Genomic DNA, 57,671 nt, shown 5'->3' with positions numbered 1-57,671 from the left:
GACACTGATTTCTTTGTCTTCGTGAATGTAAAATGGACTACACCCCCGTAACGCCTTTCAGGCGACCCATAAATGCTGCCATTCTGCACTATCAGGCAGCGGCGCAACAGGACCTCCCGCCTTCCGGCGTCAACAAATGGGAAGCACTTCGCGAACTCGCCGCTGCCCGTATCGCCTTCGGCTTGTCCGACCGTGATTTGAGCGTGCTTCAGGCATTGGTCAGTTTCCATCAGGCCACGATTGTTGGCGGGAACCATAGTGAAACTGTCGTGCATCCGTCCAACAAGGCTATTTGTGAGCGCCTGAACGGCATGCCCTGCTCGACCATGCGGCGGCATCTGGCGAACCTGGTGCAAACCGGTTTCGTTGTGCGTCGCGACAGTCCCAATGGCAAGCGTTACGCGCGCCGGTATGGCGATGAAAAGATCGCTTTCGGCTTCGATCTGGCCCCCCTCGCCCAACGCTTCGTCGAAGTGTGCGAAGCCGCAGAGGCTGTCCGTGCTGCGGAGGAGCGCTACAAGCGGCTTAGATCCACTGTAAGCCTCATGCGCCGTGATCTAGCGGGTCTCGTCGACTACGGCCGTTCTCTGCGCCCTGACCTCGCGATCTGGGACCAGGCGTCCGACCTCTGCGTCCTGACGGCGCGCGACCTTCGCCGCAAACTCGACCTTGCCGAGTTGCAGCAGATCGAAACTGCGTTGTCCGAAGCTCTGAACGCTACAAGGGACCTGCTGGAGCCAGTGCAAGCAGAAGATATGAGCACCAATGAAGCCACAAATGGGCAGCACTATCAGAATTCAAATAAAGACTCTTATGATTTTGAACCACGCTTAAGAAAAGCGCAGGGCGACGGCAGCGTCTCCGATCCCACAACATCACTGGTTGCAGTGGATGGGACTGATGAGCCTGTCCCGATCGACAACAATCTCCCTAGGATCCCCCTCAGTCTCGTCTTGGCCGCATGCTCTGAGTACCAGACATATGCTGAACGACCCGTGCGCCATTGGCATGATCTGGTAAGGGTTGCGGATGTAATAAGACCAATGATGGGCGTCTCTCCTTCAGCGTGGGATGAGGCCAAACAGCATATGGGCCCGGAAGAGGCATCGGTTGTCATCTTGGCAATGCTGGAACGCTTTGGCGACATCCGTTCACCTGGTGGGTATTTGCGGTCGCTGTCTGCGAAGGCTGCGCTCGGTGAATTCTCTTGTGGCCCCATGATCATGGCCCTTATGAGAAAGGACGCTGCATGAAAAGTTCACAGTTGTGAACTACGTCTTGTTTCGTCGCGCAGAAGACAAGTTCACAGCTGTGAACTCATTGTTTATGGGATCCGTCCAATTTCTCCCTGGCCATGCTTATCTGTGGAGAGCGAGAACTAACGAAAATCAAACAGTCAGGTCACCATCTCCAAAGAGGTTCGGAAAGAGCCGCTCTCGATAATCCAATGGAAACGCCAAACGAACAGGCGTCTTCGGCGAGACGGAAGTCAGGTATCCGGCGGCGGTCAGTTTACTCAGCGTGTTGCGAGCCGTACGCTCGGACGTCTTGAGCACAATCTTTGCGTCGCCTCGTTCCAGTGCGCCATGCCGAAGAACCGCCGAAATCAGTTCCGGCGCTCGCTTGTCATCGATGGTATCTGCAACGAGACGACGATACCGTTGGTCCAATCCGCCAAGATCGAACAATCTTGCTGAGAAGCTGATCTGGTCGAGCGTCACCTTTAGGAACCATTCACTAAACGTCTTCAGTGCCGCTTCTGACAGGTTCCCCCGTCCGTCGCGGTCTCCGCGACGTGGACTGTCGGCCAGATCCATCATCCGTTTGTACTCGCCCCGATCGGTTAGCCCGCGGGCAAGCCCACGTGATACGGACCAGAGCCCTTGGCCACCAATCCCCGCTGTGAGGGCCATGGCGTGAGACATCAGTCTGCTGACACGGCCGTTACCATCCGGGAAAGGGTGGATGTAGTTGAGCCGGTGATGTGCAGAGGCGATCGCGATGATCCGTCCGCTCGAAGAACGCGCCGCAATCTGAAATCGTTTGTCGAAATGGTCCATGAATGCCGCAACGCGCGACGATGAAGGAGGTAGGTGGCGCCCGACCGCAACTTCCCGATCGTCATCCTGGCGCATGCGTCCCGGAACGATGGGCTCTTGTGTGCCGTCGGGATGTTCGATGACCCGAAACTCATCCGGCATCTCGTCGTAGAAGCTCTTATGGACCCAAGTCAGGAATTTGACGGATGTGGGGCGGGGCAGGGTGCCTATACGATGCATCTCATCGATGGCCCGTTGAACGATGACGTGCGCCCGGGCCTCAAGGGCGAGAGGGCGGGTTTCTTCCTCAAGCTCGGCACCAGCCAGCGCCCTTTCGATGTCGCGGGGGCGCGTGTTGTGTCCTTCGATCAGGTTGGAGTAGTAGCAGTTCATCACACGGACGAGATCGGCAAGTTCGGCTGCGCTATCGGGATGCAACCCTTGTCCCAGCCCGGTGGCTTCCCTCTGGATGTCGACCGAAAGGTCTGCCAGTTCTGTAGGAATATGCTCCTCGAAGAAGCAGGGTTCGATCCTGGCGGGTGTTTCCAGCATTTTGCCGATCTTTCATGTTTGCAAAGCAGTTGAAAAATAAACACATTTCGTACTTTCAAGCAAGGTTTTGCCGATATGCGTTGCCGATCTTGGTTGCCGATCTAGAATTGCTGCATGAAATCAATGGCTTCAGCAGATGTGCCGGGCTTTTCGGTTTTGTTGTGTGCCCAAAGGGGCCGGAAAAAGAGAAAGTGGACTTCGGGTTTTGTGACTGACGGATGAGGGCCTTTGGGGTCCCTCAGATGGGTCCGGGCCGGGTTCCGGTCTGCCGTTCCGGATGAAGGGCATTCCCATGCAAACAGGTGTCTTGCGCGTGTTGCGCGCGGTCGCTGCCTCGTGGTGGCGGCACAAGGAACTACGCCGAACCGGCCAGACGGGGCAAGCACAACGGCTCGAGCGCGAGACTGTCCTGCGTGATCTCGGCTATCTGAAGCAGGCGGCCTTATTGCCAAACGCGCATGTGATCTGCGGAGAGGGCGGGACATTCATCCATCTTGGTTGGACCACCGTTTCAACCTTCGCGCCGATCGAGCGCTTTCCCTTGGCCGCCCTCGCGGTCGCACGAGGAACCCCGTTCATCGATATCCGACCCATCAGTGACGTCATCGCCTTCGCGAACCTGCCGCGGGTGACGCGGGACGGATCGGTCGACCCTGACCATTCGGGTCCCGGCGGGTCTGTCTCGCTGACCAGCTACATCGACATGGTCGAAGAGCTCGGTGCCAGGATCGCCAACGATCCGCGCCCCCGCCAGTCAACCTGATCACCATTCCCTCTCACCAACACTCGAAAGGAGGCCAGCCATGGCCCGATCCCGCACGCCCAAATTCGATGCCTCCGAGGTCATCACCAACGAAATCATCCGTATTATTGAGCGCGGCGTCCTGCCGTGGCGCAAGCCCTGGGCCGCAGGCGGGAGCGCGCGCCCCCTGCGCGTGTGCGGTGAACCCTACCAAGGCGTGAACAACTTCCTGCTGACCATGCGCACCGTGATGGCGGGCCACAGCTCGCCCTTCTGGATGACGCTTCCACAGGCCAATGCCTTGGACGCGAAGGTGCGCAAGGGTGAGAAGTCCTCTGTCGTCGTCTATTACGGCCAAAGCCGGAAAGACGCCGGCGATGAGGATCAGCACAGGGAGAACGATGATCGTTCCGAGGAGGCCCGGATCTTCCGCTTCCAGAAATCCTACCGCGTCTTCAATGCCTGCCAAATCGAGGGCTTGCCCCAGAGCTTCTTCCCCGATCCGGAGCCAGCACCCGAGCATCCGCCGTCCGAGCCCATCCCGCATATGCAGGTGTTTTTCGACGCCATCGACATCACGACCGTCTTCACGGGGACGGAAGCCTATTACCTGCCGCCCGTGGATAAGGTCTTCATGCCGTCGATTGCGCGGTTCGAGAACCCGCGGAATTTCTACGGGGTCTGGGCCCATGAACTGGCCCATGCCACAAAGGCACGGCACCGGCTGAACCGCGACTACGGCCTCTCGCGCTTCGGCAACACGGCATATGCCCGCGAAGAGATTGTCGCCGAGCTGACCTCGGTGTTCCTTGGCCAGACGCTCGGCTTCACAGCGCATACGCTCGAGATGAACGCGGCGTATCTCTACAATTGGCTGCGCGTTCTGCGCTCGGACAAGGGCGCGATCTTCAAGCACGCCGCCGATGCGCAGCGCGCTTGTGACTACCTGATCGCACGGTCGGAGGCGGGTGGGGCAGGGGAGGTCGACCAGGCCGCTTGAGGGGATGTGTGTCGGAAAAGGAAAAGTGGGCTTTGAGAAGGGTGTTTCAACTTCTCAAAGGAAATCCCCATGTCCATGACCGTTCAACCCCAGCCAGACCGTCCGGATCAGAGTGTGGTCGCGGCGCAGAACGACGCGTTTCGCAAGCTCGCATGCCTTGGGGTGCCGCCCGCGCAGCCCATCCAGGGCCGCATGCATGTCACCCGCTCGCTTATGGAGGCTGGTGACGGCTTCATGGCCGAGGCGGTGAAGGCCACCGGTGCGTTCGATACATTCGAGCCTGAGAATGATCCCGAGGGATGGCACGATTTCGGGGCAGTCGAGATCCGTGGCCAAACCGTGTTCTGGAAAATCGATCTCTATGAAGCAGAATCGGATTTCCGCTACGGGGCTGAGACCCCGGACAATCCCGCCACCACCATGCGCGTGCTGACCATCATGCTGGCGCGCGACTGGTAGAAGGGCAGGGGACTCCTCCCCCTAACACCCCAACAAATGAAGGCCCGCTGGCCCTTTAAAGGGAGAGTGGGCCTTTTGTCGTGGTGATCCCCGAAGCCGGGGATTGGTTACGCGCGCGCGCGGGCCACACCTCACCCACCTGGAAGGATATCCCATGACCACAAGTTTCAAACCCGCTTCTGTCGCCATCGGCGACCTTGCCGCCCATCCCGCAAATGTGCGCAGCAACTCCCCGGAAACCTATGACCCCGAGAACATCGCACATCTGAAAGCCAGCATCGCGGTGCTGGGTCTCCTCCAGCCGCTCCTGGTTCAGAAGATCGACGGCAAATATGCCGTACTCGCAGGCGGTCGCCGCCATGCCGCCCTGAAGGAGCTGGCGGCAGATAAGGCCGCCAAGGCGTTCACCGCTAAGACCAAGGTAGATTGCCGCCTCCTGCCCGAGGATTGCGATGTCACCACGGCATTGTCGCTGGCCGAGAACGTCACCCAGGCGCCGATGAATGCCATCGACGAGTTCGAGGCGTTCGCCCGGATGATGGAGGTCGACGGCCAGACGCCCGAGACCATCGCCAGGACCTTCGGCACCACGATCGCCGCCGTGAAAGGCCGGTTGCGCTATGGCCTGATCCACCCCGACATTCGCGCGGCGGCCCGGGCCAAGACGATCACGCTCGACACGATGAAGGCCTTTGCCGAGCATCCGAGCCAGGAGGTTCAGCGCGAGGTTTATGAGGCTCTGACCAAGGAAGACAGCTATCTGCAGGCCTATACCGTCCGTCAGGCTCTCAAATCCCGCGGGGTGCAGGTCAGCGATGATATCGGGGCCTTCGTGCGCGAGGACTATGAGGCCCGCGGCGGGGCCATCGCGGCTGATCTTCTGGAAGAGCATTCCGTGCTCGAGGATGCGGCGCTGGTCGAGACCATCCTGCGCGAGAAACTCGGGGCTGCCGCTGAGGAGGCCCGCGCAAAACTGGGCTTTGCCTGGGCAGATGCGATGGTGCGGTATGATTACGCGACCATGGCCGACTATGGCCGCGTCTATCCCGGCCCAATCGAGCCGGATGAGGCTGCCCGGAAGCGCATCGACGAGATCACCGCCGCGCTCGAGCAACTCCAGCTTGAGATGGAGGATGAGGGGCTCGAGGACGACGCCTACACGGCGCTCTACGAACGTGTGGACGCTTTGGAAGACGAAGCGCGCGATTTGCAGGAGGCCTACGGTGCCGAGGACCTTGCCCGCGCCGGTGTGATTGCGTCGTGGTCGGGCGGTCAGGTCACGCTCCATGTGGGCCTCGTGCGCCCGGAGGACAAGCAAGAGGCGTCTCAGAGCCCTTCCGGTAACCAGACCAGTAAGGATGAGCCCGACCCAGGCGAGATCGCCTATCCGGCCTCGCTGGCCGAGGATCTCAAGACCGAACGTGCGATGGCCCTTGGCGCCGCGATGGCTTTGCACCCCGAGGCCACGCTCGATCTGACCCTCTTCAAGCTGGTCAGCGACGTCCTTGGCAGCGGCATGAGCGTCACGCAGGCGATCAAGATCGATGCCCGCAAGGAATACCGCAGCCATGCGAAGATGGACGAGATTGACGACACCTCGCTCGAGCAGGTGGCGGCGGCGCATAATGCGCTCGACCTCTCGTGGCTTGATGAAAGCCGGTCTCCCGCCGATCAGTTCGCGGCGTTTCGCGCACTCGAGGAAGGCGAGAAGGCCAAACTCGTCGCCTATGCGACGGCCAGCACCACGCAGTCCTGCTTTGCCCGGGATCGGCAGCGCGACAGCCTGATGCATGACTTCGAGATCGAGATCATGCCCGACATTCGCGTCCACTGGACGCCGAACGCGGCGCTATTCAACCGTTTCAAGAAGGCTTGGCTTCTCAAGATCCTCGGCGAGGATCTGGGTCTCGCCCAGGAGGCGGTGACGCTGGCCTCGTCGAGCAAGAAGGAGATCGTCGCCTTCTGCGACAAGCTCTTTGCCGAGCCCTTCGCCACGCTCACCGATGCGCAGCGCGCTGCCGTGGCGGCCTGGTGCCCGCCGATGATGCAGACCGCCGGTGTCGCCTGTGATGAGGCGGAGCCCGCTGCGGACTCCTGGGAGCCTGACAGCGAGGTCGGGCAAGCGGCCTGAGGCCTTACGCGACCCGCGCGAAGCATTTCGCCCGCGCGGGTCGTCCTTCCCACACTCAACCGAAAGACATCTCCATGGCTATTCTCAAGTTCTCCGCGTCTGCTGTCGCGGCGCAGATCGCCCATGCGCGCGCCTGCAAGACCTTCCTGCCCAACTGGAACGGACCTGTGGACAGGCCCGCCCTGATCCTCATCGTCGGCAATGGCGTGCATTTGCGCTCGAACGGCATCGATGGCACGACCACCCGCATCGTCACGACCGAGCAAGCCGATCCGTCCTTTGCTTTCGCCGACGGCATGAACCCGTTTCGGGACATCGACTGGATGGCGCAGCGCCGCGTGGCGTTTCGTGATCTGACCGGCCAGTTCTACACCGACATCCTCGACGATGTGCAGGTGCTCATCGACCGGGGGCGAGGGGCCATCCGGCTCGCCACCGATGGCAACAGCATCCGCGTCTTCGTGCGCCGGGCCTCGGATTATCTCATCGGCGGGACATACGACGTTCCCTCCGGTCTTGGCGGCACGTTCCGGGTCATCCTCAAGGATGCCTGCGATACCTTCGCGATCGTGCAGAACTGCGGCAATTGCGAGGATTTCGACGCCATGCAGCCCTACCGCGTGCCGCTTGATGCCCTGATGGAACTCGATGACCGGAGGGCTGCCTGATGGGATGGCTCTTCTACACCGATCGCCGCGTCCAGACCTACGCGGATGAGAAAGCGGAGATTGCCCGGCTCTGCACCTCTCATGGCGACACGCGTAAAACCGAACTGATCAAGGCCTGCAAGGTGGGCTCCACCTGGTATGCGGCGGCAAGGGTCACAAGTATCGATGGCTCGCCGGTCGAGGACACGACCTATGTGACCGATGCGGATGGCTCCATCACTTTCGGGGCTGTCTTCCTCACCCGATACGATGACGGCTGCTGGGGCTACAAGGACATGGAGGAAAGCGCTGGCCCGAACGAGTCTCGTGCTCCCCTTGGGCTGATCGCGCTCCTCTCCGACCTGAAAGACCCGGACAGCTACGCCCAGGACTGGCGCCAGCGTTGCCGGGACTGGGCTGCGATCCCGGACTATGCCGAAGGCGACAAGATCAAGCTTGCAGCACCTGTGACGCTCACCGATGGCAGCACCTGCCAGATCGTCACCGCGACGCACTACAGACGCGGGCGGCAAAAACGCCGCTGCTACCGCATCGAGGAAACCGGTGGGCTCGTACGCCTGTCGAAGGCCTCGCTTGCGGGCTCGGAGCTGCTCAGCTCCGCAAAAGGCGAGGCCAGTCCTGTGCTGGCGGAGTATCTCGCGGGGCAGCGAGGCTGAGTTTCCCGCTGAGACAACACCACGGGACCACGCGCTCACATACTGCCGACTTGAAACCGTATCTCAAATGAGATACACCACTCCCATCAACTGGAGGACCATCCATGCCTGCCCAAACATCCATGCTTCATGTCCGTGTTGACGATCAGCTGAAAGCACAGGCTTCGGACGCACTTGCGGGCGTCGGTCTGACGCTCTCCGACGCGGTGCGTATTCTTCTGACCCGCGTGGCCGCAGAAGGCGGATTGCCTGCCGGATTGACTGCTGATCCGGATGCCTATGACGCCTGGTTCCGGGCGAAGGTACAGGAAGCGCTGGACGATCCAAGGCCCACAACGTCCCATGCCAAGGCGATGCAAGACGCCCAGGCATTGATTGACGGGAAGCGCCTTGCCAAATCTTGAATGGAAAGCGACGGCCATCGCCGACTTGCTGGCAATCATTGACTACATCTCTGACGACAACCCGGATGCCGCCCAAGTTCTCAAAGACGAGATTGAACACAAGACGTCCCTCCTTCCTGAACGCCCTCTGATGTACCGCGCGGGCCGTGTGGACGGGACTAGGGAGATGGTTGTTCGGCCGAACTACATCGTGGTTTATGCTGAAAGCCCCGAGATGGTGACCATTTTACGCGTTCTTCATGCTGCGCAGCAGTGGCCATGATCGGGGTGCAGGCCCCCCGCTAAGAAATTGCCCGCTCTACGCCTTCAAAGTGTAGAGCGGGCTTTTTGTCCTTTGGAACTCAGACCCTGATCCAAAGGAAACCCCCATGTCCAAGCCCCGCTCAACGCTCCCTAATCCTGTTGAATCCGACGCTAACCTCGCCTCTGCCCTCGCGCAGATCGGCACGGAGGTCGACTACCAGCCCCTTCGTAGCTCAGCGCTTGCGCGCATCATGCGCGAGACGTTTCATGGCAGCGATGCCGGCGGTGCCTGGGACTGGCGCATGGCATATGACCTGATGCAGGCCGCGGCTGTTCAGGTGCTGCTGCGTGGGGACGGCGCGGCAGGTGACATCGCCGCTGCAAGGCTGCTTGCCTCGCGGCTCCTGACGGAAACCCGCCGCTCCGAGCAGCAGATCCGGCTGCAGCAGTTTTCCACGCCGCTGCCATTCGCGGCGCTGGTCGTGCGGGCGGCGGCGATCCGCAAGGGCGAGACCGTGCTGGAGCCGTCGGCTGGCACCGGCGCTCTCGTTACTTTCGCCGCCCGGGACGGTGCCACGCTTTTGCTCAACGAGATCGACCCCTTTCGCCAGCGCCTTTTGCGCGCGGTCTTTGGCGGCGATGTGACGGGCCATGACGGTGAGCATATCGACGATCTGCTGCAGACGCCGGTTCTGCCCGACGTCGTGGTGATGAATCCGCCCTTCGCTTCCTCGGTTGATCGCTCGCGAGACAAGCACATCGCCGCCAAGCATCTCATTGCGGCTGCGAAGCGCCTGGCACCCGGTGGGCGGATGGTGGCGATCATGCCGCAGGGGTTCACGCCAGAACGCGATGCTGCGCATTGGTCACGCGCCTGCGGTCTCCTGACGCCGCGATTGGCGTTGACGATGCCGGGGCAGGTCTACCGCAAGCTCGGCACCTCGGTCGAAACCCAGCTCATGGTCTTCGACAAGGTGCAGGAGGATGGTACGTTCATCCGGGCCAGTGTGTAGGATCTGGATGAGGCCTTGGCATATGTCGACGCCGTGGCCGCAACCCGGCCCGAGATGCGCCCCGCCCAACGTACTGAAGCGATCCCTCATGCTCGGCCGACCGTTCCATCATCTGCCCCGCGCAAGACCGCCGCTGCGCCTGTCGCCGCCTTCAAACCCCGGGCCAATGCCGTCCGTCCGCTCAGCTTCACAAGCTTTGAGACCCCGCGCGACAACACGCCCATCTCGGAAATCTATGCGCGCTACCGTCCGCAGCGGATCGAGATCGCGGGTGCGCTGGAACATCCCACGCCGCTGGTCGAAAGCATCGCCATGGCATCGGTCGCGCCGCCGGTGCCCTCAAACACGGGCAGTGATGACTTGCGCCTGCCCGCACGGTTGATCGAGGAGGGAGATCTCTCCGAGGCGCAGCTCGAGACCATCGTCATGGCACACGATGCCCATGGGCGCGACCTGCCGGGGCGGATGCGCCTAGATGACGACCAGACCAAGCTGACGCGCGCTGATGATGACCCTAAAGCCCGGGCCTATCGCCTCGGTTACTTCCTCGGCGACGGCACTGGCTGCGGCAAGGGGCGCGAATGCGCGGGTCTCATCCTTGTGAACTGGCTTGCCGGGCGCAGAAAGGCGATCTGGGTCTCCAAATCCGCCACGCTCATCGAGGACGCCACCCGCGACTGGACCGATCTTGGCGGCTCGCCCGCCGACATCCAGCCGCTCTCCAAATGGAAACCGGACCAGCCCATCCCGATGGGCGACGGCATCCTCTTTGTGACCTACGCCACGCTGCGGTCCGCGGGCAAATGCGGCACCACGCGACTGAGCCAGATCCTCGATTGGATGGGCGGAGACTTTGAAGGCGTGCTGGCTTTTGATGAAGCCCATGCCATGCAGAACGCGGCAGGGTCCGAGCAGGGCAGGGGGGTCAAACCCTCCCAGCAGGGCCTTGCAGGCCTCCGGCTGCAACTGGCAGCACCCCGCGCTCGCGTCTTCTATATCTCGGCCACGGGCGCCACGAGCGTGCACAACCTGGCCTATGCCGCGCGTCTCGGTCTCTGGGGACAAGGCCCCGAATACCCCTTCCCGAGCCGCGAGAGTTTCGTTTCAGCGATGGAAGCCGGCGGCGTGGCTGCCATGGAGGTGGTCGCGCGTGATCTCAAGACGCTCGGCCTCTACACGGCCCGCGCCCTCAGCTTCGATGGCGTGGAATATGACGTGCTCGAACACGCGCTCACCCCGGCCCAGATCGAGATCTACGACGCCTATGCGGGAGCCTTTCGCACGATCCACCACAATCTCGAGGCCGCGCTGACAGCGACCGGCGTCAACGACGCCTCGGGAGAGACTAATGCCTCGGCCGCACGCGCCTCGGCCAAGTCCCGCTTCGAAAGCACGAAGCAGCGCTTCTTCAACCATCTCCTGATGGGCATGAAGGCCCCGACCATCATCCGCGCCATCGAGGAGGATCTGGCGGCGGGCAAGGCTTGCGTCATCCAGGTGGTCTCGACGGGTGAGAGCCTGCTGAAACGCCGACTTGAGACAATGGACCCGGAGGATGAACTCGTCGAGGGCGCGCTAACGCCGCGCGACTACGTGCTGGGATACCTCGAACAGGCCTTCCCGATTCATGCGCAAAAGCTGGTCGAGATCGACGGAAACATGGTTACCGAGCCGCTCCGCGATGAGACTGGCGCGCTGGTTGTCTCGCGCGAGGCGCTCTCCCTGCGCGATGCCGCCATGATGGAGTTGATGACGCTGGCGCCGATTCCCTCGGCGCTCGATCAGATCCTCTGGGCCTTTGGCGACGAGGCCGTCGCAGAAGTCACGGGGCGGTCCATCCGGCCCCTCAAGGCCGAAGACGGCCATCTCTTCATCGAGAAACGCGCCGCCAGCAGCAATTCTTCCGAGACCCAAGCCTTCATGGACGGTGACAAGAATATCCTGATCTTTTCTGACGCGGGCGGGACGGGCCGATCTTACCATGCGGCCCAAACGGCGAAGAACCAGAAACGACGCCGACACTACCTTCTGGAGCCCGGCTGGCGTGCCGATGCGGCCATTCAGGGGCTCGGCCGTACACACCGTTCGGCCCAGGTCAGCGCGCCCTTCTTCCGGGTCTGCACCTCCGATGTGCATGGCGAGAAGCGCTTCACCTCGACGATCGCCAAGCGCCTCGACCAGCTGGGGGCCCTGACGAAGGGTCAGCGCGAGACCGGCTCGCAGGGCATGTTCCGGGAGGAGGACAATCTCGAAAGCCCGATCGCGCGGGCGGCGCTGCGTGGGTATTTCGCCGATCTTGCCGCCGGGCGCGCTGAGGCGATGAGCTACGAGAGCTTCACCGACTGGACAGCCCTGCGACTGATCGACAAGGACGGGGTGCTTCTCGAGGAGCTTCCCCCGATCCAGCGGTTTCTGAACCGGGTGCTGGCCCTGCCCATCCACATGCAGAACGCGCTCTTTGCCGAGTTCATGCGCCGGATTGCCGATCAGACTGAACGGGCGCGCGCGGCGGGCACGCTCGATCTCGGCGTGGAAACCCTACGCGGCGAAAGGATCGAGCAGGTCTCGACCGAGGATCTCTGGACCTGCCCGAAATCCGGCGCCGTGACGCGCATCATCGGACTGGAGGTCACCGACCCGGTCCATGTGCTGTCAGCGGATGACGCCCTGTCGCGCAATCCCGACAAGCTCCCCATGGTCAATCGCGCCTCCGGCCGCGCGGCGCTCATCTCGGCGCGCCCCATGCAGATGTATGACGAGGACATCGTCACGCTCATGCGCAAGACAGTGCGGCCCAACGGGTCGAGCTATCTGGAGGAAACGCGGTTCGCGTCCTCGGCCTGGGAAGAGATCGGCAGGCCCGAGTTTGCAGGGCTTTGGGATGCCGAGGCTGCGTCCCTGCCAAAAACCACCACGACCAAGCTCTACCTGCTGACCGGGCTGCTGTTGCCGATCTGGAAGGACATTCCGACCACCAATGAGCGCATCTACCGGGGCACGCCCGACGGGGCGACCGCGATGATCGGGCGCACGTTGAGCGAAGAAGGGGCGGCCGCGCTCCGCGCCCGCTTCCTCGTCTCCGACCCGCAAACGCCGCAGGAGATGCTGACTGCCGCCCTCGGCACCACCGCGCCGGTCGATCTGGGCCGAGGTCTGACGCTGACCCGTCGCCGGGTCGCAGGCGAGATGCGCCTCGAGCTCTCTGGTGCGGATCGGGGCATGATTGAGGGTCTCAAGGCCCTCGGCTGCTTCACCGAGATCATCGCTTTCCAGCTACGGGTGTTCCTGCCGCATGGGGACGGGATCGAGACGGGAAGCATTCTGGCCCGGATCGTGGGGCAGAGGCCTGCCATCACGGCAGACCAAGCCGCCTGAAAAGCCAAAGCAGGCTTTGGGTGGGGCGTCGCGGATCGGGATTTGACCGGTCTGCGCGTTCCGGGCGCGTGAGCGAATGCCACGCCCGGCCCCCCAATTGCAGACAAGAGGACAGACCCATGACCAATCCCCAGATCGACTATGCCGCAATGGCGGCTCAGTGGCGCGCCGAGCGCGAAACCACCCTGAAAGCAACCCGAGCGGAACTGATCGCGCAATTGCGCGCGCTTGGCATCAACGAGGTCACCGCCGAATACGAAGGCTATGGCGACTCTGGCAATGTCGAGGACGTGAATGTGCAGCCTGCGGAGGTCAAACTGCCGGAAGCGCTTGTCACCGCCGTGGGCGATTTCGCCTGGTCACTCGCCTATCACCATCATCCGGGGTTCGAGAACAACGAGGGTGGCTACGGCACGCTGACCTGGGACATTGCAGCAGACAGCATCACCCTCGATCACGCCGACCGCTATGTCGAATGCTCGCACAGCTATGACGAGGGGCTTTGAGATGGCCCATCCGCTTCATCATGCCGAAAGCTCTGCCCGGAAGTTCGGCGGGGTGCCGTCTGACTATCAGGCCGTCCACGATTGGTTTGACGCCTCGAAAGAGCACCTCGCGCTTTTCACGCACCGGGCCTTGCGCCACCATACCCAAGGCCTGTTCGATGCTGAACGTGTCTTCGGTCTGACCCTGACCAATAGCGCAGGTCGGGACATCCCCGTGCGCTGGATCGGCGAGCAGCATATCCGTGAAGACTGCCAAGGCTGTATCCCGAGTATGGCGGACTGGCTGCGACGCATACAGCCTGAGCCATGGATGGCCAATGGCCATATCGAGCAGCACGTCAGCGGGGAGCCCTGCGGCGATCCAAGGATTGCCTGGGCCTCCGAGGTCGCCGCCGGACGAACGGTTCTTGGCCTGAAGGATTGGATGGCGGCGCGCGCGACGCAAGCCATGCAAGGTGCCTGACAGCTCTCGGTCGTTTGCCAAACGAATGCTGCATAGAAGCCCGGTCGGAAGATCGAGCTTCTTGCGGCGTTTACCCACCATTCTTCTTGAGGAGGTTCGCATGACACTCGAAGACATCAAGGCGGCCGTCGATGCCGGCCAGACCGTGCATTGGGCCAATACCGGCTACGTTGTACACAAAGACCGGCTCGGTCAGTACCTCATCACCTATCTGCCGAACGGCAGCTGCATCGGCCTGACCGACCGGGGCGGGCACCGGTTGAACGGAAAAGAGGCGGAGTTCTTCATCGCGCAACCGAAGGTCGCCGCAGAAAATCTGGGCCGCCAATCAAGACCAGATGGGCAGGGGAGGGGCGCAGCACCCGAAGGCGCGGGGGTATTCCCAGTCGGACGGCAGCTCTGACCCGTGGGCGGGGCTGAAAGGAAAGCAAGCTTTCTGGTTTGTGATCCCAGGAGGGGTCGAGAAAGCAATCCCGGATGCGCTGGCAAGAACGTCAGGCACCGGCCAATCCAAGAAGGAACTATCCCATGTTCGCAGGAACCCTCACCCGCAATGTCGAGACCGCCGCCGCCGAATACACCGGCATGATTCACTCGACGCGATTTGACATCGCCATCCAGCTTGAGGCACGGGCCAAGATGTCCGCGCGCAGCCCGGATTATGACGTGACGGCGATCAACAAGTCCGGTCGCAAGGTGCGCATCGGCACGGCCTGGAACGAAACCGGCAATACCAGCGGCAACCCCTACATCTCGATGCAGATCGATGTCGGCCTCGGCCCCTTCCGGGTCAACGCGGTGCAGACGAAAGAGGCGCGCACGGCCCAGAGTGGCGCGTTCGAGATCATCCCTCTGGTCTCGAACGGCCTGATAAAATCCGGCTCGATCTCAGGCGAGCTTACCGCCATGGACGCCGACAACGCCTTCACCGGCTACATCGCCAACATGATGTTCGATCTGGAGTTCATGCTGATCGAGAACAGCTACAAGACCGAGGAGACCCACCCCGACTACCGGATCGAGGTCAGCTCGCCCCGGGGCACGCCAATCCGCGTCGGCTCAGCCTGGATGGCGAGAAGCAGCCGCACTGGCAATGACTACCTGTCGCTGCTGATCAACACGCCCGACGGTGACCTGCGCGTGAACGCCGTGCAGAACGAAGAACAGCGCGGCGGGCAGACTTTCTCGATCATCCCGTTCATCGACAGCGGTGAGCAACCGCAGGACGCGGGCGCGGGGCTCTCCTTGGTCGCCTAATCGGCGCGCGGGGGGAGACGATCTGAACCGAACGGGGAGCCGTGGGATCACGGTTCCCCTTTTTCTGTGCTGACAGGGTGTAGATACGCACTTGAGTTTGTTGAGTGCCGAACCGCCCTACTGTGGTTCTCAGGATTATGCGCCGCCGTTGCCTCACGTCTAAAACGACCATCCGCCACAGTCACTCGGTTCCAACTCGGTTCACATCATACAATGAGATTAACAGCGGATTTTAGCGTTGTCGTTGAAGGCTGCGCCTCAACGCACGGTTGCCCTCGTTTGGGTCATCCTCTCCAGGGTGCTTCCCTCCGCCCTTCCATTCGTCCGATGCAAGCCATTCCTCGAAATAGATCAGCCAGAGGTGGGTCCAGGGGATAATGGTGAGGTCCAGACGCTTGCCGGCGTCCCATTGTCCGGTTCCGGGCAGATAGAGACAGAGCCGATCAGGGTCATGGTAGATATGTGGCAGGTCGCGTTCACCGGCGAGCAACCTCAAGTCAGGATCTACAACCCGAACGTCCGGCGTTCCGTCCCTCTCCAGGACAAGGGTGATCTGATACGTCCGAGAAAGCGGCGTAGGTTGTGCGTGAAAATGCCACTCCAACCGGCGCGGACCGAGCACCCCCTCGCCGGCTACTGTCTTGGACTTCTGCAGGAACAGGTACTGCTGGGGCAGTGTCAGCCGGTTTCTTGTGGTCGATCCCGCCATCGCGCCTAGTCCCCGAAAAACTCGTTCTTGAGAACGGGCGTCGAAGCGGCCGATTTTTGGGTGGTCAAGCCAACACCCGCACCAAGCAGGAGTGCCCCCGTCTTCCGCCCCTCGTTCAGTGTATCCATCCGCCGGTTCATGGTCCGGGCAACAAGTTTTTCGCCCAGGCTGTCCTTCATGGAGCCTACAATCGCATCGAGGCCAACGAGATCACGCAGGGACTCGAAATCCGCAAGCGCCTTGCTGTGCCACTTGTAGAAGGCCTCCACCCGCGCCGGTTCTTCATTCCATCGCTCGGCAAAATTTTCGCCTACGGTGGTCTCGTTCCAGACCGCGTAAATCTGGCGACCATTGACCAGGGGCCGCTCGATGAAAACCGGCATCAGGCGGATCGTGTCGATCAGAACCTGAAGTTCGTCCGCGAAAACGTGACGCCTGACGCACATCTCATAGGATCGCATTGCCAGGGTCGTGATGATGATCGAGATCGGCGCAATTTCTTCCTGCACATGCAGGAATTCCAGATCCCGGTGACGCTTCAGGAGCTGCACGGTCCGCCGCAGAATGCCTTTGACCGACTGGCGCACCGGGAAGGGCTCGGTCGTGGCCGCATCGCGCTGCGCCGCCATGACCGACTGCGTCATCCTCGGAACCAGGGCCGCCCGCTCGTCGAAGAGGGCCCGATAGGCCCGAGGATTCGTCGCGTGCCAATCCCGCAGCTTGCGATCTGGCACCAGCTCACCGCCGTTCACGCAGTTCGGATTGGCAATGGTCGGCGAGATGTCGAGGTGAAAATCGCCGGCGTAGTTCAGGCGCCAGCAGCGCTTCTTTTCTTCCAGGATAGAAGCATAGTAGGCGTGTTCGCGCAGGCGCTTGCCGATCGCAGCCTTCAGGCGTGCCGGTGCGATTTCCGGGCCAAGGCCGAGGATGAAGCTAATCAGGTCGACATCGAACTCGTCGCGTCCGATTGGTTTGATCGAGGTGCCGAGTGCGCCAGAGCCGTGCAGGTAGACATGGAGGGAAGCAAGCATCGGGTCGCTCGATCCGGCCAACCAGTCTGCGACGGCTTCGTAACTGGTACGGGCCTTCTCGAACTGGGTCTGGGTCCATTCCAGCTCCTGGCAGATTTCTTCGAGGATCGTGAAGACCTGCGCCCGCCGCTGAATGGCGGTATCGGTGAGTGGGTGCGAGAAGATTTGGTTCATGCCGCGTTCCGTTCGAGTTGATGCACGGGCACGAACGGCTCGGCAGGTTGCTGGAAGAAGATGGGGGTCAGTGTGGGGCTCGCGTGCCGGGCACTCGAGGCGCCAAGCCCCTTGAGCCTCTGGATCTTGGTGGTGTCGTCGAGGGAAAAGAAACCCTCCGGCACGCTCGGCGAATACCGGTGAACAGCCGTCCGGTCGTGCGGATCGCCTGTCAGATGACGGGCAATGCCGAGCGCTCCACGGGATTGCCCGTCCATGAAAAGACTGAGGGCCTTCAACCCGAGACCGGCCTTGCCGGGGGATTCAGGCAGCATGTAGACCTCGTCGACACAGCCGAGGCTCAGGATGTGCAGGTCCTGCGGAGACCAGCCAAGCATCGAGATCGCCTCGACGGTCGCGACGCCCACCGGATTGTTGCACCAGGTGCCGCCATCGAGAAGCCCGACATCATCCACCGTCTTGTGGCGCGCGAAATAGGTCGGAGCGGCCGACGTCGCCATCGCGGCGTCGAGGGCCGGCTTCCGGTAATCCTTAGTGAGCCGCGGATGATGCGACGTCTTGTAGATGTAGACGCTGCGCTGGTCGGCATCCCAGGCCGGGATCAGCAACCGGGTCTCAGCTTCGCCGATGAGCTTGTCGCCAAGGACGGCATGGAGTTCGTCCCGAAGCGTCGATGCATCGTGCTTCGGCTTGACCAGGTGACGCAAGGCGGCACGCGCGTCCCGAGCCTTTCGCCCGAACCAGCTGTTGTCCCCCGCTTGCCCGAAAATCGTCGGCCCGCGATTTTCGTAGAGTTCGAGGAGGGTTTTGGCCGGGATGCCGAGGGCAAGGCCGATCGCGAGAATACCCCCGGTTGACGTTCCCGCAATCAGGTCGAAGTAGCGGCCAATCGGCTCATCAAGATCTTCTTCCAAACCCGCCAGGAAAGCCGCGGGTTGGGTGCCTTTGATGCCGCCACCATCGATGCTTAGGATGCGTCTCATGATGCACCTAGCTTTTCTAAGACTGGATCAACCAGCCCATTATCAGGCAGTCCTACGATGCTCTGAAACCTTGGTGTCAGCTCGCCCGTAAACGGTATGTTCATGGCTGCTTCCTCGCTTCGTTGCCTGTCTAGCGCCTCTTGGGGCGATTGGGCGGTTTACAAATTTGCCTTCCTTTTGGCCTCGTGTTACAAAGTAGGGACAAAAAGCCGCGCTTTCAAGCGTTGTAGTTTACAAAATATCAATCATATGGGTGAAGTGTAAACCACCCACTGGGAGGACGTTATGATTGGCAAGAGACTTAAAGGAGCCCGGGCGGCATCTGGCCTTTCGCTCCGTGCGCTTTCCGATGCCATGGAGAACAAGGTGTCCGCTCAAGCCATAGGCAAGTACGAGCGCAATGAAGACATGCCCGGATCGGGCGTGCTGCTGAGTCTTGCCCGAGCACTCGAGGTCTCTGTTGATTTCCTGCTGAGCGATGACGAGCTTGAGTTGGAGGGCGTTGAGTTTCGCAAGTCAGCCAGTTCGTCAGCCAAGGAGATCGCGACGATCGAAGCCAAGACGCTCAATATGGTTGAAAAGTACCTGGCTGTCGAAAGCTTGCTGAATCTTTCGAGTCAGGAATGGGATGCCCCGCATGAAGCGCCCTACTGGGTGACCGATGTTCGTGATGCCGAGGACGCGGCTCGCAACATGCGTGCATCTTGGCAGCTTGGTCATGACCCGATTCCAATGCTTGCCGAACTCCTCGAGGAGCACGGGATAAAGGTGTTGTCTCTGGACGTTGATCGGATTGATGGCCTTGCGGCCAAAGTCCGTCGAAAAGAGCATCACTCCGCACGTGTTATCATGATCAAGAAGAAGACCTGGTCTGAGCGGAAGCGCTTCAGTTTGGCTCACGAACTGGGCCATATGGTTCTTAGGGTCGCCGAAGGGTGCGATTCAGAACGCGCCGCAAATCGATTTGCTGGCGCATTCCTCGTTCCGGCAGAAGTGCTTCGGCAGGAGATTGGTGCCCGCAGAACTGACATAAGCATTGGTGAGCTCATTAGTCTGAAGGATCGTTTTGGCGTTAGCATTCAGGCGCTGACGTATCGATGCAAGGATTTGGAGATCATCAACCAGGCAACATTTGCGCGCCTCTTTAAGGTCTATAAGCAACGAGGTTGGCGGGATGAGCCGTTCGAGGAGCCGAATTCCATTCCTTGGGAACGAGAAGAACCGGACCGTTTTCAAAGGTTGTGTTTTCGTGCCCTCTCCGAGGGGTTGATTGGGTTGTCTCGAGCAGCTGAGCTTCTCGAAATACGAGTAAAAGAACTGGAAGAACGTTTGGACCACATGGCATAGTCGCTGTGTGCAAGTTCTTGTTTCTGATACTTCTGTCCTGATCGACATCGAGAGAGCCTCGCTGACCGCGAGGCTCTTTGACCTCCCCTATGATTTCGTTGTTCCAGATATTCTTTATGAAGCGGAACTCCTTGAGTGGATGGGCCCTGATCTGATCGATCTGGGACTGAGAGTGGAGGAACTTACGCCAGAAGAAACTATACGCGCGACTGAGCTGAAGCGGGCGAAAGCTATGCTATCGACGCCAGATGTCTTTGCATTTTGCCTCGCGGCTGAGAGGGGCTGGGTTCTCCTTACCGGAGACGGTGCGCTCAGGGTTGAGGCAGAGCGCCAAGAAATCGCGATGCACGGCGTCCTGTGGGTCTTCGACGAGATGGAACGTCACGAGGTTTGTTCGACCGACCTCCTGAAATCTGGTCTCGAAGCGGTTCGTGATCATCCGAGATGCAGACTTCCCATAAGAGAAGTCAATCGGCGCCTCGCGCGGTACTGATATGTTCGCGCTCTCCGGTGAAAGACAAATGTTGCCAAGTTTTTCTTTGATCTAGCCGACTGGCCTCCCCTGCTCGGCTGCGCGTGTCGCACGGGAGAACGGCCCTACGGTCCGTCGCGCATTCGGCCATGCGGCCTCACCGCGGCGTTGCGCCTGGCATCCCGGTTTGCCCGCCTCGCGAGCACGTCCCTCCCTGGCCGCTCCGCCGGATTACGCTCTGGTCTGTTTTGCCGGGCAAAACTATCCCGCCGCTTCATCCGCCTCTCGCGTCCGGTCGGGCCGTTTGCCTGCTCGGGTCGGGCAAACCTACCGTCAAAACACACACACATGAGTGCGGAAGCATATCCTCCGGATGGCCCCCAAATCAGCCCGCGTCAAGGATCGCAAAACTTTTCGGCGAGGGCGGGGCCTGTGGCGAGGGGCAGCGCCGCGCGCGAGGTCGCGTATGTGTCGGGTGTTGTGCGCAGAAAACTTTTGCGCCCGGCAAGCCGGCGGCTGCGCCGTCCCTGACCCGGGCAGATTCGGAAACCAGGCATTCGGCCATGCCCCCACACTCACGTGGTGGCCTAGGAACCGAATACTGGAGACCAGACATGGCTTACGACACCGCAAACACCTACGAGACGATCGAACTTTTCGGACTGACCGAGAAGGACGCACAGCGGCCGATCCCCGAGGATCACATCCTGACCGACCACATTATCCGCGAAAGCTTCGAGGCATTGCTCGGGCAGCTGCGCGGGACCGGGCTTGAAGCCGAAATCGAACCGCTGGCCCATGGGCTCGCCACGATCCTGCAGCGCCGCAAGGTGGCGCTTGGCAAGGAGGTCGACCGCACCGCCGACAAGATCGGTGCACTGGCAAAATCCCACGACGGATCGGAGATCGCCGAGACCGCGATTGAGGAGGCGCAGGCGCGCTTTCTGCAGCTGCGCGAGATCGTCAGCGCCATCGAGGTGATGAGCGAGGCGGCGGCGGAATGCTACGAGATCGAAACGGGCCACGCCTTCATCCCGGCAGCCGGGTCGCGCGCAAGCGTCCGGGCGCAAGAGACCGGGGCGGTTTTCGAGGCGCGGCAACTGCTGGAGCAGCACGACCGGGAAACCGCCGAGAAGTCTAAAGTCGAGGGCGTGCCCCTGATCGTCTCGGGCGCCACCGACTGGACCGATGTCGATGTGATCTTCAACACGCTCGACAAGGTCCGCGAACGGATCAAGCAGAACCGCAATCAGGATATCTTCCTCTGCCACAAGGGTGGCAAGCACGGGGCGGAGATGATTGCGGCTCGGTGGGCCCGGGCACGCGGGGTCGCACAAGCGCGCTTCGATCCGCGCTGGTCCGCGCATGGGCGGGCGGCACCGTTCAAGTGTAACGACGAGATGCTGGACGACAAGTTCGCGGCGACGGGGGTTGTGCTCTTCGGCGGCAACGGGGTCGCGCTGAACCTCGGGCAGAAGGCGGAAGCGAAAGGCCTGACGGTCATGCGGGTTGCGGACCCGGCGAAGAAGACTGCGCAGGATTGAAGAGAGGGGGTCGCCTTCGGGCGGCCCTTTCGTCGTTTCTTATGGGTGTGGACGTTCTCCAAATCACTTTGCCTAGCAATTTCCTGTTTTGATAGGTATATGTGTGCCAAGCAAAACTTGGAAATGATAGGCATGACCCCACTCAGCAGCATCGCGATGAGCGCCTATACCGACCTGGTGCGTCTTCTGAAGGACGACGCCTTGTCCGGTGTCGAAGGCAAGCCCACGCTCAAGGAGCGTGGGGATAAGGCCTATTGGTATGCCGCGCGCCGTGTCGGGACGGAGATGCGGTTCATCTATATCGGCGAAGACAGCGACGAGACGCGCGCGCGCATCGACCGGATCGAAGAGCTGCGCGCAACGGCCAAGGATCGGCAGGCGGAACGGTCGCGGCTTGTTCGGCTCTTGCGTGCGGAAGGCATGACGCCCATCGACCGGGCGACCGGTTCCATCCTGTCGGCCATGGCCGCAGCCGGAACCTTCCGTTTGGGTGGCACCATCGTCGGAACCAATGCATTTCGCCTCTATGAAGGCGAGCTTGGTATCCGTCTGCCAATTGGCGGTATGGCCAATACTGGCGACATCGACATCGCGCAGTTCGAGAAGCTCAGCGTTGCGTTGCAGGATCAGGTCGACCCGGGTCTTGCCGAGACGTTCTCAGCGCTCAAATTCGATCCTCTGCCAGCTCTTGACCAAGGTCGGACATGGCGATGGGCCCAGGGTGGCAGCGGCCAGTTGGTCGAGTTTCTCACACCGGCGTTCGGAGATGAGACCATCCGTGATCTGCCAGCATTGGGCGTGAACGCCCAAGGATTGAACTATCTCAACTTCCTGATCGCTGAGCCGATCCACGCGGCGGCGATCTATAGATCCGGCGTTCTGGTGCAGGTGCCCCGCCCGGAGCGTTATGCAGTCCACAAACTGATCATTGCCGACCGGCGCCGCGATGGGGCAGGGAGCCTGAAATCCGCGAAGGACCGCGAGCAGGCGGCTTTCCTTATCGAAGCGATGGCCGAGGACCGGCCCGATGATCTGGCTCGGGCCTATGCCACCGCAATGGAGGTTGGGCCGCGCTGGCGGGAGCACATCGGCAACTCGCTGAAGCGAATGCCTGATACCAGCGGGTTGCTCGACAGCTTGGGCGCGTGATGGCCGTAACGGGGTCGTGCTTGGCGCGGCCCTTTCGTCATGTCTCACGGCGCGTGCGATCGGTCACACTTGATCGGCAGCTCACGGCGTCCAGCACCGTCACCGCTCTACCCAGCCCGTCAGAGTTCGGCCCATCCGCATCGGTAGGGGCTGGGGATGGTGCGCGCCTCGCACATCGTCCGCAGCGCAAGACCGAGGGGTCGAGACGTCACACATGAGGCTGAAGACCTGCATGTCCCTCGGAGGGTGTTTCGGAACATAGCATCCACGCGGGCGGTCTCCGTCAGCACCCCGGCCAGGATCGGCGGGACGCGAACGCGGATGGTGACGGCTGCGTGATGGCAAGGGTCATCCGGGTCTCTCCTTTTTGCTCATAGATGTGGATCGCACGGGGTCGGCCCAATCGTGCCCTCCGCTGACGCTCCGGCAAGCACAAATACGGCTTCCACGGCGGGCCGCGGACCCTCCGCATTTGCGGTTGCGACCGGGCCTCTTGCCCCCGTGCCGGGTGATCCCCATCGCAACAAGGAGTAACCAAATGACCAACCACTACGTCGCCACCGTCCCCGTCAAGTTCACCGATACCGATGGCCAGGAGCGCACCCGTTTTCAGCGCGTGGGTGCGATGTTCCGCAACACCCGCAACGGGGATGGCTCGGAGTTCTTCAGCCTCAAGCTCGACTTTCCCGTCGCGGTCTCGGAGCTGGTGATGTTCCCACCGAGCGCGAAAGATCCTCAGGACTGAATCCTCTGACGAGGATGGGCCGCCCCAGGACGATCCGGGGGCGGCCCGATCCCTGTTCCAGGGATGCCGTCACCGGCGCGGGTGATAGCCCGAGGCGACCTCACGAAGCTGCCGGTCGCTGCGCATTCAACGGACGCACTTCCCCCGGAATGATCTGGCCGCGACAGACCGGCCAGTCAGCCTCAAGGGGGCCATCCACAAAAACCTATCGGCCGAGGCCTCCCGGTTTTTGCGGCAGAGATTTGGTGCCCAAATCTGGCCCTCCTTGACCCTGCCTGTCCGCCCTGTCGGTGGGGTTTGCGCCCGCCCGCGGTTCCGTCCGAACACATGCGTGTTCGTCCAGACCCTCGGGCGGTGCTGGAGAAGGGGCCTTTGAAGCTGGAGGCTGTGCTGGTGGTGAGGGCGGCAGAGCCGCGTCCCTGCGGGCTGCGGGGGAAGCGGACACCAAGGCTGCCTGAGCCTGAGCGCAACGTAAGTATATAATTGACAGCTTGGTATATTATCGTAAGGTGGGGTCAGCCTTGGTGGAAGGTGGCAGGAAATAGGGGGTCTTTCTTCCGCATGTCCCGAACAAAACGCCTGACAGAGATCGAGAAGATGCAGATCGTCCGCGAGGCGGTGGAGGGTGTGTCGACGTCTGAGCTGGCTGAGCGTTTCGAGGTCACATCGCGGGCCGTGCGCTACGTCCTCAAAGCTGATGCCGAGCGCAAGACGGATGCCGCAATTCCGGTCTCAGCGGTCAGTGTGAAGGTCACGGCTGCGGAGCTTGAGGCGCTCGACGAGGTGTTGGCCAAGGCGGGGATCGAGAGCCGGGCCGAGGGGCTGCGGCGGCTGATCCAGGCGGCGGGTGGGGTGTTTGTTCCGGACGCGCAGATGGCGGCAGAGATGGCGCGCTACCGCGCCTCGTTGCACGAGGTCGGCAATGGGGTCGCGCAGATCGCCAAGCAGATGACGCAGGCCAACCGGCGGGGGCAGGGGGCCGTGGGGGGCACGAGTGCCGAGTTCACCGAATTGCGCCTCGCGCAGATGCGCGGGCTGGCGCGGTTCATCTTGGATTCCGCTGACGAGATCGACCTGCTCTTGCGGCGCCGTCGGGACGCGATGCAGCTGGAAGCCACGGCCGCGCTGAGGGAGTTTGCCCATGCGGCTGAATGATGCTGTTGACGCTGTCACCGGCGAGGTCTTTCGGGACGGCTGGAGCCGGATCCGGGGCTCGATGCAGGGGCTGCACGTGGCCAAGCAGAGCCAGCTTGTGCGCGCGGCAGCAGGGCACCGCCCGGCGGTCTTCAAGGCGATCCGGGGCGGCGGTACGCATACCAAATCACAGCTCACAAACCAGCTCGAGTACCTCACCACCAAGTCCACCCATATCGTGGATTCGAGCGGCTTCCTGGATGGCAAGGCGAAGCTCGAAGCGAAGGACATCAAGGATCTCACCGAGCGCTTTGCCAAGCGCTGGAGTGCCGGTTTCAAACCCAAGCTTGGGCAGACCACCCATATGCTCATGTCCTTCCCTGTCGGCGCGCGGGGCGAGGATGTGCGCGATATCGCGACGGATGTGGCCGAGCGGTTCTTCCAGACCGACGCGGGGCATTTCGACTACATCATCGCGGTGCATGAGGACCGTGATCATCCCCATGCGCATCTGGTGCTGAACCGCCGCTCGCAAGAAGGCGAGTTCTTTTTTCTGGGGCGCAATCATCGCTTCAACTATGACGATTTCCGCCTCGCCATGGTCGAAGAGGCGGAGAAGTACGGCGTGCGCCTCGAGGCCACACGGCGGGTGGATCGCGGGGTTGTACATTACCCCGCCCCAACCCGCGAAGTTTATGCCGCGAAGGAAGAGGGTCGCGCGCCCCGCGAGCGCGAACGCGTGGGCACCGACCTGACGCGGACGCTCGCGGAGATCGCCAACACCAGAACCGTCTACCACTCGCTGGCCGCAGAGGCTTCACGTGAAGCCCGCGAGGATATCGCGGCGGCGCTCTTCCGCGCGGGTGAGGTGCTGGCGCGCGGCGGGCAGGTGGACCGAACAGGAGATGTCTATATGGCCGAGGATCAGAGTTTCGAGGATCTCAGAAGCCTCTATGCGGAGAAGCTCGCGCGGGTGCAGGGCATGATCGCTGAGAAGTCCGATGCGGAACGTCCCGTGCTGGAAAAACGCCTCATCGAGATCCAGGCGCAAGTCCAGCACATGCAGCCGCTCGGATTGCGTTCGAGTACGTTGTCAGACGCTCCCTCGGAGGGCGGCATCTATTCCGAGGCCAATATCGACGCTAGCCACCGCGAGCGACTGGCCGAGCCCGACCTGAGATCGCGCATTGACGCTGCTCTGCGCGGCACCGCGATCAGCACATCGGAAGTGGTGGCCCGCATCGAGACGGGCGCCTCCAATGCAGCGCTCGAGCATCAATGGATCGCCCATGATTTCGCCAAGGTGGCCGAGGCGCGCGATTTGAACCTCGAACGCCGCGCCGATCTGGAACAGGCGCGCGACATTCTCAACGATGTGCATGTCGAACTTGGCACGCTTTTGGAACGGGAGAACGTGCTGCGCCGGGATGGCGTTGTGGAAGCGGACCCGGTCAGCGAGCGGTTCCACTATCACGAGGACGCGGTCCGGGCGATGGAAGGAACAATCCGTCAGGAGATGCGCGCCGAGGGTCTGACAGCGCAGCAGATCGAGGATCGGGAGTGGGAGGTTGTCTCACGGGCAGAACGCCGGATCGCGGCGGAGCAACGCGCGTATCTTGAGGCACATCCGGAGCTGCTCGCACGCCCTGGCGATGTGATCGACCGGTCTGAGCCCTACAGGGAGACCATCACCGATGCTTTCCGCGCCAGCGAGATCACCCATGAAGTTGACGGGATCATGGAGGGGCGAGATGTTCGTACGCCGGTTGCAGACGCAGTCGCGGATGACTTGCGCGCGCGCTATCCGGACATGCCGTCCCACCTCGCCCGCGGGCTCGGCGCGACCTATGCGGCTGTCGTCGAGATACGCGACACGGAGGCCATCAATCAGGTCCGCCGCGAGAATGAGATGCGCGACGGGCTCGGGTCTGGAACGCGCGACGCACTCCTCGCCGCCCGCGGTGAAACGGCGCCGCAGTCTGACCGTGCCGACCGCCTTGCAGACGAGATTGCGCGTGTTCTGGACCATGAGCGGGCGGGGGAGTTGTCCGCGCCCTTCGAGACCGAGGCGGAGCGGGACGCTTTCCGCGAGGAGATCGCGCGTGTGCTGGATGACCGCCAATTGGGCCGCCTCACATCCGGCGATGCCGATGCGCTGGACAAGGTTCTCGAGGACCGTCTCGACCGGCTCTATGTCGCCAAGGTCTACCTGCAATCCGATGCAGCGACGGCCAACACGGAGGCGTTGCGCCAGGTGGTGGATGAACTCGCCGACGCCGAGTACGAAAAACACCGCGCGACAGACGTGGATGGCGAGACGGAGCGGGGTCAGGTCCATTGAGCGCGTCCATGGGCAAAGTCCGGATCGCCACGGGCGTCCTGCTTGTAACGATGGTGACCGCCGCCATGGGCTATACCATCGCCTCGGCGGTGCTGACCTACCAGGATCTCGGCTTCGGGGCCGAGATCGACTTTGCCTATATCGCACAGAACTATCTGGCGATCCTCGATCGCCGCCCGGAGGACGCGCAACTTATTCACCTGATCATCGGCAGCTTCGCCGCCGCCGGCCTAATGTTGAGCCTCGCCCTCTCGGGGTCCGCTCTGACACGCTTTGGCCAGACCCATTGGCAGAGCGCGCGCGAGATGAGCGCCAATGGGTTCTTCGGGGCGCCAGGGACCGGGTTCATCCTCGGCAAACTGGGGACGCCGGGCTCCCGCGCCAATTACATTTGCTCGAAGGTTTTTCCGCATGCGCTGATCGTGGCGCCCACGGGCCGCGGCAAGACCACAGGCTTCGTCATCCCGAACCTGCTGACCTGGCAAGGCTCCGCCGTGACGCTCGATGTGAAGGGCGAGTGTTTCGAGGCCACGGCCCGCCACCGTGCAGCCCAAGGCGACAAGGTCTATCGCTTTGCCCCCACCGATTGGGAGGGCAAGCGCACGCATCGCTACAACCCGCTCCTGCGCATCTATCAACTGAAAGATCCAGCACGCCAGCAGATGGAATTGCAGCTCCTCGCGACGCTCTTCCTTCAAAGCGACAACGATCGGGTGCAGGGGCTCCTCAAAGGCGGGATCGATCTCTTCGTGGCGGCAGGGCTCTTGGCCTTCCAGCGCAAGCGTCCCACCTTGGGCGAGATCTACCGCATCGCGGCCTCGGGCGGGAATAAGCAGAAGGAGTATTTCGCGCGGGGCCATGAGGTCGACAACAGGGCGGCCAAGCTGATCTTCACGCGGCTCGCTTCGACCAATAACGACACGCTGACCTCCTATGTCTCGCTCCTGATGACCTCGGGGCTCGACCAATGGCAGAACCCGGCCATCGATGAAGCGACGGCGGTGTCGGATTTTGATTTCCGCACGATCCGGAAAAAGCCCTTTTCGGTCTATCTCGTGGTCCAGCCGCTGATGGTGAAGCCGCTCGCGCCGCTGATCCGGCTGTTTTTCTCCGACCTGCTCTCGGCCATGCAGGAAAAGGACCCCGGACCGGATGAGCCGTGGCCCGTCATGATCATGCTCGATGAGTTCAATCGATTGGGCAAAATGCCCATCGTAGTCGAGAGCATCGAGACCCTGCGCACCTATCGTGGACATTTGGCCGTCGTCACCCAGACCATCCCGGCCCTCGATGAAATCTACGGCGAGAACACCCGCCGCGCCCTGCAGGGCAATGCCGGCGTGAAGCTCTACCTGACGCCCTCGGACGAGAAGACCGTCGAGGAGTTGAGCAAGGCGGTCGGCAAGACCACGAAGACGGTCGTCACGCGATCTCAATCCATCGGCAAGAACCCCTTCGAAGGACGCAGCCAATCCACGCGGACCGAGGAAAGCTCGCTGTTGCCGGAAGATGAGGCGCGCCGCCTGCCGCTCGATGAAATCGTCATGGTCATCGATGCCCAGATGCCGGTCCGTGCGAAGCGGATCCAGTATTTTGACGATCGGCTGTTTAAGGCGATCCACGCGGCGCAGACGGGCGAGTTGCCGTTCCCGGAACCCGGGGGAGGTGGGTTGCAGGGCACGCTGCCACTAAGTATGCGCGCCATGCCGATGACGCCGCCGCCGGACGAGTCCCGCGGATCTGAAGCCGATGTGGTGGCCGCCCGCGAGGCTGCTGATGGCCAATCGCCAGAGCAAACCCATGTCGCCCCAAAGAAGACCGCGCCTGTCGTTCAAGCCGTCGTCGCTCAGGAACAACGACAGATGGAGATGGATTTTGGGGGCCAAGTCACGGATGCCGAGGCAGCGAGCGCCGTGGGTGAGGCGCAGATGCGTTCCGCCGTCGATGGTCTCGATATGTTAGAGGCAACTATGGAGCGGAGCAAGAACGGCGTACGAGAAGGGATCTAGTTATCATATTGGTTCGTAGTCCGTTTTCGCGCGCTCAAGCCGTGCACCTACGGTATCCAACCCCCATCGACGATCAAAAAAGAATTCCAGCGCTTTTCTGGTTTCGACACGGAGCCATTCGCCTTCAAAGCCGAATTCACGTCTGACGACCTTTGCTTGCTCATCTGAAAGTCCTGTTTTTGGTCGCAGCCAAATGATTGCTCGAGTATTCCAATCCACGTCCTCCGGCAGAGGCTTGTCTATGGGTTTCTCCTCGAAGGAGCTGTCAGGATCAATGCGGATCGGGAGGTAGTTCCGATATTCACCGCGTTTGAAACTGTGGGCACGCAAGTGCACGCTTTCACCATCGGACGTGAAGCGGGTCGGTGCGATCCACTGCCCTTCGTCGGCACCGGACGACATTGATGTGTATCGGACGTGGACGGCTTTCCCCGACCTGATTGCTTGATGAAGAAACGCGATGGTCCTTTGATCTGCCTTCCGTTCCGGTCGAGGCAACGCGGACGAAGGCGTGTCTTCATCGACGCATGCCAAGATATCGAAGGCTTCGGTCAGGCCGGATGGTGCTAATGCCTCGTGCTCGCTCGCAGCTATGTATGTCTTTCGCACCGGATCATAGGTCGGCGGTGAACTGTGCGCGAGACCAAGATAGACACGGAAGTCCAGCGCTGCCTGCGCGGTCGAAATACCGAAGTGGTCGATCAGATCCTTGCGGTTTGCCATACCCCGCCAAGTCAGGCAACGGTCCAGAAAGATCAGGCGCTCTCTCTGCGCATGTTTGAGGTCGTCGAGCTTCATGTGCGCATCCCTACCTTGACTCTCGCCTGTATGTCCATCTAGAAATTATACGAATAAAAATTATATGGACCATTGTCATGAGGATTCTTCACACTGCCGACCTCCATCTCGGACGTCAGTTCAACGGGATTCCTCTCGATGCCGATCACGCAGCAATTCTCGATCAGATCGTTTCGGCGATCACCTCCCGCGACGTTGACGTTCTTGTGATTGCAGGAGATATTTTTGACCGGGCTGCCCCGCCGACGTCTGCCGTGCGTCAGTTCAATGGGTTCTTGGCGCGCGTTGCCTCGGAGACCGAGGCGGCCGTGGTAATGATCGCCGGCAATCACGACTCGGGTGATCGAATCGCGTCCATGGCGATCATGACAGACACACGACGCGCTTTGATACGTGGGGCTATCAGTGCGGACGAGAAGCCGCTGTTACTTACGGACGCCCACGGACCTGTGGCGTTCACAGGGTTGCCCTTCGCCTACGAGTATGCTGCCCGTGAATGTTTTTCCGACGAAGCTCTCCACACTCCCGAGGACGTTCTCGCGGCTCAGGTGGCTTGCGGTCGGCGTAACATTCCCGATGGTACGCGTTGGGTCGTCGTTTCGCATGCTTTCGTAGCCGGGGCTTCAAGCAGCGAAAGTGAACGACCTCTCACTAGGGTCGGCGGCATCGAGACCGTCAGTTCGGCCGTGTTTGAGGGTGCCCATTATGTGGCTCTTGGCCATCTGCACCGGCCGCAATCGGTTGGTGCCCCTCATATCCGGTATTCGGGATCGCCACTGGCTTTCGGGTTTGATGAATCTGACTGCCAGAAGTCGATGAGCCTCGTCGAGATCGATGCAGTCGGGCAAACCACGATAGAGAGCATTCCTTTCACACCCATTCGCCAAGTGCGCGTCTTGAAGGGACGTCACGCAGAACTTCTCCTCGCAGACCGATCTGACGATTTTATCAAAGCCGTGCTTACCGATGATGCGCCTGTGATCGATGGAATGAAGCGCATCCGCGACGTGTTCCCGAACGCCTGTGAACTTTTCTACGAGCGGGATGAACAGGCGCCAGAAGTGAAGTCCTTAACGGGACGTGCCCTAGCGGTCGCGAACCCTGTCGAGGTCATTGGCGACTTCCTCGAACACGTGCGGGAAGAAGGGTTCTCAGAGAACGAACTGGAGGTCGTAGCGTCGGCACTCGGTCGCCTGCGCGAGACGGAGGATGTCCAATGAGACCGGTTCGGCTAACACTTCAGGCGTTCGGTCCCTATCCAGGTCGGGTGGTTATCGACTTTCGGGATGCCGTTGAGGCGGGTCTTTTCGGCATCTACGGACAAACAGGATCAGGTAAATCGACCGTCTTCAGCGCGATGACCTTTGCGCTCTTTGGAGAAGCGGCGAAGGCAGAGCAAGACGCTCCTTCGTTGCGCTCGGATCACGCCGATCCGGATATAATGACCGAGGCGGAGTTCGTGTTCGACATTGGTGAGCGGCGATATGTTGTGCTTCGCCGACCCGACCAGATGCGACCTAAGGCACGCGGTGAAGGCGAGACGCGGAGCGCACATGAGGCCTTTCTGTTCGATGCGACTGGAATGTCGTTGGATGACATTACAGACGCAGCGCGGGGCAAGATCGTGGCAGAGAAGAAGGTGCGCGAGGTCGACGCGGCCCTCGTCGAGATGCTTGGATATGGCTCCGAGCAATTTCGCCAGATCGTCCTCTTGCCGCAAGGGCGCTTCGAGAAGTTCCTTTCGGCCAAGACGAAAGAGCGCCTCGAAATCCTGCGAGAACTCTTCGATGTCTCGCTATACGAGAAGCTCATGGCCGATCTCAAGTCAGCAGCCGATGAGGCTGAACGGCAGGTGCGAGAGGAACGTGCGCTCTGCATCAGGCAACTCGCGGCAGAAGGGTTCGAAAGCACTGATGCACTGATTTCGGGCATCGAAGCCGCAGCTGGGAAATGCGCAGAGCTACGCGCGAACGAAGAAACCGGGAAGGCGACGGCGGAAGCTGCCGAGAAAGCAGTGCGTCAGGCGGAGGCGATCGAAGAAAAATTCGCGACGGCCGAAAAGATGAACGAACGGCTTCGCGCACTTGAGGCGCAGAAGGGCGATGTCGAGACGCTTTCTGAGCAGATCCGACAAGCCGAGCGCGCGCGCGGTCTGATCGATGTCGAGGAACGAGTGAGGGATGCCGAACGTGAGGTTGGTGAAGCCGAGGGCGCGCGCAACAAGGCTGACGAGGCCAGCGAGCTTGCTTCCAGAGAAGCAGAAAAGGCGGCAGAGGCGCTCCGGCGCGAGGACGATCGTGCCGATGAGGTCGAAACCCTGCGCCGGAGAAGTGATGAACTGGAGAGGTATGGTCGAATCCTCGAGGAAGCGGCCGATAGCAATCAGGCAGTCGAAACCGCGCTAAAAGAGCAGCGGGACGCCGACAACGCTTTTAAGGCAGCAAAGGCACAACTGACCGAACTGCAGGAGAAGCGCACCTCGAAAAGCGCAGAGCTAAAAGCTGCGCGCGAAACGGAGGCGAAGCGCGCCGAGATCGCGGGTCGGCGCGCAGAGCTCGACAAACGGCATCTGGCCGCCAAGTCCTACGAGGTCGCTTTGCAGGATGTTGCAACGGCTCAGGCCGCTGTCGAAGAACAACTGCGGACGTCGGAAGCTGCGGCCGGAAAGGCCGAGAAGGCGCGAGATGATTATGAGACGGCCGAACGGGATCTAGCGGCCGCACAGGCGCTTCACCTTGCGATGAGATTGGAAGCAGGGTCGCCATGTCCGGTCTGTGGCGCAACCGAACATCCTGCGCCGGCGACTGGCGAGATCGGTAGTGCCGGCCTGGACAAGGCATTCCGTGAGTCACGAGAAGCATGGCTGGCCGCCGATCGCGATGCCCGGAAAGCTGGCGAAGCACTGGTCGGGGTGCAAGCGACGCTCGAGGAGCGACAGAAACGCTTGTCCACCCTTGAACCGCCAGAGGAGCGCGCAGCCGTCATCGCGGCGCGAATCGGTCATGCAGACGACGCACTCGCAGCGCTTGGGCCCCGGGTAGACATTCTTGCCGCGGAGACCGGGATCGAGGAACTGGCACTTCAGATCGAGGAATTGGAGCGGAAACGCGATGAGTTGCGGGACAGCTTCGATGAGCGGCGGAACAAGGCTACTGAGGCCAAGGCGACTCGCGATGGAAAGCTTGCCGAGGTGCCGCAGGACCTGCGCGATGTCACGGCGCTCGCGGCCAATTTGAAGAAGGTGACCGGGTCGCTGGAGTCGCTTCAGGCGGCGCGGATCGGGGCAGACAAAGCGCTGAACTCCGCGCGCGAAATGGCACTCGGCGCGGTTAAGGATCTTGAAAGCGCAAGTAAGGCGCTCGTGGACTGTAAGGCGCGCCATCAAAAGGCGGTTGAGGTCTTCCGGACGAGACTGGCTGGAGCTGGCCTCACAGCAGAGGCGTTTCAGTCTCTCAAACCAGCCATCGAAACTCTCGATGAGGATAGGGAAGCCGTCGAGACATACCGGCGCGAGCACAAGAGTGCGTCTGACGCAGCCACAGATGCCGCCTCTGCGATCGAAGGGATGTCCCGGCCTGATCTCGAAGCGCTACGAGAAACGCACCAGACCCATGCCGAGGCGCTCAGCAGGGCGACCGAAGAACGCATCGCCGCCCAGACCCGTGTCGATCATTTGGATCGGCTTAAAAAGGTGATGGACGAGACGCTGCGCAAGCTTGACGAAGCCGAAGCGGCATCCGGCCCGCTGCGCGGTCTAGCAGCGCTGGTGAACGGGCAGAACTCGCAAAGACTGACCCTGGAGACATTCGCAATAGGCGCGATGTTCGATCAGATTCTGGAAGCTGCAAACCTACGCTTCGGTCCGATGACAAACTATCAGTATAGTCTCGAGCGTGAGATGGAGAACGGAGGGCGAGGCAAGCGAGGCCTTGGAACACAGGTGTTTGACGCGCACACTGGGAAATCACGCGCTACAAGCACACTCTCAGGCGGCGAGACGTTCATTGCGGCACTCGCTCTCGCACTGGGTCTTGCCGACGTGGTCGAAGCGGCGAGCGGCAAAGTCCGGCTCGACACGATTTTTATCGACGAAGGGTTTGGAAGCCTCGACACCGAAAACGGGTCCGGCACGCTCGACCAGGTCCTACAGGTCCTCAACTCCATCGTCCGACAGAACCGTGCGGTGGGTCTGATTTCGCATGTACCGCTCGTCCAGGAGGCGATCCCAAACGGCTTCTATGTCAGAAAAGGGATGTCTGGGAGTAGTATAGAGGAAAGGGGGGTGGTCTGATGGATCCTCGTTGGTTTCGACGGCGAGCTCATTCGCGGCGCTTGCCAAATGGTGGCACTACCGACGTTCGAGAAAGCTGGGTCTTACAGTCTTCTTCGAAGGCAAAGCGCCAGCGCAGTTTCCGGCATCAGTGCCCCATATGCGGTGCAGACGTGGTCACGGTCCGTATGCCCAATGGTGGCAGCGCTCATTTTGAGGGCGCGAAGGGATTGTATAGGATAAAGCACCCATGTTTGCATGTTGGCGAAGGTTTGAGCCGAGTGCGTGACACGAACACGCCTGACCTCTTCGAAAACTGCTGAAATGTGCACCCCCACTGGGGATTCGATTGTTCTAGCAGAGAAAAATCGCCTAGAGGTTGAGATGTGGGCGCCGTTCTCTTGAGATCGAACTGGCCAGTTTGGAGATTTTATTGATGAGTTTTGTATGGAAGGTTTTTCGCGTTACATTTTTTTTAGCGATTTATTTCTTTGCTGCTTTGGTAATTGTTACCCTTGGATTGCAGTCTTGGTCGGACGGCAGCCAAGTTCTTTTTGCATTGGGAGCGCCCGTCTTTTTGGTTTGGTGGCAAGAAAGGCGGCGATCTAGAAAAATTGCCGCTACAAATGGCGGCGCAAAGAGTTCGGAAACAACAAAACCGAATTTAGCGCTGGTAGCGTCTCCAAATGCGTATGAAAATCGTGTCGAGCGTGAACGCGAACGAACTCGCGAAGCCATTGTTTCCACGGCATCGGTTGCGACGCAAGCCTATTCCCCACCGAAGCAGGACTACGCTGAGATCGTTCGCGCTGGAAAGTCTGCGGCGCCAGCTCTTGCGGCAGCCGCTGAAAGAAAACAATCTGGGCGAGTTGCATCGAGCTGGTCGTCCCGAACAAAGAAAAGCGGGTGGGTCCCTTCTAGCGAAACGGCTAGCGTCTCCGGTCTCAACATCGGCGGGATGGTCTATGTTGGCACGCCTCCCTTGCTGAACTCCTACGGGTATCGTGACAAATGCCGAGCCTATATCGATCCGTCCCTGTCGGTCGCGCGCTCGGGCAGGGACAAGGCTGGCGATAGCATGCCGTATTGGCCCGGATACTCGGATATCTCACCCCAGTGTCGGGCAACCTATTTGGAGTGGTTGGCAAGTGGGCGAAGCGACGCTTCCTATAACCCCGGCTACATGTTCTTGTACTTCTACGGGCTGGAGCGTCGCTTCTTCGTCGATCAGTCGAACGAAGATGCAAAGGATATCGTCCAGGAAGTTCGACGGCTGCAGTCACTTTACCCTGATAACCATTCCGTCAGGCGGTATTTGGGTGAGTTCCTCGACATCGCGATGCTCGCCGAAACCGACCTCGACGCTATCGAGCCGATTTTCGAGAAGCAGGGCTGGGAACTTCCGTTCTCACTCAAATACGCAATCGGAGCTCGTATCGACAAAGGCGAGAACCTGACAGCTGACTGGTTGCTGAGTTGGTTCATCTGCCATCCGGAAACAAATCTGAGAACTCCCGCGACGCGGTGCCGTGACGAGTTCGTCGCGCTGTTCCGTATGCGGTTTGATCGGCGTTTTCCTGATGGACTCAAAGTGACAAAACCACGGAAATCACTCACTGCATCCTATCGGGCCGCCTCCAGCGAGTTTCAGGGGTCCGCCAACCCAACCGTCGACGGCAAGCCGGTCCCCGATATTTCCGGCCTGCGCAAACCGGTCGAGATTGCCCAAGAGTTGGCTGACGAGGTGATGAACGACCTCGACAAGCTCAGTCGCTTCCTGGGCCGAAACCCTGACGGTCGCGGAAGTGTGGAAGCGCATGCCTTGCTGCCCTCTGAACTTTGGGATGCTTTCCCATCAGAGGAAATGGACCGCTTGAAATCATGGGCAATCGATATCGTCGATCGGGGGGGATTGGTGCCGCTTGAGGAGGTGATCGGACGGCTGGAGGGAGAAACGAACGAGAAGATCGGGAAACGGCAAATGACAGGAGCGGCCGACGCGCTCGCGCGCCTCGGTTTCGGTCTGGCGCCCGATCCTCGGTTTGCGCTCCGGTCGCCCAATGCGGAGGAGCCTGTTGTGCTGTTTAGCCTGGGCGAACCGATCGAAAGACTGGAGGAAGTTTCCGACAGCTATCGAAGCGCCTTGATCGAATTGGCACTTGGGTCGTTCGTCGCCCATGCGGATGGTCGCATCGCGGAGCCGGAACGTAGGGCGCTGGTAGATCAAGTTTCTGCCGCGACCCTTAGCGATCAGGAACGCCGCAGGCTGCGTGCAAACCTTGAATGGTTCCTGGCCGTGCCGCCGGACATGACGCTTCTGCGGCGCAAATTGAAGGAAGTGGGCCAAGACAGCCAGGCCGCTATGCGGGCAGCACTGGTTGGTGCAGCACATGCCGATGGCATTATTCACTCCGACGAAGTCGCAAGCATCGAGAAAATCTACAAGGCTTTGGGCCTCGATCCTGAGCTTGCCTACTCGGATCTGCATGCTGGCGAAGTCGCGGATGGTCCTCGCACTGTTCGTGCCTCGCAACCGGGTCGCCCGGGCGAAGCGATACCCGATCTTGAAAAAGCCAGCGGACCCAAACTCGACGCGTCGCGGATCGCAGCAATCCGTTCGGACACTGAGCGCGTGTCGTCCGTCCTCGGTCGGATTTTCGATGTCGAAGAGGAAGAAAGTGGTGCGTCTGGGCCCGCCAGCCAAAGCCAGCTGGCGGGGCTTGACCCGAAACACGGCGCCCTTGTCCTCGAACTAGTTACTCGGGAGCATTGGTCTGACACAGAGTTCGAGACGATCTGCGCCTCGCATGGCTTGATGGCGTCCGGGGCACTGGAAGTTGTGAATGAATGGGCTTTTGAGACCTACGATGAAGCGCTTCTCGACGAGTATGATGGATATGACGTGTCTCCGGAGATTGCGGAGGCGGTAAAAGAAAAGATGAGTGCGGAGGGCAGGGATGTCTAAGTTGAAACCACGTGAACGCGATGCAATCGTACAGGCGCTTCGGGCCGGGGTCGTGCCCAAGCTAGGTTTGCGCCATATCCAGGTCGGCCGCGTCCGGGAGATTGAAGAGCTCGTTAAGGACATGGACCGGATATCCGATGGCGGATCGGCAATCAGGTTCATCATCGGGGAATACGGATCGGGCAAGACGTTCTTCATGAACCTGATCCGCCTCGTCGCCTTGGAGAAAGGCCTAGTCGTGATGTTCGCGGATCTGGCGCCGGATCGCCGCATTCACGCGACCGGCGGACAAGCTCGGGGGCTGTATGCGGAGATGGCCCGAAACCTCTCGACGCGGACAAAGCCCGATGGCGGGGCATTGGCCAGCGTGGTGGAACGGTTTGTCAGCCAGGCTCACCGAGATGCTGAAGAACGGGATTTGCCCACGGGGACCGTCATTCGTGAACGCCTTGGCCACTTTGAAGAACTTACCGGAGGGTTTGAGTTCGCCGAAGTCATCCGTCGATATTGGGAAGGCCATGAGACCGGCGACGACGAGTTAAAATCCGCAGCCCTGAGATGGCTGCGCGGCGAGTTCGCGACACGCACCGACGCGCGCAAGGCGCTTGGTGTGCGAACGATCATCGACGACGCCAGTGTCTATGACCATCTGAAGCTGATGTCGGCATTTGTGTGCGAGGCCGGTTACAAAGGCTTGCTCGTCGGTCTCGACGAGATGGTGAACCTCTACAAGCTCACCTCGTCGCAGGCGCGCAATGCAAACTACGAGCAGATCCTCCGGATACTGAACGATGTGCTGCAAGGCAGTGCCGAGAACCTCGGATTTCTCATGGGCGGGACCCCGGAGTTTCTGATGAACACCCGTCGTGGACTCTATAGCTACGAAGCCCTTCAGTCGCGTTTGGCCGAAAATACCTTCGCGCGAGACGGATTGGTCGACCTTTCAGGACCGGTTGTCCGGCTCGCCAGCCTGACCCCTGAAGACCTTTTCGTACTTCTGGCCAATGTCCGGCGGATCATGCAGGACGATGCCAGGGCTCTGCCGGACGCCGCACTCGAGGCATTCATGGCGCATTGCTCGGACCGGATCGGTGAAGCTTACTTCCGCACCCCGCGCAATACGGTGACGGCCTTCGTGAACCTGCTTTCCGTGCTCGAGCAAAACCCCGGTGTCGAGTGGAGCGATCTGATCGAAAAGATCGAAGTCTCCGAAGACCTCGGCGAAGACATGACCGAGGTAGACGAGTCGACTGGTGCCCAAGACCCCGGTGACGATGATCTGATCAGCTTCAAGCTCTGACGCCTATGAGCAGTGCGTTCGACAAACTGGCGAGACCTGTGCAGAAATGGATACGCCAGCAAGGATGGCGCGAACTTCGCGATATCCAGGCGCGATCCATCCGGACGATCTGCGAGACCAACGCCGATTTGATCGTTGCGGCGTCCACGGCGGGCGGAAAAACCGAGGCGGCGTTCCTGCCGTTGATTTCACAGGTGCTTGACGAGCCGTCGGGCGGCACCGGCTTCGACCTGCTCTACATCGGTCCGCTGAAAGCCTTGATCACGGACCAGGCCATGCGGCTGGATGGCATCTGCCAGGAAGCGGAGCTTCCCGTTGTTCCTTGGCACGGGGATGTCTCGCAATCGATCAAGACGCGCGCGTTAAAATCTCCAAAAGGGATCCTGCTGATAACCCCGGAGTCCCTTGAGGCACTTTTCATTCGCCGCGGTTTGGAAATTGCACGCCTGTTTGGGGCCACGCGGGCGGTCGTGATCGACGAGCTGCACACGGTTCTTGATAGCGAACGCGGTGTCCAGCTTCGTTCACTGCTCACGAGGCTCGAGCTCGCGATAAAGCGCCCAATACGTCGGGTAGGTCTGTCAGCGACTCTGGGCGACATGGACCTCGCCAAGGCCTATCTTCGCCCTGACGCCGCAAACGCTGTCCAGCTGATCGAAGCAGATGGCGGCGAGGCTGAATTGAAGCTTCAGCTTCGCGGTTACCTTTCCGGCGATGAAAATGAAAACAGCCCGTCAGCATCGGACGCAATTGCAGCCCATCTCTTCAAACACCTTCGAGGTAGCGACAACCTGGTCTTCGCCGGAGCGCGCCAACGGGTCGAGATTTACGCAGATCGGCTACGGGAGCTTTGCGAACGGGAGCACCTGCCACAGGAATTCTATCCCCACCACGCGAGCCTCTCCCGAGAACACCGTGACTTCGTTGAGCGGCGCTTGAAGGACCCTGCGAAACCGACGACCGCCGTTTGCACGTCGACGCTCGAGCTTGGAATCGACATCGGTGACGTGACCTGCGTGGCTCAAATCGGTGCGCCATTCAGCGTAGCGGCCTTGCGACAACGGCTTGGCCGATCAGGCCGCCGTGAAGGACAGCCGGCCATTCTCAGGCAGTACGCTGTCGAAGCCAAGTTGACGCCGGAGAGCAGTTTCGTGGATCGTCTTCGCCTCGGCCTGATCAGGTCCATCGCGATGATAGACCTGCTGCTGGAAGGCTGGTGCGAACCTCCAAAACCTCAGGCGCTTCATCTCTCGACGCTCGTCCATCAGATACTGTCAGTCATAGCGCAGCGCGGCGGCGCGTCTGCAAGCGTGGTCTACAAGGTGCTCTGCCGCGAAGGACCCTTTCGGAATGTCACAACCGAAGTCTTCGCAGATGCGTTGCGTGCAATCGGCCACCCAGAAACCGGCTTGATCGAACAGGCCGGCAGCGGGCTGTTGCTTTTGGGTCCATCAGGCGAGAAGCTGGTTGAGCATTACAGCTTCTACGCGGTGTTCCAGACACCTGAGGAATTCCGTTTGGTTGCAGAGGGGCGGGATCTTGGAACCCTGCCAATCAACAATGTACTTGCTCCCGGGATGCTGCTGATTTTTTCTGGGCGGCGTTGGGTGGTTCAAGAAATCCATGATCGTGAAAAGGTCATCGTCGTCAAACCCGCGAAGGCTGGTGTGCCTCCGGTCTTCGGCGGCGATGCGGGGGACATTCATGACAAAGTGATCGACCGAATGTTCGCCGTGCTCGAGGGGGATTCTAGCCCAGCTCACATGGATACAGTCTCTTTGATGATGCTCGAGGAAGCGCGTGCTCACTATGAACAGCTGGGGTTTAGGGCCAATAACATACACACTATCGGCGAGCATACATCAGTCATTGCGACGCGGGTCGGTACGGTGAAGACATCAACCCTCGCGCTAGCACTGAGAAGTGAGGGGTTTTCAGTCGAGCAGCATGACGGGTTCCTGCTGGTGGAGGCAGGGGACGAAACCCCCGATCTTCAAACAGTACTAACGCATATTCGATCTGGCGAACCTGTCGATCTGTTCGCGGGAGCAGGGAACTTCATGTCGGAGAAGTTTCATCCGTACCTGTCGAAGCCGCTCTTGGAGTTGGATGCAGCCAGTTCGAAGCTTGTTCCTCAAATTCTTCCAACGTTGGTTGAAAGGATCATTCAGGCATGAGCGATGGGAAGCAGAGGTTGTTTCCTTGCATGCTCTGAACCGCTAGTGCCAAATGCAATGACCTTTGGGGGCGCAGAGATCATTTGGAGAATGTCGTGGCCGATAAGCTGAACATAAATTTAAGATATTGTTATGGAATTGGAAAACTTGAGGTAGAGCTGGAGTTTAAGCACAAAGGCTACGCGATCTACGCTCCGAACGGTGTTATGAAAACATCGTTTGCGAAGACAATGATGGACCTATCGGAAGGCAATTCGCCGAAGGACCTGCACTTCCCGGATCGCGAACCTACTTGTGAGATCACCCTGAATGGCGAAGCCATTAAGAAAGAGGAAATTTTCGTCGTTAAATCCTACGATGACAAATTCTCTTCAAGTCAGGTGTCCACTCTTCTTGCGAACGCCGAACTCAGAACGAAGTACGAAAGAATCCATCAGTCGATTGGCGAAGCAAAAAAGGCTTTGGACAAAGCTCTCAGGAACGCTGCGGGGTTTGGAGAAAGATCACGGGAGAACTTAGACCCGATTATCGAGGATGTGTTTGGCGGCAGCTATTATGAGGCACTTTCTGCGATTGAGGACGAGCTCGACGAACTTCATCAATCGGACCTCGGCAAAGCCGACTACAGAATCCTGTACGATCCAAAAGTTCAGCAATTCCTTGCCAGCGAAGATGTGGCGGCTGCGGTCGAGGACTTTGCGCAAAAGTATGACGAGATAACCGAACAATCGCCAATCCTTCGAAGGGATTTTCGGTATCATAATGTCGCCCAGGTTCAGCAGCAGCTCGAAGCGAACAACTTTTTTAACGCTGGACACAGCATCAGCTTGGCGGATGAAAACACGGATCAGAAGGAAGAGGTTTCCTCGGACCAATCTCTTCGCGAGCGCATCGAAGAGGAGAAGCTTCGCGTCTTGAACGATGAGGCGGTGGCGAAGAAATTCGACACATTCAATTCAAAGCTCAAAAATAAGGAGCTGCAGGCTTTCCGAGACTATATCACAGATAATAAACACCTTCTGCCTATGCTAAACGAACCGGAAGGCCTGAAACGTGACCTTTGGATGCAATATCTTCGGGCTGCACTTGATGAGTACAAAGCGCTGGTATCCGAGTATCGAACTGGTCAAAGTGCTCTCGCTGAAATCATCGCAGACGCGGACAGCAGCAGAGGTGATTGGGATGCTGTAGTGGCAGATTTCAATCGTCGCTTTCTCTACCTGCCATTTGAACTTTCCGTTGAGAACAAGGCCGATGCGATCCTCAAAGGAAGTGCTCCTTCGATTGCTTTTATCATCAAAGATGCAGGTGAAGAGAGGCGTTATGCTTCATCCGAAAAGCAAGAGCTGCTCCGAGCACTAAGCACAGGTGAAAGCCGCGCGCTGTACATACTTGATATTATGTATGAGGTATTCGTGCGATGGAAGAACCGCACCAAGACCCTCTTTGTCTTTGACGACATTTCTGACTCGTTTGACTACAAGAACAAGTTCGCGATCATCGACTTCTTGGAGGATGTAACCAAGGTCGAAGACACCAATTTCCTTGCCATCGTCCTGACTCACAACTTTGATTTCCTTCGAACAGTTTCAAGCAGAGATATCTGTCCAGCACATCAGTGTCGGCTGGCGTTTCGATCTGATGATGGGATCAAGTTTGAGCCATTCGAGCGGACGGACATCCAGAGTCCGTTTCGTAAGTGGCAGGCCAGGTTGGCGGAACCGTCCGTTCTAATTGCCTATATCCCGTTCTTACGTAATTTGATCGAGTACACGCTTGGCCCAAAAGATGCCGATGGGAATCCTAATGCTGACTACCTTCAGCTTACCAGGATGCTCCACTTCAAAGATGAAACTGAAGACCTCACCATCGAGGACTACAAGGCCGTATTCGAACGCCATTTGAGCGGGTGTACTTTCCCTGATGTTGATCTGACGCAGCCAATTATTGAGCATCTTTTCGCCACGGCCGATGAGTGTGAGAAAGTTGCCGATGGCATCAATCTTGAGCACAAGATCGCTCTGTCAATCGCGATCAGAATGCGAGCCGAGCGATACATGGTCGCGAAGATCCGTTCTGCGCAGGAAGAATTCGATGTTTCGAATAAACAGACGGGGAAGATTTTTCAAAAATTCAAAGATTTGTTCAATAATGAAGCCGAAAAAATAGGCCTTCTACGCCGCGTTAATCTGATCACGCCAGCGAATATACATCTCAATTCCTTTATGTATGAGCCAATCTTAGACATGGGCATGGCAGAATTGGTGACGTTGTACCAGAACGTAAAGTCAGATTTGAACTAGGCGTCGTCGGAATGCGTTTTGCACTTTTGAATGGTCAACGAGTTGAGGCGATGCCTGGTGCCTTGGGCAACTGCCCAGGCTGCGATGCCGCCATGCTAGCTCGATGCGGGACCAAGAAGGCCTGGCATTGGGCGCACAAAGGCCGCCGTCATTGTGATCATTGGTGGGAAAACGAAACCGAGTGGCATCGCGACTGGAAGAACCGGTTTCTTACCGACTGGCAAGAGGTGCTAGCTCGCGATGAAACTGGCGAGCTTCATATTGCGGATATCAAAACACCCTATGGCCTTGTGATCGAGTTCCAGCACTCTGCTATCAAGTCGGCTGAGGTAAGAAAGCGCACAGATTTCTACGGTCAAGTGATTTGGATTATCGATGGAACCCGCCGCCCAACTGATCTGATCCAATATGAACGGATGCTGTCAGAAAACTATCCGGAACGGTTCAACGGCGTTGATATCTACACCGTTTATTGCGAGGAAACACGGCTTCTCAAAGAATGGGGATCATTGGGCAAGATCGTCGGATTTGACTTTGGCGGCGAAAATCTATGCTTGCTGACAGCCGCACAAGGCAGAAGCCGTTATCTCTTCGACTTCCCAAAGGTGGAGTTCGCTAGGTTGATTAGTGAAGGGAGGCCGCTACCAGTGGTTCAGTTCGCAGAACCCACCCAGCGTGGCTATCGAGGGCGTAGAAGATTCTAATAAACTTCAGGTCGCAAACAGTCGTTTTTGGCGGCTATCCTGGTCTACTAAAATCAACGCTTTGGATATGAAAACCGCCCGTAGAAGATCACCAGCAGTACCTTTGCGGTTTTTGGAGGGTTGTTCTCATTAGCCCGTCATCGTCGCCCCAACCTTCCAAGCCTAGCCAGTTGCGCCAGCATTTGAGACCCGGCCCCCGGTGACCCAGTGCCGCTTGCCTGACCTGTCTGTCCCATGCCTTGCCGCACTGGCATCTGCTGCACACCAAAAAACTGCCGCGCCCTGAGGGCTGCGTATTCGGCGCCACTGGCACCGCCGATCAGATAGCGGTTGTAGGCCTGCTGGCTGCCCATGGCGGCACGGGCGAAGTTGTAACCACCACCTAGACCACCGGAGAGGGCGGGCATCATGATGTTGCCGGAGATCGCGCGGACGATGAAGGGCGTTGCGATGATGAAGCCCTTGGCCATGAGCACCATCATGAAGAAGGGGATGAGCGCGCCAATGTTGGAAGCGCCTTCCGGATCGCCGAGTTCGCCGATCAGGGCTGATGATACCCCGGTGATCGTTGCGAATACGCCGGCGACAACGATGGGGTAGAGCGCAAAGGAAACCAGTGCCGAAAGCCATCGCGCGAAGTAATCCTTGGTCACTTCGAATAGGGTCAAGAATATCATCACCGGCGCGATCCCGATCAGAAGTGCGATCATCAGGCGGGATGCCACGAGTATGAAGGCGGCCAGCCCGCCGAGGATCGAAAGTAACAGCACCCCAACAATGTCGAGCATGGCACCTGCCATCCAGTTCAGCTCTGATCCGGCGACGTTGAGATATTCCCCTAGTTCCGCGATCAGCCGGTCAAACTCTTCGGCGAAAGTTCCAGAGGGGCCGGGAGTTCCACCACCAACCGAAGCAACCAACGAGCCTGCGATGCTGTCGATGCCCGCCAGGATAGCGGTGGAAAGCGCGTTGAACTGCACCCAGTTGGTCGCGAATATCCCGATCAGTCCGATCTTGACCGCGAGCCAGAAGGCCGTGCGGCCGTCCATCGCCTTGTATTGGTAGATCATGTTCAGGAAGACGAGGATCACCACGAGCGTTGTTCCCAGGATGAGAAGCGTGCCGACCGTTGCCGCGACCGACCCGAACTGGGTTTCTGCGGCGGTGTCGAGATAGCCCTGGGAGGTTTCAACGAAATAGGTGACGACGCTCATAACGGGGTTGCCTTACCAATTGCCGGCGGCTTCGCAGATGGCTTTGGCGGCAAGGCGAACGTCGTTGGCGCGCCGGTTGTAGGAGTCGGAAGCTTCCAACATCTCCCAGCGTTCGTCACTGGCGTGGCGCTCACGAAACACCCCCTCGGCCGCGTCCCAAGAGGGGAACCGGGTCGCGCAGTCGCAGTTGCCGATCTCGACGACCCGCTCGAGATTCTGGGCGCGATAGATGTCCTGAACCAGAACCCGCTGATAGGCTTGGCGCAGGGGCATCTCCTGCATCCAGACGGGCTCGGCGGGCCGGTCCGGACAGACGTCGAAACTGCGATCGAGGGTTGGCACGAGATTGCGCTCGGCAACGGCGAAGCTAGGCGTCAGGCTTAGGGCCAGCGCGGCCAAGGCGAGGTGCTGCACCTGCCTCATGTCGTGGCTCCAGCGGGTGTGGTTTCGCGCTTCAGGAAAACGGTGTGCCCGATATTGGCGAATTCCGAAGTGCTGATCGACACCACCTCCCACCCGTCTGCGCCCTTCTCGTTCAGGCTGGCCTGCATGTCGGAGAGGCTGGTCTTACGGGTCATGGGAAAGGACAGGATATCGTATTCAAAGGTCTTCATTGGGAAGCTCCGATCTCATTGGCGCCGGGGAGGTAGAATTCGGTGATGCCGCGTCTGCCTTCGTGGCGACCGGCCTGGATGATCACGTCGATAGAGTTCTCGATGTACTGGATCATGTCGGCGTAGGTCATCGGGATCTCGGTCTTGAGCGCCGCGATTGCGAGACGCTGCACGGCGAGTCGCGGGGTCTCGGCGTGTAGCGTGGTCATAGACCCGCCATGGCCGGTATTGATCGCCTCGAGGAAAGTCATCGCTTCCTTGCCGCGCACCTCGCCCAGGATGATCCGGTCGGGGCGCATGCGCAGGGTAGCGGTGAGCAGCACATCGGCGGTCTGGAACTCCGCGTCGCGGTTGGCAATCAGCGTTACGGCATTCGGCTGGGTCGGCAGAAGCTCGGCGGCTTCCTCTATAGTGACGATCCGTTCTTCGGCAGGCACGTGGGAGAGGATCTTCCGCGCAGCGACAGTCTTTCCGGTGGAGGTGCCACCGGAGACGATCATGTTGAGCTTGTTCTCGGCGCAAAAGGCCAGCGCGTCATCGATCACGCCCGCAGCCACCACCTCGCGCAGTTCCCGGGTTTTCTCGAGACGGAGTTCTTCGAGTCTGCGCTCCTTGCCATATAGAAAATCAAGCGCGATCCCGTCGAGCGGCAGGCTCGAGAAAAAACGCAGGCTGATCGACATCGCCGAGAGCACGGCAGGTGGGGTGATGACTTGAGCCCGGATCGGTCGCCCTTTGTAGGTGATCGAGACCGAGACGATCGGGCGGTCCTTGCTCATCGTGGTGTTGGCGGAGGAGGCGATCTGGTTGCCGAGGTCCTTCACTTCCGTTGCGGTTAGCTTCTGGACCAGCTTTCGCATGAAGTGATCGCCCTGGAATTCTCCCCAGCAGCTGCCATCGGGGTTGATACAGACCTCAATGACATCGTCGCGGGCGGCGGCGTCGATCCGATCGAGCGAGGTCTGGAGATAGCTCAGCGACATGGGCTCAGAAGATCTCTAGATCGCGATCGACCATCACCGTGACGCGGGCGCCCTGGTCGACATAGATAACGGGGCCGATGGAGAGATAGTCGCCAATCACACTGTCCGTGGCATCGGCAAGATCATCACCCACGTCTTCGAGCACACCCGCTGTGGTCTCATCCTGCACATTTGCAGCGGCGGCGCTTGGCGCGGCGGAGATCAGCGAAATCAGCGCTGCCGAGCCGAAGCGTTCACCGAAACGGGTATCGACAAAGCCCGTCACGCCTGAACGGCCCAGTGCATCGCCCCCGAAGGAGCTGATCTGGATCGTCTGATTGTTGGGCAGAATGACCCGGTCCCAGGCGATGGTGACCCGACGCTGCGCGATATCGACGCCAGAGCGATAGCGCCCGATGAGACGGGACCCACGCGGGATCAGGAGACGGGAGCCATCGAAGCTGTAGACATCCTCAGAGACAACAGCCCGGGTCTGGCCGGGCAGGGAACTGTCGAGGGCCGTTTCCATGATGGCCTGGATCATTGTGCCCTGGATGATTGTGTTGGACGGGTTGGCGATGACCTCGGCTTGCGTGACCGACATGGGCAGCGCGCCGTTCAGAACGAAATCCGTCACTTCGCCAAAGGTGCGCTCGGTCAGCGCCGTCTCATTCGCGCCGGACGTGCCGCCAAAGGCGATGGTGGGGGAGGCAATGCGCCGTTCCTGAAATGCGCGTTCCTCAGCCGCGCGGCGTTCAAGTTCGGCGAGCCGCCTGGCTTCCTCCTCGCGGCGCAGGCGCTCTTCTTCCCGCGCCCGCAACTCGTCCTCAGATGGACCTAACGGCGCGGGGGCAGGGCGATTTGCTTCGAGTTGCGCAAGTTCGAGGTCCATGCGGAGTTGCTCCAGCTCGCGGTCGCGCGCCGTGAGCTCATCGCGAAACTGCTGCTGCGCGGCTTCTGATGCCGCTTGCAGCGCCGCGATCTGGGCTGTCAGCGCATCGATGGCTTCTGCAGCAGCAGTGTCTTCCTCGACCACCGGTTCGGGCGCGTTGCGCAATTCCTCGATCTGGGCCTGAAGGGCTGCGAGCTGCGCCAGAAGCTCGGCATTCGGTTCTGCCGGTTCCGGTGCGACCAGAACGACTTCGGGCTCCGGTGGGGGGAGAGTTTCGATGGCGCCAAAGCCGTCGCCCTCGTTCTGGAACACGTCCGGAGTGGCCGTGGGCAGGGCCTCCTCCACTTCGGGTTGGGACAGGAGATAGAGCAATGCACCGCCCGCGCCGATCACGAGGACGACGACCAATGCGAGCAGCGGCGAGCGTCGCGGGGCAGAGGGCGAACCTGCGCCCTTGCCTTGTTCGAGGGCAGCGAGGCGTTTCTCGAGGTCCGCGTTTCCGGTGTCGCTCATGATCCTACCCCCGTAGGTGGTGTGGCCTCAATGCAAACCACCTCGTCACCGATCCGTAGAACCCATTGCCCGTTCACCCCGGAGACCCGGATCACGCCGTCTTCGGTCGCTTGGGTGTTGACCGTCCGTTCTCGGCCATTGGCGTAACGGAAGATCGCGGGCACCGGCGCGTTCTGCGGGAATTCGAAATACGTGAACGTCCCGTCATCCCAGATGCGCGTTGGCGTGAACTCGGTCCGCGCGCTGGCGCCGTAGTTGTAGCTCGGCGCTTGGGCGGCGATGGCCCGGGTCGGGCGCGCAGCGTCGTCTGGATAGCGGAACTGCACCACGTAGAAGGTCGGGCTGCGGGTCTCTTGGACGTTGAAATAGTAGCTGCGGCGGTTGGTATAGACGGTCACATTGGTATGGACACCGCGCGCGACAGGCTTGATCGCGAAGGCCTGCCCACCCGGCACGCCGTCGATCTCAAAACCTTCCGTGTCGCCCGCGATGATCGAGCGGATGCTTTCGCCCTCGCCAAACTCGACGGTGGTGACATGGGTAAGCGAGACGTTGAGACGGTAGACCTGACCCTCCTGGTAGGTGGCCAAGCGCACGCGATTATCGTTGGGACCGCCGCGCGGGATTGCTTCGGCAAGGGCGAGGCCTGGCAATAGGGCAATCAGCAATAAGAACAGTCGAACTGGGAACAAATTCAATTCTCCAATCTGTCGGAGCGGATGGAATATTCGAGGACGGTGAAGCCGAAAGGGTTGGTCCAGACCTCATCGATGGAGCGGCGGGTCTCGGGGCGGAACTCGAAGAGGAGCGTGGCGGTGAAAAGCCCGGTCTGAACGCCGTTGATGGACGTCAGGCGCTTGCGCAGGCGGACCGTGGCGCGGTTTGTGCCGATCCGATTGATGCTGAGGATTTCCACGTCGAGCCGGGCGTTCGGGCCGTAGACTGTCGGCGGGTAACTCTCATTGGCGCTGTTCCAGATCTGGCGCAGCCCGCTCTCGGCAGCACCATCCGAGCGGCGCAAGACGCTGCGGATGCGCAAATCATTGTCGAGCTGGTTATAGACCTCGCGGTCGGTCACATAGCGAAACACCTCCGCCTCGATGATCGCCTGGTTGGTTGTGACCGACGTCGCGCCCACCGAAGCCTCGGGCAGGGCAAAGCCGGTGGCGGGATCATAGGGGACAACGACGGGGGGTGGGTCGACATCGAGGATCGCGACAGCCGCCGCGCTCAGGCATCCGAGAATGCCGAAGATGAGGCCGATCAGCCCAAGGCGCTGCCAGAGCCGTTCGCGGCGCAGGGCACCATAGACCAGCTCTTCTTCGATGATTTCCTGTTCACTCGCCACGCGACACACTCCTGAATTAGTCTGCGCGCAGGTCCGGCAGCGTGAAGTCCATGAAGCGCTGTTCCTCGGCGATGGTGGCGGCGTCGATTACACCGCCGGTGCCGTCGCCCACGGTCTGCACGGCTTCGAGCTGCCACATGGCGACGAGCGCGATCGCCAGTTCCGCCGTCACGCGCGTGTTGAGATCGATGCTTTCCTTGAGCTCGTCCATGTCATCGATCAACCCGACGAGGCGGTCGACGCGTTCCAGCGACTGGCCGGCATCCTCGTAGCTGTTCTGGGCCGCCGCCGAGACGAGCGCACCGGTTGTGGCTTGTGTTGCCACGCGGTTGGCCCCGGGATTGCCGCTCGTGGCCATCTCGGAGAGCGTGTCATCGTCAAAGCCGAGATCGGCCAGGACCCGGTCCATCTGGGTTTCGATCTCGCCCGCCCCAGAGCCGGAAAGGCCAGAGAAGTCACCCGTCTTGATCGCTTCGATGGTGGCGAGGATGTCGCCGAACTCCTGATCGAGCAGGCCGTTCAACTCATCCTCCATCTCGGTGCGGATGATTTCAGGGAGTTCTGCGAGACGGGTGAGGGCTTCATAGGTTCTTTGCAGCTCCGCGAGTTGTTCCGTGAGTGTGGCAAGCTGTTCGCGGAGCTGCGTCAGCTGCTCGTTTTGCAGGATCTCGTCCTCGATCATCTGCCGGAGCTGCTGGATGTTTTGTGCGATGTTCTGGGTATCGACGACAGGCACGCCCTGCGCCGCAGCAGGGGTGACGGTGCCGAGATGCAGGCCAATCCCGAGCGTCGCGGCCAAAGCCGTTCTCATGAGCAAATGTCCCATCAATCAATCTCCCTGATCGTGAATTCCATGAACGCACCCTCGGCCATGCGGGCGCTGGCCTGTGCCAGCTCCTCGGCGGAAAGGACGCGGGTTCGCGCCGCCTGTAGCCGGATGCGGGCGGCGACGAGGCGCACGAGTTCGGCGCGCGCATAGGTGTTGAGCGCGACGCTTTCCTGCACGTCTTCGGTCTCGGAAATCCGTTCGACGATATCCGCAATACGCAAGGCGGCCTGCCGGATCGCGGCGGGCGAGTTGTTGCCATAGAATGCCGCACCGTGTCCGGTGATCGAGAGGTTCGCATTGGCGAGAAGCGCCGGATCGATCGTGCCGAACGCTTCGATCCCGCCGATGCGGCTGAGATAGAGATTGTAGCGTTCGGGGATGACCTGAACGTAGTGCTGGGTTTCTGCAAAAGGCGGCACCCCACCATATTCGAACACACGGCCCGGTCCGGCGTTGTAGGCCGCGAGGGCGTTGATGATATTGCCGTCGAAGGTGTTGAGCTGGGCCGCCAGGTACCGCGCGCCGCCATGCACCTGAAGGTAGGGGCTGTCATAGTATTCCGGGTTGATGCCGAGATCGCTGGCCGTGCCGGGCATGATCTGGGTAAGGCCAAAGGCCCCGACCGGTGAGCGTGCGCCAATCGTGAAGCGGCTTTCCTGCCAGATAAGCGCTTGGAGGAGTGCGCGCCATTGAACCGGGGAGAGACCGGCGCGCCCTACGCCCGCAAACTCACTGGTTTCTTGTGCGACGCGGATGATGAGCTGCTCGATACTCTCTGAGGCGTCCCCGAACATCTGTGCGCCGCCGGGGTTGGGATCGATTTCGGCATTGCCATAGACCGCCTCGCCGGACCGCGCCGGATTGCCGCTGCCACTTTCCAGCCGGGAGACCATGGCCGGCAGGCCCTGACCACCAAAGCTGGTCTGGGCATCGAGGATGCGTTGCAGGGTTTCCAGCTGCTCCCGTTCGATCTCGGCAATGAGTTCGCGCACGGCAAGCTTGTCCGCCTGAACGGCCAAGTCAGCCTCGCGATCGCCTGTCTCGACGATGTCACGCGCGGTCAGCCCGCTGTCGTTGGTTGGCACACCTTGGGAAGATGCGAGACCGGGCAGCAGGCAAAGGGCCAAGATATGGGGCAGGCTAGACTTCAATGTCGCGCTCCGGTGCGCCGATCGGCGTGAAGCTGCAATCAGGCGCGATGGGGGCCGTCGAAGCGAGGAAGGTGAAGCAATTGGCCTGCGGTTCCTGATACTGGGCGCAGGAGGCCAAAGCGCCAAGCGCGGCGAGAAACAACAATTTGGCGTTTCGAGATTTTCTTGAATCGTTTGTTCGCTGCCTCTCGCTTCGCTCGAACGCGAAAAACGATGCAGGTTTCTTGGGTGTATTCTCAAAACGCCATATGCGTGTCATGAAAGTCTCCAGAAGTCCGGGCGGTCGCGGTAATCGGCGCCGACGAGCGCCTCGCCCTTCTCCATGCCGCCGAGAATGGTGAGATTGGGCCCGAGGGCGCTCAGATCTGCATCGACCACGATGGAGCCCTGGTCGTCACGGATGAGGGCGAGGCGGCTGTCGCTGCCGGTGTTGAGAAGCACGTCGAGTTCCTTCTCATAGAGATTGAGCATCGCGTAGTCGGCGGCATGGGCGCGGATGTTCGGGAGCAGGATTTGCGTTGGTACCGCCTCGACAATGGTCTTGCCGGTTCGGGTGCGTTCCAATTGGCTGGCGTATTGAGTCATCATCACCGCAACGGTGTTTTGCTTGCGTGCGGTCACCAGCCAGTTCGACAGCCGCTCGGCGAAATAGGCGTTGTCGAGAGCTTTCCAGGCCTCGTCGATCACGATGATCGTGGGGCGGCGGTCCTCGATCTCGCGCTCGACCCGGCGGAAGAGATAGGAGAGGACGGCCATGCGTTCCTTTTCCGCCTCACTGTCGAGAATGCCGGTGAGATCGAAACCCACAACATCGCCTTCGAGAGAGAAGGTGTCTTCCAGCGTCTGCCCGAAGATCCAGCCGTAGCGGCCCTCTTCGGTCCATTCGAGAAGGCGCTGATGCAGATCGCCGCCATCATCGGTGGAGACAAACAGCGATGCGAAATCCCGCCAGTTGCGCAAGGCAGGGTTCGTGGCCTGCGCGTTCTGGCGCACGACTTCCTGGATGCGGTTGGTCTGTGCCGGCGTTAGGGGCTTGTCGGCGCGGTAGAGCAGGGTGGCAAGCCAATCCGACAGCCAGGCGGTGCCGCGCGCATCGGTCTCGGTCCAAAGAGGATTGAGGCCGGTGGGTTGCCCAGCTTTCAAAGACGCGTAGCGCCCGCCATTGGCGCGGACCGCCATCTCCATACCGAGACGGTAGTCGAAGACGAAGATCCGCGCCCCTGCTCGACGGGCTTGCGTCATGAGGAATGCCGAGAGGACCGATTTGCCTGACCCGGGTCGTCCCATGATCAGCGTATGCCCGCTGGTGGGTTCTTTGTCCGGGCTACCTTGTTCGTGATAGGAAAACCGGTAAGCGCTCTGTTCGGGCGTGGGCAGATAGGTAATGACCTTCCCCCACGGGGTTTTCTGCGCAGGTTTCCCAAGCTGTGTCCGATGAAACGCCGCGAAATCCGCGAAGTTGCGATTGGTGATCGCACTGGCACGCACGCGCTTGGGTTGGTTGCCGGGATGCTGGCTCAGATAATGGGCTTTTGCCGCGACTCGCTCGCCGATCATCTTCACGCCCTCGGTCGCGGCGGCGTTCACGATCTCGGCGCTGAGCGTTTGCAGCTCATCGATCGTATCGCAGAAGATCGTCACGACCATGTGGTGCTCGCCGAAGCTCTGGCGCTTGGCCTCGAGATCGTCGGCGGCGATGTCGAGCGCTTCCATGAGCGACAGGGCCGCATCCTGGCTGGCTTGCATCTGGCGCTTTTGCCGCTTGATCCGACCCGCCATGAGGTTCGAATTGATCGGTGTGAAGGAATGGGTGACTATCATGTCGACCGGCAGGTTCAGCATGTCGAACATCGTGCAGGAGGTGGCCTCGGAGTATTCCCCGATGGTGAAGCTCTTTCCAAAGCGATGTCCCACGACGCCTTCGGAGAGCTCGAAGTGATCGCCCTGGAACGTCACGCGGGTATTGGCGACGTTGAAAGAAAGGAAGCCGTAGGTGCCCGCAGGATAGAGCGGCAATTCCTGGCCGGTGTTGAGGGCCCCCAGAAAGCCGATCAACCCGCCGGACTTGGCCGAAAGCACACGTGGGTTCAGCTCCGTCAGGCCAGACAGGAACACGTTCACGGCCTCGCCCAGACGACGCAGACGCCTCTCGGTGGCCTCTTTCAGCCGGTCCGGTGCGCTTCGGTTCAGGGACGGCAGGATGCTTTTCGGGGGCGGGCGATGGATGACCGTGAGGGTCAGCGTCTTGTCGCGCAGCCCGCTGGTCTCGAGTTTCGTGCGCCAGCGTCGGTCGACTTCTCCAGCGAAACTGTCCTCGCGCACGGGTTCCAGTTCCGGCACGATCGCCTTCGAGACCTTATGGACGTAGTAGCTGAACTCCGGTCCCAGTTGCGCGATGATCCGGGCAAAGAGCGCGGTCACCTTGTCGAGATAGGCATCATCCGTCGTGTAGCTGTTGACCCCGTCCAGCCGGATGCACTGGAAAAGTTCGTTGACCCGTGTCCGCACGGTGCGGTCATCGACCAGGCTGACGTAAGGAAGCATATGCGCGAGGCGGGTCTCGCGCGCATACCACTCCGGTGTCATCGTGCGGGGATCGAGCGCAGCATCACGGGGCATAGCTGTCCCCGCCGTGAATGCTGCGGTTCCGCGTGGGCGGGGTTTCCTGCAGCGCCGTCATCATCACGTCGATGAAGCGCGGATCCCAGTCTGCGGCCTTCCAAAGCACCGGGTAGAGCAGGGCCGCGACAGCCAGCACCGCGATATGCTGGACCCAGACGAACAAGAGCACCGAACCGAAGAGCCAGACCATCGCGTACATGATGGGCAGGCCCAGGAGCTTGGGCGGGCGCACGAGGCCGAGAAAGAGGGGCGAGCGCTCAGCCACCGGCAAAGACCGCGGCAACGATCGTGGGGGCTGCCGCAACACCGGCGATGCCGACAAGCACCCAGAGTGCTTGTCGCAGGTCGATGATATTGAAGAACCAGCTGAGAAAGACCCCGAGAACGGCAAGCGTCGCGATGACGACTCCAAGCGGGCCGGTCAGCGCATCGACGATGCCCTGTAACAGGCTCTGGATCGGGGAGAGATCAATGCTCTGGGCGAGGGCGGGTTCGGCAATCAGCAGGAATAGCGCCAGCGAGGCGACAAAGAGGTTTGAAATCTGTTTCATGAATTTGATCCTTCCAATCGGGCCACGACAGCCATGACGCGGGCCACGTGGTTCTGGGTTTCTCGGTAGGGGGGAATGCCGCCGTACTGGCGGACCGCATCGGGTCCGGCGTTGTAGGCTGCAAGGGCAAGGCGTGGATCGCCGAACGTGTCCAACATCATCGCGAGGTAGCGGGCGGCCCCGTCGAGGTTCTGCAGCGGGTCGCGTGGGTCAACGCCGAGATCACGGGCAGTGGCGGGCATCAACTGGCCAAGGCCAATGGCACCTGCACTTGAAATCGCATCCTGCCTGTAGGCGCTCTCAACCTCGATATTGGCCCGATAGAGAGCCAGCCAATCCGTCACGGAAAGCCCCGCGCGACGCAGGCCGGGATGGCCGGCATAGCGCAAAGCCGTGGTCTGAATCCCGGAGAGGACATCTGCGTGGGGCAGGGGAATCGGGCGGGCAAGGGCCGCAACTTGGACGCCCTCTTGCTCGGCCTCTAACTCGCCGAAGATAGCGATCCCATCGTAGGCCGAACCCTGACCAATGCCGTCATTGTAGTTCCGGGCAAAACTGTTCTGAGACCGGGATGGGGTCAGAGAGCCGTCGCTCTCCATGACCAGGACCATTTGCGCTGAGGCTGGCGCGGCGACCAGCCAGAGACAGACAAGGCTAGGTGTCAGCGCCCTTGTCTGATGAGGCTTTTTCTGACGGCGCAAGTTTGTGCGTACGGCTTGTCCCCGCCTCAAGCGGCAGGTCGACATGCGCAAAACCAAGACCAATGAAGAATGACACCACGCCGGAGATCGTCTTGAACTCGCGGATCTTGATGTCGTTATAGGTCGTCCGTGTACGGGCGGTGACGAGGAGCTTTTCCACCCCATCATCAGAGACAACGCGCATGATCCAGACCCCGTAATAACTGGGGCCTTTCTTGTGTGCCGATTCCTGACACAGGATTTCTGCGCTATAGCCGCTTTCCACGAGTTCGCGGAAACGTGCTTCCGTAACCACATTTGGTGCTTCGATGTCCCAGTTCATGGCCCGGCTCACGCTTTCTCCAATGGCGCGACCCTAGGCATTCCCACTTGAAGCCCAGAGTTACGATAGTATATTATCAACCGCAAGATGTAATATCATGCTTTGGCTGTAGTTTGGTCACGCAAACACTAGTCTCGGCCAGTGCCCGCGATCAAGGAGATAACAGGTTTGAGAAACCCGAGGTTGATATGCCTGCTCCCTTTGCAAGCTCTGGCCCTTCTGATCTGCGTTCCCGGGCCGGTTTTGGCGGAATCCTGCTTCGCTCCACCTCGTCCCTTCCTGCCAAGCGATTCGCAGGCCGCGCGGGACTATGCGGCTATCATTCGCAGCGACTTCGAAAATTACATCCAGGATATCCAGAGCTATTTCCGTTGCCTCGACAGTGAACGTGCTCGCGCGTTCGAAGAAGCGCGGGAAGTCAGCGAGGACTATGGCCGATTTCTGCAATTGGTAGGGGATTGATGGGCAGCCTCGGGAACATCAGACTAGCAGCCCGTGGAAACCAGACGCCGATAACACCTTCAAATATCTACTTTTTAGATAACAGATTTCATCCGCTAGCGACGTCACAAAAGGTATGTGACGCGTGGCGAAAACAATCAGAAGCAAAGGACAGGAGGCTCTGTGCCAGGCGTTGGTCGACGCCCGGATTAAGTCTGGCCTCAGCCAGAAGGAATTGGCGATCAAACTCAGACATCACCAGTCATTCGTGGCGCGTGTCGAAAGCGGAGAGCGTCGGATTGACGTTGTTGAGCTCATCGCATTGTCCCGTGCCGTTGGATTTGACCCTTTCGAGATATTGGCGATCGTCGAAGCCGCCACGGAGACCGACCACAGAATTTAGAAGCAAAGAAATTTTGGGGCGTGCCGCATTGGACGTCCCCATGTGAAGTGAGCTCCTTCAAGGAAGAGTAGTCAGCAAACATCCACCAATTGCGTCATGCTGTGCAGGCTAGGCCTGGAAACATGATGCCGCGGTTGCAGCGCCAGAGTGCAGAAAGTCAGTAAACAGTGGACGATGATAAAGCTGAAGGCGTCGCGATCGCCAATCTGATTGGGACCAATGGGTGCAGCATCGTTGGTTGGGTTTATCGCTGGAGTACGAGTGAGCTTGCGGTGATGTGGGACGTCTGCGGGCCCCAGCCGGTATCGGAAATCCGGCCGGATCTCACTGCGGAACAGAAGCAGGAAATCGATTTCGATGGTTTGAAACGGATCGGAAGCGGCGAAGGCGGATAGGCTCCTCAGCTAGGCGCCAGTTCATATGTGATGGATAGCGTCCGCCGGCATACCGGACATTGGGGTCGCACGCGGCGAATGCGGACTCTGAGCCCAAACCACCGAATGCTGCAGTTAAGACGAACCGGTAAAATGACGACTATCCGGACCTTCACTAAAAATACGACTTCGCCTGCGGGAAAGGTCGAGGAACTAGCCGTTAGGAAAACATTTGGGATATTCATGCGCGGTCAGATTAGGGGACTAAGCGGCTTTTTCAAAAAGACCCCGGATTTCGATCAAGTCACTACGGTTTGATTGGTTTTATCGGTGAATTGGGGCTAGCACTCACGAACCGGGCAACAATATCCGCGCCCGCCGAAATTGCATTGCTTTGACCTTCTGCCATTGTGGTTTCCAATGGCGGCAACCTATCGCGACGGAGCTTTGCATTCGAATAGGTCAGGAAAACGGTGCTATCTGCAAATAGGTCAATGTTTGTGTCGTGTCTGTCAACGAGGCTAAATAGAAAGTCTGATCCCTTCTCAAGCACATCGTATAAAAACTTCATTGCCATTTGTTCACCAGAGTTAAGCATGTCGTAGGAGACTGCGATGGCTTGTATGGGGTTTTGAGTTCTTGCTCGAACTGCGATGACAGATAGAGGTAAAAGCACCCAGGGTTTTGATGTTGAAACACCCAGCCTGTGTCTTAAAAATAACCGCTGTATACCATTCACAGGTAAGGTTCCTGAAAGGTCATTCAGACCTTCATTGTACGCGTCTACCACCGAAGATGTCATCTGTTTGCCTGTATACGCCTGTCTTTATTACTAACGTGGTCTGAACTATGCCCCGCATCCAATATCACTGCATTTCTATGAAATTACGAGCATTTTAAGATAGTTGCCTAAAACTCGCATCTGACTCTCGCCTTATTCTAACCCACCATCTAGGGTCTGGACTCATTGAGTTTCAAAGCCAGTAGATGACGATGGCCGCGAGGGCGATTGCCGAGAGGAAGACTCTGGGGCAGCGGTCATAGCGGGTTGCGACCCGCCGCCAGTCTTTC

General features: G+C 60.0%; 52 protein-coding genes and 2 pseudogenes. 32 read left to right on the top strand and 22 right to left on the bottom strand.

Annotated elements, in window-relative coordinates:
* Positions 1–32 precede the first annotated feature (32 nt).
* On the top strand, positions 33–1,253 hold the full coding sequence (gene repC, locus H8B03_RS17920) for a plasmid replication protein RepC (protein ID WP_193143273.1): 1,221 nt from the start codon (positions 33–35) through the stop codon (positions 1,251–1,253).
* Between the two features lie 135 nt (positions 1,254–1,388).
* Here repC and H8B03_RS17915 read toward each other — a convergent pair whose 3' ends face one another.
* Positions 1,389–2,591: a Fic family protein gene (locus tag H8B03_RS17915; protein ID WP_193143272.1), complete on the bottom strand. Its 1,203-nt coding sequence runs from the start codon at positions 2,589–2,591 to the stop codon at positions 1,389–1,391.
* Positions 2,592–2,868: 277 nt separating this feature from the next.
* Between H8B03_RS17915 and H8B03_RS17910 the strand changes: the two genes are divergently transcribed.
* The 13 genes and pseudogenes from H8B03_RS17910 (at position 2,869) to H8B03_RS17850 (ending at position 15,508) form a co-directional block, all read left to right on the top strand.
* Positions 2,869–3,354, top strand: a complete 486-nt coding sequence (locus H8B03_RS17910; protein WP_193143271.1) for a hypothetical protein — start codon at positions 2,869–2,871, stop codon at positions 3,352–3,354.
* 40 nt (positions 3,355–3,394) lie between these two features.
* Positions 3,395–4,333 carry an ArdC family protein gene (locus tag H8B03_RS17905; protein WP_193143270.1) on the top strand — a complete coding sequence of 313 codons (939 nt, stop codon included), beginning with the start codon at positions 3,395–3,397 and terminating at the stop codon, positions 4,331–4,333.
* 69 nt (positions 4,334–4,402) lie between these two features.
* Entirely contained in the window at positions 4,403–4,792 is a 390-nt protein-coding gene (locus H8B03_RS17900; protein ID WP_193143269.1) for a DUF3768 domain-containing protein, read from the top strand.
* A 154-nt stretch (positions 4,793–4,946) separates the two neighbouring features.
* Entirely contained in the window at positions 4,947–6,923 is a 1,977-nt protein-coding gene (locus H8B03_RS17895; RefSeq protein ID WP_193143268.1) for a ParB/RepB/Spo0J family partition protein, read from the top strand.
* 74 nt (positions 6,924–6,997) lie between these two features.
* Positions 6,998–7,591 (top strand): regulator, encoded by a 594-nt coding sequence (locus tag H8B03_RS17890; protein WP_193143267.1) that lies wholly within the window; start codon positions 6,998–7,000, stop codon positions 7,589–7,591.
* Positions 7,591–8,247, top strand: coding sequence for a DUF6927 domain-containing protein (locus H8B03_RS17885; protein WP_193143266.1), 657 nt, complete (start codon positions 7,591–7,593; stop codon positions 8,245–8,247). Before H8B03_RS17890 ends, H8B03_RS17885 begins: the two co-directional genes overlap by 1 nt.
* A 104-nt stretch (positions 8,248–8,351) precedes the next feature.
* Positions 8,352–8,651 (top strand): type II toxin-antitoxin system RelB/DinJ family antitoxin, encoded by a 300-nt coding sequence (locus tag H8B03_RS17880; protein ID WP_127657714.1) that lies wholly within the window; start codon positions 8,352–8,354, stop codon positions 8,649–8,651.
* Positions 8,638–8,913 carry a type II toxin-antitoxin system RelE/ParE family toxin gene (locus H8B03_RS17875; RefSeq protein ID WP_193143265.1) on the top strand — a complete coding sequence of 92 codons (276 nt, stop codon included), beginning with the start codon at positions 8,638–8,640 and terminating at the stop codon, positions 8,911–8,913. Before H8B03_RS17880 ends, H8B03_RS17875 begins: the two co-directional genes overlap by 14 nt.
* 106 nt (positions 8,914–9,019) lie before the next feature.
* Positions 9,020–13,282: pseudogene (locus H8B03_RS17870) on the top strand (strawberry notch-like NTP hydrolase domain-containing protein).
* 119 nt (positions 13,283–13,401) lie between these two features.
* Positions 13,402–13,788 carry a DUF6878 family protein gene (locus H8B03_RS17865; protein ID WP_065331689.1) on the top strand — a complete coding sequence of 129 codons (387 nt, stop codon included), beginning with the start codon at positions 13,402–13,404 and terminating at the stop codon, positions 13,786–13,788.
* A 1-nt stretch (position 13,789) separates the two neighbouring features.
* On the top strand, positions 13,790–14,251 hold the full coding sequence (locus H8B03_RS17860; RefSeq protein ID WP_193143264.1) for a DUF6915 family protein: 462 nt from the start codon (positions 13,790–13,792) through the stop codon (positions 14,249–14,251).
* Positions 14,252–14,351: 100 nt separating this feature from the next.
* The gene (locus H8B03_RS17855) at positions 14,352–14,654 is read left to right on the top strand and encodes a hypothetical protein (protein WP_193143263.1); all 303 of its coding nucleotides are present in this window, start codon (positions 14,352–14,354) and stop codon (positions 14,652–14,654) included.
* Between the two features lie 125 nt (positions 14,655–14,779).
* Positions 14,780–15,508 (top strand): DUF736 family protein, encoded by a 729-nt coding sequence (locus tag H8B03_RS17850; RefSeq protein ID WP_193143262.1) that lies wholly within the window; start codon positions 14,780–14,782, stop codon positions 15,506–15,508.
* A gap of 232 nt (positions 15,509–15,740) precedes the next feature.
* On the opposite strand, the gene H8B03_RS17845 is transcribed toward H8B03_RS17850, so the two are convergent.
* Genes H8B03_RS17845 through H8B03_RS17835 form a run of 3 tightly spaced genes read right to left on the bottom strand, consistent with a single transcriptional unit; the run spans position 15,741 to position 18,405 of the window.
* Positions 15,741–16,217, bottom strand: coding sequence for a hypothetical protein (locus H8B03_RS17845; RefSeq protein WP_193143261.1), 477 nt, complete (start codon positions 16,215–16,217; stop codon positions 15,741–15,743).
* 5 nt (positions 16,218–16,222) lie between these two features.
* Positions 16,223–17,422 carry a nucleotidyltransferase gene (locus tag H8B03_RS17840; protein WP_193143260.1) on the bottom strand — a complete coding sequence of 400 codons (1,200 nt, stop codon included), beginning with the start codon at positions 17,420–17,422 and terminating at the stop codon, positions 16,223–16,225.
* On the bottom strand, positions 17,419–18,405 hold the full coding sequence (locus H8B03_RS17835) for a CBASS cGAMP-activated phospholipase (protein WP_193143259.1): 987 nt from the start codon (positions 18,403–18,405) through the stop codon (positions 17,419–17,421). Before H8B03_RS17835 ends, H8B03_RS17840 begins: the two co-directional genes overlap by 4 nt.
* Positions 18,406–18,690: 285 nt before the next feature.
* Between H8B03_RS17835 and H8B03_RS17830 the strand changes: the two genes are divergently transcribed.
* The 8 genes from H8B03_RS17830 (at position 18,691) to H8B03_RS17795 (ending at position 29,146) form a co-directional block, all read left to right on the top strand.
* Positions 18,691–19,752: an ImmA/IrrE family metallo-endopeptidase gene (locus H8B03_RS17830; RefSeq protein WP_193143258.1), complete on the top strand. Its 1,062-nt coding sequence runs from the start codon at positions 18,691–18,693 to the stop codon at positions 19,750–19,752.
* Positions 19,753–19,759: 7 nt separating this feature from the next.
* Positions 19,760–20,245, top strand: coding sequence for a hypothetical protein (locus tag H8B03_RS17825; RefSeq protein WP_193143257.1), 486 nt, complete (start codon positions 19,760–19,762; stop codon positions 20,243–20,245).
* A 593-nt stretch (positions 20,246–20,838) separates the two neighbouring features.
* On the top strand, positions 20,839–21,768 hold the full coding sequence (locus H8B03_RS17820) for a DUF2493 domain-containing protein (RefSeq protein WP_193143256.1): 930 nt from the start codon (positions 20,839–20,841) through the stop codon (positions 21,766–21,768).
* Between the two features lie 132 nt (positions 21,769–21,900).
* Entirely contained in the window at positions 21,901–22,917 is a 1,017-nt protein-coding gene (locus tag H8B03_RS17815) for a GSU2403 family nucleotidyltransferase fold protein (protein WP_264299196.1), read from the top strand.
* Between the two features lie 538 nt (positions 22,918–23,455).
* On the top strand, positions 23,456–23,662 hold the full coding sequence (locus tag H8B03_RS17810; RefSeq protein WP_007120662.1) for a hypothetical protein: 207 nt from the start codon (positions 23,456–23,458) through the stop codon (positions 23,660–23,662).
* A 561-nt stretch (positions 23,663–24,223) separates the two neighbouring features.
* Entirely contained in the window at positions 24,224–24,817 is a 594-nt protein-coding gene (locus tag H8B03_RS17805) for a transposase (RefSeq protein WP_193143254.1), read from the top strand.
* Positions 24,804–27,137 (top strand): relaxase/mobilization nuclease domain-containing protein, encoded by a 2,334-nt coding sequence (locus tag H8B03_RS17800; RefSeq protein WP_193143253.1) that lies wholly within the window; start codon positions 24,804–24,806, stop codon positions 27,135–27,137. Before H8B03_RS17805 ends, H8B03_RS17800 begins: the two co-directional genes overlap by 14 nt.
* Positions 27,138–27,145: 8 nt before the next feature.
* Entirely contained in the window at positions 27,146–29,146 is a 2,001-nt protein-coding gene (locus tag H8B03_RS17795; protein ID WP_193143252.1) for a type IV secretory system conjugative DNA transfer family protein, read from the top strand.
* 3 nt (positions 29,147–29,149) lie between these two features.
* On the opposite strand, the gene H8B03_RS17790 is transcribed toward H8B03_RS17795, so the two are convergent.
* On the bottom strand, positions 29,150–29,944 hold the full coding sequence (locus H8B03_RS17790; protein ID WP_193143251.1) for a hypothetical protein: 795 nt from the start codon (positions 29,942–29,944) through the stop codon (positions 29,150–29,152).
* Positions 29,945–30,021: 77 nt separating this feature from the next.
* Between H8B03_RS17790 and H8B03_RS17785 the strand changes: the two genes are divergently transcribed.
* The 7 genes from H8B03_RS17785 to H8B03_RS17755 all read left to right on the top strand — a co-directional run bounded on the left by H8B03_RS17785 (position 30,022) and on the right by H8B03_RS17755 (position 43,663).
* A complete protein-coding gene (locus tag H8B03_RS17785; RefSeq protein WP_193143250.1) occupies positions 30,022–31,164 on the top strand; it encodes an exonuclease SbcCD subunit D in 1,143 nt (380 codons plus the stop codon).
* A complete protein-coding gene (locus H8B03_RS17780) occupies positions 31,161–34,235 on the top strand; it encodes an AAA family ATPase (protein WP_193143249.1) in 3,075 nt (1,024 codons plus the stop codon). The genes H8B03_RS17785 and H8B03_RS17780 overlap by 4 nt, the downstream gene beginning before the upstream one ends.
* Before the next feature lie 415 nt (positions 34,236–34,650).
* Positions 34,651–37,179 carry a TerB N-terminal domain-containing protein gene (locus tag H8B03_RS17775; protein ID WP_193143248.1) on the top strand — a complete coding sequence of 843 codons (2,529 nt, stop codon included), beginning with the start codon at positions 34,651–34,653 and terminating at the stop codon, positions 37,177–37,179.
* The gene (locus H8B03_RS17770) at positions 37,172–38,479 is read left to right on the top strand and encodes an ATP-binding protein (protein WP_193143247.1); all 1,308 of its coding nucleotides are present in this window, start codon (positions 37,172–37,174) and stop codon (positions 38,477–38,479) included. Before H8B03_RS17775 ends, H8B03_RS17770 begins: the two co-directional genes overlap by 8 nt.
* A 5-nt stretch (positions 38,480–38,484) precedes the next feature.
* The gene (locus tag H8B03_RS17765; RefSeq protein WP_193143246.1) at positions 38,485–40,656 is read left to right on the top strand and encodes a DEAD/DEAH box helicase; all 2,172 of its coding nucleotides are present in this window, start codon (positions 38,485–38,487) and stop codon (positions 40,654–40,656) included.
* 95 nt (positions 40,657–40,751) lie between these two features.
* A complete protein-coding gene (locus tag H8B03_RS17760; protein WP_193143245.1) occupies positions 40,752–42,959 on the top strand; it encodes a hypothetical protein in 2,208 nt (735 codons plus the stop codon).
* Positions 42,960–42,970: 11 nt separating this feature from the next.
* A complete protein-coding gene (locus H8B03_RS17755; RefSeq protein ID WP_193143244.1) occupies positions 42,971–43,663 on the top strand; it encodes a competence protein CoiA in 693 nt (230 codons plus the stop codon).
* 137 nt (positions 43,664–43,800) lie between these two features.
* Here H8B03_RS17755 and H8B03_RS17750 read toward each other — a convergent pair whose 3' ends face one another.
* From H8B03_RS17750 to H8B03_RS17680, 15 genes are read right to left on the bottom strand one after another with little or no spacing between them, the layout of a single operon-like run.
* Positions 43,801–44,877 (bottom strand): type IV secretion system protein, encoded by a 1,077-nt coding sequence (locus H8B03_RS17750; protein WP_193143243.1) that lies wholly within the window; start codon positions 44,875–44,877, stop codon positions 43,801–43,803.
* 12 nt (positions 44,878–44,889) lie between these two features.
* Positions 44,890–45,300 carry a hypothetical protein gene (locus H8B03_RS17745; RefSeq protein WP_193143242.1) on the bottom strand — a complete coding sequence of 137 codons (411 nt, stop codon included), beginning with the start codon at positions 45,298–45,300 and terminating at the stop codon, positions 44,890–44,892.
* A complete protein-coding gene (locus tag H8B03_RS17740) occupies positions 45,297–45,491 on the bottom strand; it encodes a DUF4177 domain-containing protein (RefSeq protein ID WP_193143241.1) in 195 nt (64 codons plus the stop codon). The genes H8B03_RS17745 and H8B03_RS17740 overlap by 4 nt, the downstream gene beginning before the upstream one ends.
* Positions 45,488–46,474, bottom strand: a complete 987-nt coding sequence (locus H8B03_RS17735; protein WP_193143240.1) for an ATPase, T2SS/T4P/T4SS family — start codon at positions 46,472–46,474, stop codon at positions 45,488–45,490. Before H8B03_RS17735 ends, H8B03_RS17740 begins: the two co-directional genes overlap by 4 nt.
* A gap of 4 nt (positions 46,475–46,478) precedes the next feature.
* Complete coding sequence (locus tag H8B03_RS17730) at positions 46,479–47,858, bottom strand: TrbI/VirB10 family protein (protein ID WP_193143239.1); 1,380 nt, start codon at positions 47,856–47,858, stop codon at positions 46,479–46,481.
* Positions 47,855–48,550, bottom strand: coding sequence for a TrbG/VirB9 family P-type conjugative transfer protein (locus tag H8B03_RS17725; protein ID WP_193143238.1), 696 nt, complete (start codon positions 48,548–48,550; stop codon positions 47,855–47,857). The genes H8B03_RS17730 and H8B03_RS17725 overlap by 4 nt, the downstream gene beginning before the upstream one ends.
* 2 nt (positions 48,551–48,552) lie before the next feature.
* Positions 48,553–49,206 carry a virB8 family protein gene (locus tag H8B03_RS17720; RefSeq protein WP_193143237.1) on the bottom strand — a complete coding sequence of 218 codons (654 nt, stop codon included), beginning with the start codon at positions 49,204–49,206 and terminating at the stop codon, positions 48,553–48,555.
* Between the two features lie 16 nt (positions 49,207–49,222).
* A complete protein-coding gene (locus H8B03_RS17715; RefSeq protein WP_193143236.1) occupies positions 49,223–50,032 on the bottom strand; it encodes a type IV secretion system protein in 810 nt (269 codons plus the stop codon).
* Positions 50,032–51,186, bottom strand: coding sequence for a lytic transglycosylase domain-containing protein (locus H8B03_RS17710; RefSeq protein ID WP_193143235.1), 1,155 nt, complete (start codon positions 51,184–51,186; stop codon positions 50,032–50,034). The genes H8B03_RS17715 and H8B03_RS17710 overlap by 1 nt, the downstream gene beginning before the upstream one ends.
* Positions 51,176–51,445: a hypothetical protein gene (locus tag H8B03_RS17705; RefSeq protein ID WP_193143287.1), complete on the bottom strand. Its 270-nt coding sequence runs from the start codon at positions 51,443–51,445 to the stop codon at positions 51,176–51,178. Before H8B03_RS17705 ends, H8B03_RS17710 begins: the two co-directional genes overlap by 11 nt.
* Positions 51,442–53,805, bottom strand: a complete 2,364-nt coding sequence (locus tag H8B03_RS17700; protein WP_193143234.1) for a type IV secretion system DNA-binding domain-containing protein — start codon at positions 53,803–53,805, stop codon at positions 51,442–51,444. The genes H8B03_RS17705 and H8B03_RS17700 overlap by 4 nt, the downstream gene beginning before the upstream one ends.
* On the bottom strand, positions 53,795–54,073 hold the full coding sequence (locus H8B03_RS17695; protein ID WP_009808059.1) for a type IV secretion system protein VirB3: 279 nt from the start codon (positions 54,071–54,073) through the stop codon (positions 53,795–53,797). The genes H8B03_RS17700 and H8B03_RS17695 overlap by 11 nt, the downstream gene beginning before the upstream one ends.
* Positions 54,066–54,359, bottom strand: a complete 294-nt coding sequence (locus tag H8B03_RS17690) for a TrbC/VirB2 family protein (protein ID WP_009503803.1) — start codon at positions 54,357–54,359, stop codon at positions 54,066–54,068. Before H8B03_RS17690 ends, H8B03_RS17695 begins: the two co-directional genes overlap by 8 nt.
* Positions 54,356–54,970: a lytic transglycosylase domain-containing protein gene (locus H8B03_RS17685; RefSeq protein WP_193143233.1), complete on the bottom strand. Its 615-nt coding sequence runs from the start codon at positions 54,968–54,970 to the stop codon at positions 54,356–54,358. Before H8B03_RS17685 ends, H8B03_RS17690 begins: the two co-directional genes overlap by 4 nt.
* A 43-nt stretch (positions 54,971–55,013) precedes the next feature.
* Positions 55,014–55,382, bottom strand: coding sequence for a hypothetical protein (locus tag H8B03_RS17680; RefSeq protein ID WP_193143232.1), 369 nt, complete (start codon positions 55,380–55,382; stop codon positions 55,014–55,016).
* A 210-nt stretch (positions 55,383–55,592) separates the two neighbouring features.
* Here H8B03_RS17680 and H8B03_RS19035 point away from each other — a divergent pair, with 210 nt between their 5' ends.
* From H8B03_RS19035 to H8B03_RS17670, 3 genes are all read left to right on the top strand, one after another.
* The gene (locus H8B03_RS19035) at positions 55,593–55,844 is read left to right on the top strand and encodes a hypothetical protein (RefSeq protein WP_133358606.1); all 252 of its coding nucleotides are present in this window, start codon (positions 55,593–55,595) and stop codon (positions 55,842–55,844) included.
* Between the two features lie 124 nt (positions 55,845–55,968).
* On the top strand, positions 55,969–56,226 hold the full coding sequence (locus tag H8B03_RS17675) for a multiprotein-bridging factor 1 family protein (protein ID WP_193143231.1): 258 nt from the start codon (positions 55,969–55,971) through the stop codon (positions 56,224–56,226).
* Between the two features lie 167 nt (positions 56,227–56,393).
* Entirely contained in the window at positions 56,394–56,621 is a 228-nt protein-coding gene (locus H8B03_RS17670) for a hypothetical protein (RefSeq protein ID WP_193143230.1), read from the top strand.
* A gap of 286 nt (positions 56,622–56,907) precedes the next feature.
* On the opposite strand, the gene H8B03_RS17665 is transcribed toward H8B03_RS17670, so the two are convergent.
* Positions 56,908–57,402: a hypothetical protein gene (locus H8B03_RS17665; RefSeq protein ID WP_193143229.1), complete on the bottom strand. Its 495-nt coding sequence runs from the start codon at positions 57,400–57,402 to the stop codon at positions 56,908–56,910.
* A gap of 172 nt (positions 57,403–57,574) precedes the next feature.
* Positions 57,575–57,671 (bottom strand): annotated as a pseudogene (locus H8B03_RS17660) (IS5/IS1182 family transposase); the annotation flags it as partial.

Origin of the sequence: Meridianimarinicoccus sp. MJW13 (assembly GCF_014901205.1) — a bacterium.
Lineage (GTDB): Bacteria > Pseudomonadota > Alphaproteobacteria > Rhodobacterales > Rhodobacteraceae > Meridianimarinicoccus.
This window is presented reverse-complemented; position numbering and strand designations above follow the sequence as displayed.

Coding starts and splice junctions, on each gene's coding strand:
- repC (WP_193143273.1), top strand. CDS start 33: ATGGACTACACCCCCGTAACGCCTTTCAGGCGACCCATAAATGCTGCC.
- H8B03_RS17915 (WP_193143272.1), bottom strand. CDS start 2,591: ATGCTGGAAACACCCGCCAGGATCGAACCCTGCTTCTTCGAGGAGCAT.
- H8B03_RS17910 (WP_193143271.1), top strand. CDS start 2,869: ATGAAGGGCATTCCCATGCAAACAGGTGTCTTGCGCGTGTTGCGCGCG.
- H8B03_RS17905 (WP_193143270.1), top strand. CDS start 3,395: ATGGCCCGATCCCGCACGCCCAAATTCGATGCCTCCGAGGTCATCACC.
- H8B03_RS17900 (WP_193143269.1), top strand. CDS start 4,403: ATGTCCATGACCGTTCAACCCCAGCCAGACCGTCCGGATCAGAGTGTG.
- H8B03_RS17895 (WP_193143268.1), top strand. CDS start 4,947: ATGACCACAAGTTTCAAACCCGCTTCTGTCGCCATCGGCGACCTTGCC.
- H8B03_RS17890 (WP_193143267.1), top strand. CDS start 6,998: ATGGCTATTCTCAAGTTCTCCGCGTCTGCTGTCGCGGCGCAGATCGCC.
- H8B03_RS17885 (WP_193143266.1), top strand. CDS start 7,591: ATGGGATGGCTCTTCTACACCGATCGCCGCGTCCAGACCTACGCGGAT.
- H8B03_RS17880 (WP_127657714.1), top strand. CDS start 8,352: ATGCCTGCCCAAACATCCATGCTTCATGTCCGTGTTGACGATCAGCTG.
- H8B03_RS17865 (WP_065331689.1), top strand. CDS start 13,402: ATGACCAATCCCCAGATCGACTATGCCGCAATGGCGGCTCAGTGGCGC.
- H8B03_RS17860 (WP_193143264.1), top strand. CDS start 13,790: ATGGCCCATCCGCTTCATCATGCCGAAAGCTCTGCCCGGAAGTTCGGC.
- H8B03_RS17855 (WP_193143263.1), top strand. CDS start 14,352: ATGACACTCGAAGACATCAAGGCGGCCGTCGATGCCGGCCAGACCGTG.
- H8B03_RS17850 (WP_193143262.1), top strand. CDS start 14,780: ATGTTCGCAGGAACCCTCACCCGCAATGTCGAGACCGCCGCCGCCGAA.
- H8B03_RS17845 (WP_193143261.1), bottom strand. CDS start 16,217: ATGGCGGGATCGACCACAAGAAACCGGCTGACACTGCCCCAGCAGTAC.
- H8B03_RS17840 (WP_193143260.1), bottom strand. CDS start 17,422: ATGAACCAAATCTTCTCGCACCCACTCACCGATACCGCCATTCAGCGG.
- H8B03_RS17835 (WP_193143259.1), bottom strand. CDS start 18,405: ATGAGACGCATCCTAAGCATCGATGGTGGCGGCATCAAAGGCACCCAA.
- H8B03_RS17830 (WP_193143258.1), top strand. CDS start 18,691: ATGATTGGCAAGAGACTTAAAGGAGCCCGGGCGGCATCTGGCCTTTCG.
- H8B03_RS17820 (WP_193143256.1), top strand. CDS start 20,839: ATGGCTTACGACACCGCAAACACCTACGAGACGATCGAACTTTTCGGA.
- H8B03_RS17815 (WP_264299196.1), top strand. CDS start 21,901: ATGACCCCACTCAGCAGCATCGCGATGAGCGCCTATACCGACCTGGTG.
- H8B03_RS17810 (WP_007120662.1), top strand. CDS start 23,456: ATGACCAACCACTACGTCGCCACCGTCCCCGTCAAGTTCACCGATACC.
- H8B03_RS17805 (WP_193143254.1), top strand. CDS start 24,224: ATGTCCCGAACAAAACGCCTGACAGAGATCGAGAAGATGCAGATCGTC.
- H8B03_RS17800 (WP_193143253.1), top strand. CDS start 24,804: ATGCGGCTGAATGATGCTGTTGACGCTGTCACCGGCGAGGTCTTTCGG.
- H8B03_RS17795 (WP_193143252.1), top strand. CDS start 27,146: ATGGGCAAAGTCCGGATCGCCACGGGCGTCCTGCTTGTAACGATGGTG.
- H8B03_RS17790 (WP_193143251.1), bottom strand. CDS start 29,944: ATGAAGCTCGACGACCTCAAACATGCGCAGAGAGAGCGCCTGATCTTT.
- H8B03_RS17785 (WP_193143250.1), top strand. CDS start 30,022: ATGAGGATTCTTCACACTGCCGACCTCCATCTCGGACGTCAGTTCAAC.
- H8B03_RS17780 (WP_193143249.1), top strand. CDS start 31,161: ATGAGACCGGTTCGGCTAACACTTCAGGCGTTCGGTCCCTATCCAGGT.
- H8B03_RS17775 (WP_193143248.1), top strand. CDS start 34,651: ATGAGTTTTGTATGGAAGGTTTTTCGCGTTACATTTTTTTTAGCGATT.
- H8B03_RS17770 (WP_193143247.1), top strand. CDS start 37,172: ATGTCTAAGTTGAAACCACGTGAACGCGATGCAATCGTACAGGCGCTT.
- H8B03_RS17765 (WP_193143246.1), top strand. CDS start 38,485: ATGAGCAGTGCGTTCGACAAACTGGCGAGACCTGTGCAGAAATGGATA.
- H8B03_RS17755 (WP_193143244.1), top strand. CDS start 42,971: ATGCGTTTTGCACTTTTGAATGGTCAACGAGTTGAGGCGATGCCTGGT.
- H8B03_RS17750 (WP_193143243.1), bottom strand. CDS start 44,877: ATGAGCGTCGTCACCTATTTCGTTGAAACCTCCCAGGGCTATCTCGAC.
- H8B03_RS17745 (WP_193143242.1), bottom strand. CDS start 45,300: ATGAGGCAGGTGCAGCACCTCGCCTTGGCCGCGCTGGCCCTAAGCCTG.
- H8B03_RS17740 (WP_193143241.1), bottom strand. CDS start 45,491: ATGAAGACCTTTGAATACGATATCCTGTCCTTTCCCATGACCCGTAAG.
- H8B03_RS17735 (WP_193143240.1), bottom strand. CDS start 46,474: ATGTCGCTGAGCTATCTCCAGACCTCGCTCGATCGGATCGACGCCGCC.
- H8B03_RS17730 (WP_193143239.1), bottom strand. CDS start 47,858: ATGAGCGACACCGGAAACGCGGACCTCGAGAAACGCCTCGCTGCCCTC.
- H8B03_RS17715 (WP_193143236.1), bottom strand. CDS start 50,032: ATGGGACATTTGCTCATGAGAACGGCTTTGGCCGCGACGCTCGGGATT.
- H8B03_RS17705 (WP_193143287.1), bottom strand. CDS start 51,445: ATGACACGCATATGGCGTTTTGAGAATACACCCAAGAAACCTGCATCG.
- H8B03_RS17700 (WP_193143234.1), bottom strand. CDS start 53,805: ATGCCCCGTGATGCTGCGCTCGATCCCCGCACGATGACACCGGAGTGG.
- H8B03_RS17690 (WP_009503803.1), bottom strand. CDS start 54,359: ATGAAACAGATTTCAAACCTCTTTGTCGCCTCGCTGGCGCTATTCCTG.
- H8B03_RS17685 (WP_193143233.1), bottom strand. CDS start 54,970: ATGGTCCTGGTCATGGAGAGCGACGGCTCTCTGACCCCATCCCGGTCT.
- H8B03_RS17680 (WP_193143232.1), bottom strand. CDS start 55,382: ATGAACTGGGACATCGAAGCACCAAATGTGGTTACGGAAGCACGTTTC.
- H8B03_RS17665 (WP_193143229.1), bottom strand. CDS start 57,402: ATGACATCTTCGGTGGTAGACGCGTACAATGAAGGTCTGAATGACCTT.